Source organism: Marinobacter sp. bablab_jr003, from assembly GCF_016464245.1.
GTDB lineage: Bacteria > Pseudomonadota > Gammaproteobacteria > Pseudomonadales > Oleiphilaceae > Marinobacter > Marinobacter vinifirmus.
Genome location: NZ_JADARC010000123.1, coordinates 111,912 through 158,271, shown reverse-complemented (window position 1 = coordinate 158,271; position 46,360 = coordinate 111,912). Strand labels below are relative to the sequence as shown.

At 59.7% G+C, this 46,360-nt stretch carries 44 protein-coding genes (1 of these 44 running past the window's edge); 20 read left to right on the top strand and 24 right to left on the bottom strand.

Features of this window, described 5'->3' with window-relative positions; all coding sequences use genetic code 11:
* Both lspA and H3Z84_RS15265 read right to left on the bottom strand, forming a co-directional pair.
* Positions 1-492 (bottom strand): signal peptidase II (gene lspA, locus H3Z84_RS15270; protein WP_199458065.1); only part of this gene is annotated, 492 nt, incomplete at its 3' end.
* A 3-nt stretch (positions 493-495) separates the two neighbouring features.
* Positions 496-1,392, bottom strand: a complete 897-nt coding sequence (locus H3Z84_RS15265; RefSeq protein ID WP_199458064.1) for a cation transporter — start codon at positions 1,390-1,392, stop codon at positions 496-498.
* 95 nt (positions 1,393-1,487) lie between these two features.
* Here H3Z84_RS15265 and cadR point away from each other — a divergent pair, with 95 nt between their 5' ends.
* Both cadR and H3Z84_RS15255 read left to right on the top strand, forming a co-directional pair.
* Positions 1,488-1,895, top strand: coding sequence for a Cd(II)/Pb(II)-responsive transcriptional regulator (cadR, locus tag H3Z84_RS15260; RefSeq protein WP_004364961.1), 408 nt, complete (start codon positions 1,488-1,490; stop codon positions 1,893-1,895).
* Positions 1,896-1,997: 102 nt separating this feature from the next.
* Positions 1,998-2,432: a hypothetical protein gene (locus tag H3Z84_RS15255; RefSeq protein ID WP_323127010.1), complete on the top strand. Its 435-nt coding sequence runs from the start codon at positions 1,998-2,000 to the stop codon at positions 2,430-2,432.
* Here the strand turns inward: H3Z84_RS15255 and trmH are convergent.
* Positions 2,429-3,163, bottom strand: a complete 735-nt coding sequence (trmH, locus tag H3Z84_RS15250) for a tRNA (guanosine(18)-2'-O)-methyltransferase TrmH (RefSeq protein WP_199458063.1) — start codon at positions 3,161-3,163, stop codon at positions 2,429-2,431. The genes H3Z84_RS15255 and trmH overlap by 4 nt on opposite strands.
* Positions 3,164-3,479: 316 nt before the next feature.
* Here trmH and miaB point away from each other — a divergent pair, with 316 nt between their 5' ends.
* The 5 genes from miaB to lnt all read left to right on the top strand — a co-directional run bounded on the left by miaB (position 3,480) and on the right by lnt (position 9,113).
* Positions 3,480-4,826 carry a tRNA (N6-isopentenyl adenosine(37)-C2)-methylthiotransferase MiaB gene (gene miaB, locus H3Z84_RS15245; protein WP_199458062.1) on the top strand — a complete coding sequence of 449 codons (1,347 nt, stop codon included), beginning with the start codon at positions 3,480-3,482 and terminating at the stop codon, positions 4,824-4,826.
* Between the two features lie 451 nt (positions 4,827-5,277).
* Complete coding sequence (locus H3Z84_RS15240; protein ID WP_022989707.1) at positions 5,278-6,264, top strand: PhoH family protein; 987 nt, start codon at positions 5,278-5,280, stop codon at positions 6,262-6,264.
* Positions 6,261-6,734, top strand: coding sequence for an rRNA maturation RNase YbeY (ybeY, locus tag H3Z84_RS15235; protein WP_199458061.1), 474 nt, complete (start codon positions 6,261-6,263; stop codon positions 6,732-6,734). The genes H3Z84_RS15240 and ybeY overlap by 4 nt, the downstream gene beginning before the upstream one ends.
* A complete protein-coding gene (locus tag H3Z84_RS15230; RefSeq protein WP_199458060.1) occupies positions 6,731-7,576 on the top strand; it encodes an HlyC/CorC family transporter in 846 nt (281 codons plus the stop codon). Before ybeY ends, H3Z84_RS15230 begins: the two co-directional genes overlap by 4 nt.
* 67 nt (positions 7,577-7,643) lie before the next feature.
* The gene (lnt, locus tag H3Z84_RS15225) at positions 7,644-9,113 is read left to right on the top strand and encodes an apolipoprotein N-acyltransferase (RefSeq protein ID WP_199458075.1); all 1,470 of its coding nucleotides are present in this window, start codon (positions 7,644-7,646) and stop codon (positions 9,111-9,113) included.
* Positions 9,114-9,119: 6 nt separating this feature from the next.
* Here lnt and H3Z84_RS15220 read toward each other — a convergent pair whose 3' ends face one another.
* Positions 9,120-9,668 (bottom strand): zinc ribbon-containing protein, encoded by a 549-nt coding sequence (locus tag H3Z84_RS15220; protein WP_199458059.1) that lies wholly within the window; start codon positions 9,666-9,668, stop codon positions 9,120-9,122.
* A gap of 183 nt (positions 9,669-9,851) precedes the next feature.
* Between H3Z84_RS15220 and leuS the strand changes: the two genes are divergently transcribed.
* From leuS to H3Z84_RS15195, 5 genes are all read left to right on the top strand, one after another.
* The gene (gene leuS, locus H3Z84_RS15215) at positions 9,852-12,437 is read left to right on the top strand and encodes a leucine--tRNA ligase (RefSeq protein ID WP_199458074.1); all 2,586 of its coding nucleotides are present in this window, start codon (positions 9,852-9,854) and stop codon (positions 12,435-12,437) included.
* Position 12,438: 1 nt separating this feature from the next.
* Positions 12,439-13,020, top strand: coding sequence for an LPS assembly lipoprotein LptE (gene lptE / locus H3Z84_RS15210; RefSeq protein ID WP_199458058.1), 582 nt, complete (start codon positions 12,439-12,441; stop codon positions 13,018-13,020).
* The gene (gene holA / locus H3Z84_RS15205; protein ID WP_199458057.1) at positions 13,017-14,030 is read left to right on the top strand and encodes a DNA polymerase III subunit delta; all 1,014 of its coding nucleotides are present in this window, start codon (positions 13,017-13,019) and stop codon (positions 14,028-14,030) included. The genes lptE and holA overlap by 4 nt, the downstream gene beginning before the upstream one ends.
* 104 nt (positions 14,031-14,134) lie before the next feature.
* Positions 14,135-14,398, top strand: a complete 264-nt coding sequence (locus H3Z84_RS15200) for a hypothetical protein (RefSeq protein ID WP_199458056.1) — start codon at positions 14,135-14,137, stop codon at positions 14,396-14,398.
* A 188-nt stretch (positions 14,399-14,586) separates the two neighbouring features.
* Entirely contained in the window at positions 14,587-15,222 is a 636-nt protein-coding gene (locus H3Z84_RS15195; RefSeq protein ID WP_199458055.1) for an endonuclease, read from the top strand.
* 274 nt (positions 15,223-15,496) lie between these two features.
* On the opposite strand, the gene H3Z84_RS15190 is transcribed toward H3Z84_RS15195, so the two are convergent.
* From H3Z84_RS15190 to bioB, 6 genes are all read right to left on the bottom strand, one after another.
* A complete protein-coding gene (locus H3Z84_RS15190; protein ID WP_199458054.1) occupies positions 15,497-17,287 on the bottom strand; it encodes an acyl-CoA dehydrogenase C-terminal domain-containing protein in 1,791 nt (596 codons plus the stop codon).
* Positions 17,288-17,510: 223 nt separating this feature from the next.
* Positions 17,511-19,310, bottom strand: coding sequence for an acyl-CoA dehydrogenase C-terminal domain-containing protein (locus H3Z84_RS15185; protein ID WP_199458053.1), 1,800 nt, complete (start codon positions 19,308-19,310; stop codon positions 17,511-17,513).
* A gap of 182 nt (positions 19,311-19,492) precedes the next feature.
* The gene (bioD, locus tag H3Z84_RS15180) at positions 19,493-20,197 is read right to left on the bottom strand and encodes a dethiobiotin synthase (protein WP_199458052.1); all 705 of its coding nucleotides are present in this window, start codon (positions 20,195-20,197) and stop codon (positions 19,493-19,495) included.
* A 241-nt stretch (positions 20,198-20,438) separates the two neighbouring features.
* Complete coding sequence (gene bioC / locus H3Z84_RS15175; RefSeq protein WP_199458051.1) at positions 20,439-21,263, bottom strand: malonyl-ACP O-methyltransferase BioC; 825 nt, start codon at positions 21,261-21,263, stop codon at positions 20,439-20,441.
* Entirely contained in the window at positions 21,260-22,447 is a 1,188-nt protein-coding gene (gene bioF, locus H3Z84_RS15170) for an 8-amino-7-oxononanoate synthase (RefSeq protein WP_199458050.1), read from the bottom strand. The genes bioC and bioF overlap by 4 nt, the downstream gene beginning before the upstream one ends.
* 355 nt (positions 22,448-22,802) lie before the next feature.
* On the bottom strand, positions 22,803-23,870 hold the full coding sequence (bioB, locus tag H3Z84_RS15165) for a biotin synthase BioB (RefSeq protein WP_199458049.1): 1,068 nt from the start codon (positions 23,868-23,870) through the stop codon (positions 22,803-22,805).
* A gap of 51 nt (positions 23,871-23,921) precedes the next feature.
* On the opposite strand from bioB, the gene H3Z84_RS15160 reads away from it, so the two are divergent.
* Entirely contained in the window at positions 23,922-24,650 is a 729-nt protein-coding gene (locus H3Z84_RS15160; protein ID WP_199458048.1) for a ComF family protein, read from the top strand.
* On the opposite strand, the gene H3Z84_RS15155 is transcribed toward H3Z84_RS15160, so the two are convergent.
* Positions 24,647-25,768 (bottom strand): NAD(P)/FAD-dependent oxidoreductase, encoded by a 1,122-nt coding sequence (locus H3Z84_RS15155; RefSeq protein WP_199458047.1) that lies wholly within the window; start codon positions 25,766-25,768, stop codon positions 24,647-24,649. The genes H3Z84_RS15160 and H3Z84_RS15155 overlap by 4 nt on opposite strands.
* Before the next feature lie 112 nt (positions 25,769-25,880).
* On the opposite strand from H3Z84_RS15155, the gene H3Z84_RS15150 reads away from it, so the two are divergent.
* From H3Z84_RS15150 to cmoB, 4 genes are read left to right on the top strand one after another with little or no spacing between them, the layout of a single operon-like run.
* Positions 25,881-26,900, top strand: a complete 1,020-nt coding sequence (locus tag H3Z84_RS15150; protein ID WP_199458046.1) for a serine/threonine protein kinase — start codon at positions 25,881-25,883, stop codon at positions 26,898-26,900.
* A gap of 20 nt (positions 26,901-26,920) precedes the next feature.
* Positions 26,921-27,289 carry a kinase gene (locus H3Z84_RS15145; protein WP_199458045.1) on the top strand — a complete coding sequence of 123 codons (369 nt, stop codon included), beginning with the start codon at positions 26,921-26,923 and terminating at the stop codon, positions 27,287-27,289.
* Positions 27,282-28,040, top strand: a complete 759-nt coding sequence (gene cmoA, locus H3Z84_RS15140) for a carboxy-S-adenosyl-L-methionine synthase CmoA (protein WP_199458044.1) — start codon at positions 27,282-27,284, stop codon at positions 28,038-28,040. Before H3Z84_RS15145 ends, cmoA begins: the two co-directional genes overlap by 8 nt.
* Before the next feature lie 21 nt (positions 28,041-28,061).
* Positions 28,062-29,054: a tRNA 5-methoxyuridine(34)/uridine 5-oxyacetic acid(34) synthase CmoB gene (cmoB, locus tag H3Z84_RS15135; RefSeq protein WP_199458043.1), complete on the top strand. Its 993-nt coding sequence runs from the start codon at positions 28,062-28,064 to the stop codon at positions 29,052-29,054.
* Between the two features lie 85 nt (positions 29,055-29,139).
* Here cmoB and H3Z84_RS15130 read toward each other — a convergent pair whose 3' ends face one another.
* The 11 genes from H3Z84_RS15130 to H3Z84_RS15080 form a co-directional block, all read right to left on the bottom strand.
* A complete protein-coding gene (locus H3Z84_RS15130; RefSeq protein ID WP_022990698.1) occupies positions 29,140-30,435 on the bottom strand; it encodes an adenylosuccinate synthase in 1,296 nt (431 codons plus the stop codon).
* A gap of 81 nt (positions 30,436-30,516) precedes the next feature.
* Positions 30,517-31,698 carry an ATP phosphoribosyltransferase regulatory subunit gene (locus H3Z84_RS15125; RefSeq protein ID WP_199458042.1) on the bottom strand — a complete coding sequence of 394 codons (1,182 nt, stop codon included), beginning with the start codon at positions 31,696-31,698 and terminating at the stop codon, positions 30,517-30,519.
* A 172-nt stretch (positions 31,699-31,870) separates the two neighbouring features.
* Positions 31,871-32,746, bottom strand: a complete 876-nt coding sequence (hflC, locus tag H3Z84_RS15120; protein WP_199458041.1) for a protease modulator HflC — start codon at positions 32,744-32,746, stop codon at positions 31,871-31,873.
* A gap of 3 nt (positions 32,747-32,749) precedes the next feature.
* The gene (gene hflK, locus H3Z84_RS15115; protein WP_199458040.1) at positions 32,750-33,922 is read right to left on the bottom strand and encodes an FtsH protease activity modulator HflK; all 1,173 of its coding nucleotides are present in this window, start codon (positions 33,920-33,922) and stop codon (positions 32,750-32,752) included.
* Positions 33,923-34,000: 78 nt separating this feature from the next.
* Positions 34,001-35,302, bottom strand: coding sequence for a ribosome rescue GTPase HflX (gene hflX, locus H3Z84_RS15110; protein WP_323127011.1), 1,302 nt, complete (start codon positions 35,300-35,302; stop codon positions 34,001-34,003).
* Between the two features lie 92 nt (positions 35,303-35,394).
* Positions 35,395-35,646, bottom strand: a complete 252-nt coding sequence (gene hfq, locus H3Z84_RS15105; protein WP_022990693.1) for an RNA chaperone Hfq — start codon at positions 35,644-35,646, stop codon at positions 35,395-35,397.
* A gap of 34 nt (positions 35,647-35,680) precedes the next feature.
* Positions 35,681-36,727, bottom strand: a complete 1,047-nt coding sequence (gene miaA, locus H3Z84_RS15100) for a tRNA (adenosine(37)-N6)-dimethylallyltransferase MiaA (RefSeq protein WP_199458038.1) — start codon at positions 36,725-36,727, stop codon at positions 35,681-35,683.
* 5 nt (positions 36,728-36,732) lie between these two features.
* Positions 36,733-38,622 (bottom strand): DNA mismatch repair endonuclease MutL, encoded by a 1,890-nt coding sequence (gene mutL, locus H3Z84_RS15095; RefSeq protein ID WP_199458037.1) that lies wholly within the window; start codon positions 38,620-38,622, stop codon positions 36,733-36,735.
* Between the two features lie 20 nt (positions 38,623-38,642).
* Positions 38,643-39,941, bottom strand: a complete 1,299-nt coding sequence (locus H3Z84_RS15090; protein ID WP_416226257.1) for an N-acetylmuramoyl-L-alanine amidase — start codon at positions 39,939-39,941, stop codon at positions 38,643-38,645.
* Positions 39,942-39,967: 26 nt separating this feature from the next.
* Positions 39,968-40,465, bottom strand: coding sequence for a tRNA (adenosine(37)-N6)-threonylcarbamoyltransferase complex ATPase subunit type 1 TsaE (gene tsaE, locus H3Z84_RS15085; protein WP_199458035.1), 498 nt, complete (start codon positions 40,463-40,465; stop codon positions 39,968-39,970).
* Positions 40,462-42,018 carry an NAD(P)H-hydrate dehydratase gene (locus tag H3Z84_RS15080; RefSeq protein WP_199458034.1) on the bottom strand — a complete coding sequence of 519 codons (1,557 nt, stop codon included), beginning with the start codon at positions 42,016-42,018 and terminating at the stop codon, positions 40,462-40,464. Before H3Z84_RS15080 ends, tsaE begins: the two co-directional genes overlap by 4 nt.
* Positions 42,019-42,148: 130 nt before the next feature.
* Here H3Z84_RS15080 and queG point away from each other — a divergent pair, with 130 nt between their 5' ends.
* Positions 42,149-43,243 carry a tRNA epoxyqueuosine(34) reductase QueG gene (queG, locus tag H3Z84_RS15075; protein ID WP_199458033.1) on the top strand — a complete coding sequence of 365 codons (1,095 nt, stop codon included), beginning with the start codon at positions 42,149-42,151 and terminating at the stop codon, positions 43,241-43,243.
* Here the strand turns inward: queG and orn are convergent.
* Positions 43,233-43,775, bottom strand: coding sequence for an oligoribonuclease (gene orn / locus H3Z84_RS15070; RefSeq protein ID WP_199458032.1), 543 nt, complete (start codon positions 43,773-43,775; stop codon positions 43,233-43,235). The genes queG and orn overlap by 11 nt on opposite strands.
* 427 nt (positions 43,776-44,202) lie before the next feature.
* Here orn and rsgA point away from each other — a divergent pair, with 427 nt between their 5' ends.
* A complete protein-coding gene (rsgA, locus tag H3Z84_RS15065; protein ID WP_199458031.1) occupies positions 44,203-45,258 on the top strand; it encodes a small ribosomal subunit biogenesis GTPase RsgA in 1,056 nt (351 codons plus the stop codon).
* Between the two features lie 97 nt (positions 45,259-45,355).
* Positions 45,356-46,222: an archaetidylserine decarboxylase gene (gene asd, locus H3Z84_RS15060; RefSeq protein ID WP_199458030.1), complete on the top strand. Its 867-nt coding sequence runs from the start codon at positions 45,356-45,358 to the stop codon at positions 46,220-46,222.
* Between the two features lie 14 nt (positions 46,223-46,236).
* Here the strand turns inward: asd and epmA are convergent, their stop codons facing one another.
* Positions 46,237-46,360, bottom strand: partial view of an EF-P lysine aminoacylase EpmA gene (gene epmA, locus H3Z84_RS15055; RefSeq protein ID WP_199458029.1) — the end only. 845 nt of this gene lie beyond the right edge of the window; only the last 124 of its 969 coding nucleotides appear in the window; its start codon lies beyond the right edge, outside the window; its stop codon occupies positions 46,237-46,239.

The following is a 46,360-nucleotide window of genomic DNA, read 5'->3' as shown; positions in this document are numbered from 1 at the left end:
GGCATTGGTGTTTGCTTTTTTACCCAACAAGCTGCTGGAAACGAAAAGTAAGGCACCGAGGACAATTGCAATATCAGCCAGGTTGAAGGCCGGCCAATGCCAGTCTCGCCAATAGAAATCAAAGGAATCCACAACATAGCCGCGAAAGACCCGGTCAATCAGGTTGCCCATGGCGCCACCGAGGATAAGACTGTAAGCGATGGCTTCTCCTTTATGACGATTTTCAAGGATCAGCTTGATCAGAAAAATCGAGACCACTACCGCGATTCCGATAAAAAAGTAGCGCTGCCAGCCTCCACCATTCGCAAAAAGACTGAATGCGGCACCGGTGTTCCATAGGTGCACCCAGTTAAAGAACGGGGTCACCGAAACATACTCGCCATAGGCCATTGATTGCTGCACCAGCCACTTTACAGCCTGATCAGACGCTGCCAGCAGGCCCGATATGGACAATAGGGCATACGGCGAGAGCTTTTTGCCAATAATGAGCATTATTTAACCCTTCAACGCCAAAATGCGTCTGGCACCGTTAAGTACAATGCCCCCCGCGATGGTGCCGATAATCAGATCCGGATAATTGGAACCGGTCCACGCGACCAGGGCGCCGGCGGTGATGACCCCCAGGTTGATCACCACGTCGTTGGCCGAGAATATCCAGCTTGCCTTCATGTGCGCCCCGCCTTCCCGATGTTTGGATATGAGCAGCAGACAACTGGTATTGGCAATCAATGCGACGAATGCGATAGCCATCATCACCAGCGATTCAGGCTCACTACCGAATACAAAGCGTCTCACCACCTCTACGAGCACGCCCACAGCCAAGATCAGTTGCAGTACACCAGCAAGATGCGCGGCACGTACCTGCATTTTCACGCTATGTCCAACCGCATAAAGGGCAAGCCCGTACACCGCCGCATCGGCAAAATTGTCCAGGGATTCTCCAATCAGGCCGGTGGACTGGGCGATCAGACCGGCAGTCATTTCCACCACGAACAGAAGTGCATTGATGCCGAGCAACCAGCGCAGGGTCCCGGATTCTTGCTTAGCAGAAGCTGCCGAAAACTCGGCGGCCTTGATGGTCTCCGGATTTGCAGCGACGGTTTCCTGAAGCGAGGCGCCTAGCCCCAAGGTCTTCAGTTTCGAGGTGACGGGCTCGACCTCGCCGTCATGCACGACCTTCAGCCGGCGGTTCGACAAGTCGAAGGACAGCGCCCGAATCTCCTCAAAGCCGTTCAGGGCTAGGCGAATCATTCGTTCTTCTGATGGACAGTCCATCTTCGGCACGGCATAAACACTGACCCATCTCCCTGGCGCCTCGGAGGAGGCCTGTATATCGGTATCCGCTGCGGACGTTGCATCACCGCCACAGGCGCCACCACAGGATTTTCTCATGATACGACTCCACTTGAACAATGTTGTGGTACCATTTAAAACTATAAAGCTACTATAAGGTCAATAGAGTAAAGAATCCGTTGGGGAGGAGGCTGATGCGCATTGGTCAGTTGGCGCAGTTGGTAGGGGTCGAAACACAGACGATCCGCTTCTATGAACAGCAGGGCTTGTTGCCGCCGCCTGATCGGCAGGACAACGGTTACCGTGTCTATACCGAGAAGCATGGTGAGGGGCTGGCCTTCATCCGTCGCTGCAGAATCCTGGGCCTGTCACTGGCTGAGATTCACGAACTACAGAGCTATCAGGACGACCCTCATCAGCCTTGTACCGCCGTCAACGCCTTGCTCGATGATCATATCTCTCATGTGCGGTCGCAGATAACCGCTCTGCAAGCGCTTGAGAAACAACTCGTTTCACTGAGAGCGAGTTGCAACGATGACCGGGAAGTTGAGGCGTGTGGGGTTCTTGCTGGAATTAGCGAAGGAAACATGCACCAGCAGTAGGTGAAGCATCAACCAGATAATCCGATGAGATGCCGGTCTGTCTCACTCTCATGCAAAGGTAAGATCAACCATTTAATCCGCTTACCCAAATTTTTGAGCCGAGTGAGTGACAAGGAAATCAAGCACCTGAACTACGCCGCACAACAGGTATTTGATCCAGTTTTACCCTTTCAGGCGGTTGAAACACTGGACTCAAACCCGGAGCTGGCAATGAAGGTCGAAGCCTTCACCAGCCGCTTTTGCCGACTGCAAGACACCTTGGGAGATAAACTACTTCCCGCGTTGTTAATAGCCTTGGGCGAACCAAAACAGGCTCTGTTATTCAACCTCGAAAAAGCCGAGAAGTATGGTTGGCTTGAATCTTCTGAGCAATGGATTGCACTCAGGCAGTTACGCAACCAAATGATCCACGAGTACATCGAGAACGCTCAGACATTATTTGATGCGCTGATCACGGCGCACTCCAAGATCAGCGTGCTGACAGAATTTGCGAGCGAGCTCGAGAAACAGGTTGGAGTACTAGTCCACCAAGACTAGCCTGCTTCGATATTCTCCGGCTGGTCATCCCATCTCGGGCGATTCGCCCTTATTTTTCTGACTTCCTGCATCCACCCTACCCCGTCGATTAACTCACCGGTTTCGTGGTCGATGGGCGGATACGGCAGGTTGCGGTCGTCGCAGTAGCGCTTAACCGTCGGCTGGCACCAGCAGAACAGCAGGCGGTTGTATTCCTCATCCGGCATCCGCCGCTGGTCAAACATACCCGCCAGCTTCCGCTGACGCTGGGCCTCGGAAAGGATAATCGAACAGGCTGAAGACACATTCAGCGACTCCACCATCCCCATCATCGGAATCACGATATGCTCATCCGCCTGCTCGGCGGTCACCGGGTTCACCCCGTCCACCTCGTTACCCATGATAATCGTGCACGGCACGGTGAAATCCACCTCCCGAAAATCCACAGCCCGGTCTGACAACTGCGCGGCATACAACTTATGCCCCTGCGCCTTCAGCTCGGTCACCGCGTTGTCCATGGTGGGATGGGTGTGGGTTGTTACCCAGTGAAAGCTTCCGCCGGCTGTTTTGCGAAACGCCCGAAAACCCTCCTTCGGCCAGACCACGTGCATGTTCGCCACACCAAAGGCGTCGCAGGAGCGGATGATGGCGGACAGGTTTCGGGGTTTATGCACCTGGTCCGTCAGCACCCGCAGGTCGGGTTGGCGGGTGTTCAGGACTTGTTTGATTCGGGCGAGGCGTTCGGGGGTCATGGGTAAAATCCAGGCCTTGTTAATGACAGCACAGCGGTCCGGGAAGGGCTTTGGGGGAGGCTTTCCAAAAATTTGCGGAGCCATGGATGGCGGAGCAGAAGCGCCACAGGGATGTGCCGTAAGGAGCGGTTTTTGGAAAGCCTCCCCCAAAGACCTTCATGCACCACAACTCAAAGGCTGCGAATAATACCACAGGGCCAAATGAGGAATACCGAGACAACGGTGGTTGAAGTTTAGGCACCCCGTTATAATGTGCAGTCCATTTTTGCCAGCGCCCCACACCCCGGCGCAACATACACCAAACTACGTGAGACCCATGGCCAAGAAGCTGTTCATCAAAACCCACGGCTGCCAAATGAACGAGTACGACTCTGCCCGCATGGCAGACCTGCTCAAAACCGGCGAAGCGGTTGAAATGACCGACAACCCGGATGACGCCGACATCCTGCTGCTGAACACCTGCTCCATTCGCGAAAAAGCCCAGGAGAAAGTGTTCCACCAGCTCGGCCGCTGGAAACGTCTCAAAAGCAAAAAGCCCGACATGATCATCGGCGTCGGCGGCTGCGTAGCCAGCCAGGAAGGCCAGGCCATCCTCGACCGGGCACCTTACGTAGACATGGTCTTCGGCCCGCAAACCCTGCACCGCCTGCCGGACATGATCAGCGAAGTGCGCATGAAGGGTAACGGCGTAGGCGTGGTCGACGTCAGCTTCCCGGAAATCGAGAAGTTCGACAACCTGCCGGAACCCGGCGCCGACGGCCCTTCTGCGTTCGTTTCTATCATGGAAGGCTGCAGCAAATACTGCACCTTCTGCGTGGTGCCCTACACCCGTGGCGAAGAAGTCAGCCGCCCGGTAGACGACGTGATTGCCGAGGTGGCCCACCTGGCTGCCCAGGGCGTGCGCGAAGTGAACCTGCTGGGGCAGAACGTAAACGCCTATCGTGGCGACACCCACGACGGCGACCAGATGGACCTGGCGGAGTTGATCGAAGTGATCGCCACCATCGACGGCATCGACCGCATCCGCTACACCACCTCTCACCCGGTGGAATTCAGCGATGCGCTGATCGACGTCTACGAGCGGGTTCCGGAGCTGGTCAGCCACCTGCACCTGCCAGTGCAAAGCGGCTCCGACCGCATCCTGGCAGCCATGAAGCGCGGCCACACGGCGCTGGAGTACAAATCCAAGCTGCGCCGTCTGCGCAAGATCCGCCCGGACATCAGCTTCTCCTCGGATTTCATCATCGGCTTCCCGGGTGAAACCGATAAGGATTTCGAGGACACCATGAAGCTGATCAACGACATCGGCTTTGATATGTCCTTCAGCTTCATCTACAGCGCCCGTCCGGGTACGCCGGCGTCGGATCTGCCGGACGATACGCCGATGGAGGTGAAGAAGCAGCGGTTGAGTATTCTGCAGGATCGCCTGAATCAGAATGTGATGGATATCAGCCGCAAGATGGTGGGTTCCACTCAGCGGATTCTGGTGACGGGTCTGTCCAAAAAGGACCCGGGGGAGTATGCGGGGCGTACCGAGAACAACCGCATTGTGAACTTCCGCCACGAGAATCCTGAGGTGGTTGGCCATTTCATCGACGCGGAAATCGTCGAGGCCTACCCGAACTCTCTTCGTGGTGTGCCTGTTGGTTCTGAGTTGTTTTAGGCTTCGGCACCCATGTACTCTTTGTGTGGAGTTGGGAGGCGGGCTGGATAAGCCTCCCAAAAACCGCTACGAGCACATCCATGTGCGCTTCTCTCCGGCCATCCATGGCCTCCGACATTTTTGGGAGGCTTATCCAGCCCGCCTCCGCCTGACCTCACGGTGGCATGCTAAAGAAGACCCATCACTGCCTGATTCACGAAGACGCTCGTCAATACGAAAGCAAGCCCTAAAAAAACTCGTACTTGTTTTTCGTCTTGCGAACCTGCACATAGAAAGAAAGGCCGGTGCGTGGGTTCGCTTCCACAGGGTATCGTAGGCCATGGATGGCCGAAGCTAAGCGAACAGGACGTCTTGAGCGTCCCTGTGGAAGCGAACCCACGCATCGGCCATACTGCCCAATTCAAGAAATGCATACTCCCTGATACCCGGGAGTAGGAAACTCGGAGAAAACTTGAACACTCACGATACCAGACAATTTGACCTGCACCCGGTGAACCAGCGTCGGCTGGCGACGCTGTGCGGGCAGTTTGACGAACACCTGAAGATGATTGAACAGCGCCTGCAGGTGAAAGTGGGCCGGCGCGGGCATCATTTCCGGGTGGAAGGCCACACTGAAAACGTGGCGGCGGCTACCGAGGTCATCCGGCACCTGTACCGGGAAACCGAGGCCAGCGAGGACATTCCGCCGGATACTGTGCACCTGTTTATCCGCGAGACCGGCCTTGAGCGGCTGCCGGATGACGTGCCTTATGATGAAGGCCAGATTACCGTCATCAAGACCCCCAAACTGACCGCCAAGCCCCGGGGCCGGAATCAGCAGAAGTATGTGCATAGCATCCGCACCCACGATATCAACTTCGGCATCGGGCCAGCGGGCACGGGTAAGACCTGGCTGGCCGTGGCCTGTGCGGTTGAGGCACTGAAGGACGAGCAGGTGAAGCGGATTCTGCTGGTTCGGCCAGCGGTGGAAGCCGGTGAGAAGCTGGGCTTTCTGCCGGGCGACCTGGCACAGAAGGTGGACCCGTACCTTCGGCCGTTGTACGACGCGCTTTATGAAATGCTGGGCTTTGACCAGGTCACCCGCCTGATCGAGAAGAGTGTGATCGAGATTGCGCCTTTGGCGTTCATGCGCGGCCGTACCCTGAACAATTCATTCATTATTCTGGACGAGAGCCAGAACACCACCCGGGAGCAGATGAAGATGTTCCTGACCCGGATCGGTTTTGGCTCTACGGCGGTGATTACCGGTGATACCACTCAGGTGGACCTGCCACGGGGCCAGAATTCCGGCCTGATTCACGCCGCCGGCGTGTTGAGCAAGGTGCCGGGCATTGGCTTTACCCGGTTTGAAGCCAAGGATGTGGTGCGCCACCCGCTGGTTCAGCGGATTGTGGAAGCCTACGATTCCTTTGATGACGGGAGCTCCGGCAGCCGATGAACAAGCTGACTGTGGACTTCCAGATGGCCTTTGACGGTGCGGGTGTGCCGGATGAAGCGCAGTTCCACAGCTGGGCCGAAAAGGCCTGGCTGGGCGAGAATCCGTCCGAGGTGACCATCCGTATTGTCGATAACGACGAGAGCCGGGAGCTGAACCACCAGTACCGGGGCAAGGACAAACCCACCAATGTTTTGTCCTTCCCATTTGAAGCGCCAGCGGGTATAACGATGCCATTGGCCGGAGATCTGGTTATTTGCGCACCGGTTGTTGAAAAAGAGGCGCAGGAACAGCATAAAGAGCCTGTAGCCCACTGGGCTCATATGGTGGTGCACGGTATGTTGCACCTTCAGGGCTACGACCATATTGAAGATAACGAAGCCGAGGTCATGGAAGCCCTCGAGGTTCGGCTGCTGTCGCAGCTCGGATTTGCTAACCCTTACGAAGCAGAGGAAACGGAACCAGACTCATGAGCGACGATCAGTCGAGTCGCAGCCAGGGCAGCAAGTCCTGGCTGGAGCGTATATCACAGGCCTTTTCCAGCGGGCCTGAGTCCGTTGAGGACGTGCTGGAAATTCTGCGGGACGCCGAGTCCCAGAGCATTATTGATACCGATTCCATGAGCATCATCGAAGGTGCCATGCAGGTGATCGATATGCGGGTGGATGAAATCATGATTCCCCGTTCACAGATGATCACCGTGAAAGCCTCCCAGGAACCGAAAGAATTCCTGCCCGAGATCATGTCATCTGCCCACAGCCGTTTCCCGGTGATTGGTGAAAGCCCGGACGACGTGCTGGGTGTTCTGCTGGCCAAGGATCTGCTACCGCTGGCCCTGAATAACGATCTCAACTGGTCCCGCATCCGTGAAATCCTGCGCCCGCCCACCTTTGTGCCCGAGAGCAAGCGGTTGAACCAGCTGCTCAAGGAGTTCAAGGAAAACCGCAACCACATGGCCATCGTGGTGGATGAGTACGGCGGTACGGCAGGCCTGATTACCATTGAGGATGTGCTGGAGCAGATCGTCGGCGAGATCGAAGACGAACACGATTTCGACGAAGAAACCCACATCAAGGCCCGGGGCGATGGCACCTTTGCGGTGAAGGCCGTGACTCCGGTTGACGACTTCAATGAATTTTTTGGCACCGACCTGGACGAAGAAGAGTTCGATACCATTGGCGGCCTGGTGCTCAAAGAGTTCGGTCACCTGCCCAGACGGGGCGAAACGGTTGAATTCGGCGGTTTACAGTTTACTATTGCGAACGCCGATAACCGAGTCATCCGTTTGCTGCAGGTAACCCGAAGTGAGTCATGAAAACGGCCTGAGCCATCCGCTCAACCTGAAATTTACTGCCCATCCCTGGCTGGGCCCGGTGATCCTGATGATCGCCGGCGCCCTGCAAACCCTTACCTTCTCGCCGTTCCATATCTGGGCGCTGGGGCCGGTATCGGTTCTTCTGATCCTCCTGGTTACCCTGAACCTGCCGTCGGAGAAGCTGTTTCGCGCCGGCTGGTTTGTCGGCCTTGGGCTGTTTGCCTCCGGCGTGAGCTGGATTTACATCAGCATCAGCAAGCACGGCAACACCTCGGCGCCCATCGCAGTTCTGCTGATGGTGCTGTTCGTGGCAGGGCTGGCGCTATTCCACGGGCTGGCGTTCTGGTTCTGGGGCAAGCTGGCCAGGCAAAGCATGGTGCGCCGGCTTATCCTGTTTCCCGCCATCTGGCTACTGGGGGACTGGCTCCGGGGCTGGTTGCTGACCGGCTTTCCCTGGCTGTACCTGGGCACCGCCCACACCGATGGCCCACTGGCCGGGCTGGCACCATTAACCGGTGTGCACGGGCTGACCTTCTGGATCGTGGTTACCGGCGCAGCGGCTTACGGGGTGTGGTGGCTGATCCTGGCTGGCCGAAAAACTGCGGCGGGTGCAACAGCGGCGATCGCGGTACTACCCTGGCTGCTGGCTCCTGCCCTTAACCAGGTCAACTGGACCAGTATCAGCGAGGAGCCGAAAAGCTTTGCTGCCATGCAGGGCAATATTCCGCAACAGATCAAGTGGGATCCGGAGTTCCTGAAAGACCAGATTGTGGCGTATCTGGGGATGACTGAAGAACACTGGGATAAAGACATCATCCTGTGGCCGGAAACCGCCATTCCCATTCCCCAGGACCAGGCCGGCAAGATCATTGACCACATCGAGGAACGGCTTGGCGAGAACAGCACCCTGATTTCCGGTATTCCCTGGTATGGCTACAGCGGCGAAATCGAGGACTACACCTTCCACAACAGCATCCTGGCTGCCGGTGGCGGCGAGGGCATGTACCACAAACAGAAGCTGGTACCTTTCGGCGAGTATGTGCCGCTGCAGGGATTACTGCGGGGACTGATCGGTTTCTTTGACCTGCCCATGAGCAGCTTCACCCCGGGCCCGGGCCAGCAATCCGGCCTGAGCGCCACCGATACCCGGCTGATGCCCTACATCTGCTACGAAGTGGCCTACCCGGATTTTGTGGCGTTCAACGCGCGGAATACCGGCATGCTGGTGACCATCAGCAACGATGGCTGGTTCGGCGACTCTATCGGCCCTCTTCAGCACCTGCAACTGGCCCGCATGCGCGCCCTGGAAACCGGGCGCTACATGCTGCGCGGCACCAACAACGGGGTAACGGCCATCATCAACGAAAAAGGCCAGATCACCGAGCGCATTCCCCAGTTTGAGCGCGCGGTACTGACCGGCGAAGTATTCTCCGCAACCGGCAGCACGCCCTACATGCAGACCGGCTCGTGGCCAGTGCTGACCCTGGCGGTGATCCTGATTGTGTTTGTGCGGGAGCGGGTGATTCCTAAAGGCTGATTTAAATTACCCTTCTTTAGGCGGCCACCGGCTGGTCACCCGTTCAAAATAGTGGGAACCGCAGGCCTCACAGGGATGCAGGTGGCTGGTTTTAGTCAGGCACAGCATATGGCTGCAGTTCAGGCAGCGGAACATGCCGGCAGTGGCCACTTCTCCGGAGATGTAGTGGCTGACATCCTCGTTCTCCAGCTTCTGGGACAACTCCAGGGTGTCGACCAGGGTCTGGTCAGCCACCGACAGCAGGCGGTCGGCCAGGGTCTGTTCCAGCAGGGAGATGTCCAGCTGCAGCCACTCTTTCAGGCCTTCCCCGGTTTCCTCCACAAAGTGCATCAAATGCTGGAGATCCCGCTGCAGGTAGGCGCCCAGCAGGTCGGCTTCCTCCCGGGTCATCTCCTCAAGTTCGTATTCAAACTCGACTGCCTTCTGCACTTCTTCTTCCAGAGTCTGCAAGGACGTCTCCTGCAGATCGTGCAGGCGGGTCTGCACCCGCTCCAGCATCCGGTCATAGGCCTCGAGGGCTTTACCTGAAAGGTGACTGCGTTCCGGTTCTGTCATAACGGCTCCTTCAACCTGACTTCCAACCTGACTTCGGGGCACTGGCCTGCGGCCTTCGCCATTACTGACAGTCTGGCACATCCCGCAGAATTTGGCAGACTACCTGTTAAGCCTTCGGTGCGTTAGAATGTTCGGCCTTTTCGAACATCCTTTTCTCACAGGGTACTTTTGGTAATGGCAGGAATGGACGAGCAATACAACCCACGTGACGTAGAACAGACCGCCCGCAACTTCTGGGAAACCAACGAAACCTTCAAAGTGAAGGAAGAGCCGGGCAAGCCCAAGTACTACTGCCTGTCCATGTTCCCCTACCCCAGCGGCAAGCTGCACATGGGCCACGTTCGCAACTACACCATCGGCGACGTCATTTCCCGTTATCAGCGCATGCAGGGCAAGAACGTGATGCAGCCTATGGGCTGGGACGCCTTCGGCCTGCCAGCGGAAAACGCCGCCATTGCCAACAAGTCCGCGCCGGCAAAGTGGACCCGCTCCAACATCGATTACATGAAAAACCAGCTTAAACAGCTGGGTTTCGGGTACGACTGGAGCCGTGAACTGGCCACCTGTGACCCGGAATACTACCGCTGGGAACAGTGGTTCTTCGCCCGCCTGTACGAGAAGGGCCTGGTGTACAAGAAGATGTCCACCGTTAACTGGGATCCGGTTGACCAGACCGTCCTGGCCAACGAACAGGTGGTTGACGGCCGCGGCTGGCGCTCCGGCGCGCTGGTAGAGCAGAAAAAGATTCCCCAGTGGTTCATCCGCATCACCGATTACGCGGAAGAACTGCTGAACGACATGGACGACCTGGAAGGCTGGCCGGAACAGGTCAAGACCATGCAGCGCAACTGGATCGGCAAGTCCACCGGTACCGAGCTGACCTTCCCCCTGAAAGACCGTGAAGACGGCCTGACCGTTTACACCACCCGCCCGGACACCCTGATGGGCGTGAGCTACATGGCGGTCGCTGCCGAGCACCCGCTGGCCAAGGCAGCAGCAGAGCGCCACCGCGACGTGGCGGAGTTTGTGGACCAGTGCCGTAACAGCAAGGTAGCTGAGGCCGAAATGGCCACCATGGAAAAGAAAGGTATTGATACCGGTTTCAAGGCCATCCACCCGCTGACCCAGGAAGAAATTCCGGTTTGGGTCGCCAACTTTGTACTGATGGATTACGGCACCGGCGCCCTGATGGCCGTACCGGGCCACGATGACCGTGACCACGAGTTTGCCCGCAAATACAAACTCGCCATCAAGCAGGTGATTGCACCGAGCAACCACGAAGATATCGATGTTCAGGAAAAGGCCTACACCGAGAAAGGTGTACTGGTAAGCTCCGGCAAATACAGCGGCCTGACCAGCGATGAAGCCTTCGAGGAAATCGCCAGCTACCTGGAAGCCAATAATATCGGCAAGCGCACCGTCAACTACCGCCTGCGGGACTGGGGTGTTTCCCGCCAGCGTTACTGGGGCGCGCCCATCCCGATGATGACCCTGGACGACGGCACCGAAATGCCGGTTCCGGACGACCAGCTGCCGGTTCGCCTGCCGGAAGATGTCGAGATGGATGGCGTGCAGTCGCCCATCAAGGCCGACCCGGAGTGGTGCAAAACCGAGTTCAACGGCCAGGCCGCCACCCTGGAGACCGACACCTTCGACACCTTCATGGAGTCGTCCTGGTACTACGCCCGTTTCTGCAGCCCCAACTACGACAAGGGCATGCTGGATCCGGCCGCCGCCAACTACTGGCTGCCGGTAGACCAGTACATCGGCGGTATCGAGCACGCCATCCTGCACCTGCTGTACGCCCGCTTCTTCCACAAGCTGCTGCGGGACGTGGGCCTGGTAAACAGTTCCGAGCCGTTCAACCGCCTGCTCACCCAGGGCATGGTGCTGGCCGAGACCTACTACCGTAACGAAGACAACGGCGGCAAGACCTGGTTCAACCCGGCGGACGTCACCGTAGAACGCGACGGCAAGGGCCAGGTGGTACGCGCCATCCTGAAAGCCGATGGCCAGCCGGTGGAAATCGGCGGCGTTACCAAGATGTCGAAGTCCAAGAACAACGGCATCGATCCCCAGTCAATCATTGATGAGTTTGGTGCCGACACCGTGCGCCTGTTCATGATGTTTGCCGCACCGCCAGAGCAGTCCCTGGAGTGGTCTGACAGTGGCGTGGAAGGCGCGCACCGCTTCCTCAAGCGCCTGTGGCGCATGGTGACCGAGCATACAGCCGGCGGCGACGTTCCTGCCCTGGATGCCAGCGCTCTGAACAGCGGCCAGAAAGACCTTCGCCGCAAGACCCACGAGACCATTGCCAAGGTCAGTGACGACATCAGTCGCCGCCTGACCTTCAACACCGCCATTGCAGCCGTAATGGAACTGCTGAATGAAGTGGGCCGCCTGGGTGATGAAGAACCCCAGAGCCGCGCCGTGCGCCAGGAAGCCCTGGACACCGCAGTACGGGTGCTGGCTCCGATCGTGCCTCATATCTGTCATAAACTCTGGCAGGTGCTGGGCCACAGCGAGCCGGTGGTTGACGCCAGCTGGCCGGTTGCCGATGAAAGCGCCATGGTCCGCAGCGAGATCGAAGTGGTTCTGCAGGTGAACGGCAAGGTGCGGGCCAAGGCCACGGTCCCGGCCGACATCAGCAAGCCGGACCTGGAAAAGCTGGCCCTGGAGAACGAAAACGTTCAGCGCTTTGTGGAAGGCAATACCGTTCGCAAGGTGATTGTGGTGCCCGGCAAGCTGGTTAACGTGGTGGCCAACTGATATGACCACCACCGCCCCGTTCCTGAAAGCTTTGAAACTCGCCGCCCTGGCCCTGGTTACCCTGGTGCTGGCCAGCGGCTGCGGCTTTCAGTTACGGGGCACCTCGCCGGTACCGGCCTCACTGCAACCCCTTGCAGTAGACTGCCCGGACAACCTTCCGGGCCGTTTCTGTCAATCGGTTCGGGATCAGCTGACCCTGGGCGGCGTCCAGGTTGCTGACAGCGCCGCCCAGGCCGATTACATCCTGCGCCTGCGGGATTACCGGCAGGACCGCCGGGCCTCGGCCATTACTGCCCAGGCCGCTGCAGCAGAGTACGTTCTGCGCCATACTGTCGCCATTGAACTGCTCACGGCTGACCGGATCCCGCTGATTGCCAGCACCAACCTGAATGCCAGCGAAAGCTACCGCTACGACGAAACCAACGTACTCGCCAAGCAGCGCGATGAAGAGGAGCTTCGGCAACAGCTGGGCGACCGGCTGGCCCAGCAGGTTATCTTCCGCCTGGCCCCCATGACCCGGGAACGGATAGACACCATCATCAACGATTACCAGGCCAGCCAGGAACAGGCTGAGGCGCAATGAAAACCCAGCCTGGCCAGCTCCCTCAGTTACTGAAAAAAGGCCTGGCACCGGTTTACCTGATCTCCGGTGATGAACCCCTGCTGGTTCAGGAGTGTTGCGACCAGGTTCGAAAGGCCGCCCGGGAAGCCGGTTACCAGGACCGCCTCACCTACCACGCAGATCACCAGCTTGACTGGAATTCCGTAGCAGACGAATGCAACGCCATGTCGCTGTTTGCGGAGAAACGCCGGATCGAGATTCACCTGCCCACCGGCAAACTCGGCGATGGCCGCAAGGTACTCGAGCAAATCCTGCAGGCCCCGCCCGAGGATGTCGTCCTGTTGCTGATCAGCGCCAGGCTGGATGCCGCGGAAACCAAGCGTAAATGGTACAAGGACCTTCAGAAAACCGGCGTACATGTGCCGGTGTGGCCGGTTGAGGCGGACAAATTCGCCAACTGGCTGCAGCAACGGGCAAGCAATCAGGGGCTGAGCCTGACCCGCGGTGCACTGGGAATGCTGGCTGAACGGCTGGAAGGCAACCTGCTGGCGGCGAGCCAGGAGCTGGATCGCCTGACCCTGCTGACCAACGGCAAAACCATTGACGAGGAAACCGTAGAGCAGGCTGTCCAGGACAGTGCCCGCTTCAACGGCTTTGAGCTGGTCACCGAACTGCTCACTGGTAAGGCCGGCCACGCCAGCCGCATCATCGGCGTACTGCAGCAGGAAGGAGAAAATCCCCTGGGCCTGCTGAGCGTGCTGGTGCGCGACCTGAACATGATTATCGAGCTGAAGACCGCCCTGCCCCCGGGCGACAACCCCTCGGGCTTCCTGAAGAAACGGGGCGTTTTCCAGCCCCGGCGAGCGTCTGCCATCCAGCAGGCAGCCCGCCGCCTGACCCTGCCCCGCCTGAACCAGGCCCTGGCCCTGTGCAGCCAGACCGACCGGGCCGCCAAGGGCTTTGATGACCTGACGCCCTGGCATTACCTGCGCGACCTCTCAGTTCTGCTGGCCGCAACCCGTAACGGCTGACCTGGGTCAAACCCGTGAGAGTACCGGCCCCGGCGGCACTTGACACGATTTTGCAATCGGGCGCATTGTACATTCTCCACTCAATCAGGGAAGGAGAACCTGCCATGAGCCTGCAAGACGAATTCAACAAGCTGTCCGATAAAGTCAGACAATACCGCGACGAAGCCAAGGTGCAGATGCACCTGGCCAAGGAAGATGTGAAGGACGAATGGGACGACCTGGAGCAGAACTGGGACAAGTTCCGTTCGAAGCTCGACCAGATTTTCCATGACGCAGAAGATGCCAGCCAGGAAGCCCGGGAAACCGCCCGCAAGATGGGTGAAGAGCTAAAATCCGGCTACCAGAACATCCGCAACAAGCTGAAGTAAACGTTAACCCGTTAACAAACAGACACATCAAGACAGGCACAGAGACACACGTCTCATCGTCTCTGTGCCATACTTCACAGTAACAAATGAATCTTGCGTCATAATTCTGTCGTGTTGTTCATTTTGCCACCAACTTGCCGTCTGGCTGGCCAAGGAATATGGCACATACTGTGAGGTATACCTGTCATATGAAAAAAGTTACTGCGCTCTCTGTTACTCTCGCCCTGTCTCTCTCTGCCGGTCTGGTTACTGGCCAGAACATCCGTTTCAGTGATCCCGAAACCGTTATCAAGAATGAGTTCTGGGGCAACCTGTATGCGGAAGGCGGTTCATCCTTCTTCTGCGAAAAACCGTTTACCAGCAAGGGCTTTGTGCTGACCGACGGTTATATCTACCCGCTGGCCGATGTGCGTTCCGCCCTGGATTGCGGTACTACATCGCAGTGCAAGCGGGACAACCGCTACCGGCAGATTGCCTCGGATTTGCACAATATGGTGCCTGTAACCAGTCGGATAGAGATGCGTCGCCGCAATGCCCGCTATGAAAACATTGGCGCCAGCGCCCAACCGGATGACTGCGGTATTCGTGAAAGCACCCAGTTTTTCGAGCCACCCGAGCATGCCAAGGGTGATGTGGCCCGGACCATGGCGTACATGGTTGATACGTACGATTTGCCGTGGCTGGGGGCTACTACGCTGTTTCAGGGCTGGAACGAGATGGATCCGCCGGATGATGGCGAGTTGGCGCGGCACAGCCGGATTGCCGAGATTCAGGGTAATGAGAATCCCTTTGTGGTTAATCCCGGGCTGATTAGTCGGCTCTGAGATTGTTGATCTCCCCTTGGGAGTAAGCACCAGTCAGGGGGTAGCTTTCCAAAACACGCTGTGGATACGTCCGTGTACGCTCTGCTCCGCCATCCCTGGCTCCGCAAGGTTTTGGAAAGCTACCCCCTGACTGGCGCCCGCACTTCTGAGATCAGCTCCGCAAGGTTTCGGAAGGGCCTCCCCGATCCAATGCCCGGACATTTCAGCTAGCATCAAACAAAAAAGCAGGCCACCTGGGCCTGCTTTTTTGCTTTCTGGAAGAACGAAACCTGTATCAGATTTCGTTAGCCGCCAGGGCCATCATGGCCTCACTGCCACTGCGAATGCCTTCGGCCAGGGACACGGTCTTTGGCAGCAGGCGGTCGAAGTAGAAGCGGGCTGTTTTCAGCTTGCCGGTGTAGAAGCCGGAGGTGTCAGCCTCTGCCTTCGGAGCGGCGGCTTTGACGGTTTTGGCCCACATGTACGCCAGGGCGGTGTAGCCGAACATGTCGAGGTAATCGACTGCAGCGGCGCCGATGGCGTTGGGGTTGTCGCCGGCTTGTTTGATGACGTGTTCGGTAACGTCGGACAAGCGCTCGACAGCAGCCGCCAGCGGCTCAAGGTAGGGCTTGAGGGCGGCGTCGCCGGTGTTTTCTTCGATGAAGGTGGCTACGTCCTGTACGAACAGTTCGTACAGCTGGCCCTGGCTGCCAACCACTTTACGACCCATCAGGTCCATGGCCTGGATGCCGTTGGTGCCTTCGTAGATCTGGGTGATGCGGCAGTCGCGTACCAGCTGCTCCTGGCCCCACTCGCGGATGAAGCCGTGGCCACCGAAGACCTGCTGGCCGATGATGGTGGTTTCCAGGCCGCGGTCGGTCAGGAAGGCCTTGGCGACGGGGGTCAGCAGGGCAACCATGCCTTCGGCGTGTTTGCGCTGTTCGTCGTCCTGGGAGTACTTGGAAATATCCAGCCACTGGGCTACGTAGGTAGAGAAGGCACGGCCGCCTTCCACATAGCTCTTCATGGTCAGCAGCATGCGGCGTACGTCCGGGTGTACCAGGATCGGGTCCGCGGCTTTTTCGGGCTGCTGGGCACCAGTCGGCGCACGGCTCTGGATACGCTCGTTAGCGTATTCGCGGGCGCTTTGCAGGGAAGCTTCGGCGGCGCCGATGCCCTGGATGCCCACACCCAGGCGCTCGTAGTTCATCATGGTGAACATGGCGGCCAGGCCTTTGTTTTCTTCACCAACCAGCCAGCCCTTGGCGCCGTCGAAGTTCATCACGCAGGTAGCTGAGCCTTTGATACCCATCTTCTTCTCGATGGAACCGCAGCTGAACTGGTTGCGCTCGCCCAGGGAACCGTCGTCATTCACCATGAACTTGGGCACCAGGAACAGGGAGATGCCTTTCGGTCCCTTGGGAGCATCCGGCAGTTTGGCCAGCACCAGGTGGATGATGTTCTCCGCCATGTCGTGCTCGCCCCAGGTGATGAAGATCTTGGTGCCAGTCACGCTGAAAGAGCCGTCGTCATTGGGCTCGGCCTTGGTGCGGATAATGCCCAGGTCGGTACCGGCGTGGGGCTCGGTCAGGTCCATGGCACCGGACCATACGCCGGAATACATGTTGGGCAGGTACTTCTCTTTCAGCTCCTGGCTGCCGTGGGCGTCCAGGGCCAGGCAGGCGCCGGCGGTGAGCATCGGAGCCAGGCCGAAGGCCATGTTGGCGCCCTGCATCATTTCTTCAAACTGGGCTACCAGAGTCTTGGGCATACCCATGCCACCAAACTCCGGGTTGCCACCCAGGCCGTTCCAGCCACCCTCAACGATGGTCTGGTAGGCTTCCTTGAAGCCTTCCGGGCTGGTTACTTCGCCTTCATTCCACTTACAACCCTGCTCGTCCGCTTCGCGGTTCAGGGGCGCCAGTACGCCGCCGGTGATCTTGCCAGCTTCTTCAAGAATCGCGTCGGCAGTGTCCGGGTCTACGTTTTCGGCAATCTTTGGCAGAGAGGCCCAGAGTGCGGGCGCGTCGAACACTTCGTTCAATACAAAACGCATGTCACGAAGGGGTGCCTGATAATCAGCCATGTATAACTCTCCAGAAATTCAGTCAGTCACTTGGGGAACCGGGTAACAACGCCTTCTGTGTAAAGGTCTTCGGGTTCGCCCGCTCGGCTATGTGTCCGAAACAAGGTTGTTATTCTGTGGCCCGCCATTCTACCTCAAACGTGCCACCAAACTCATGAAAAAAGCCCGCCTCCGAGCGGAGAACGGGCTTTTGCTGTGCCTTCAACCAGATAGCAACCCCGTCTTAGATAACGAAGGCTTCTTCCGGCATATCCAGCAGGCTGTCTGCACCGGCCAGCATGGTTTCTGCGTGGGTCTTGGTGCGCGGCAGCAGGCGCTTGAAGTAGAAGCGCGCAGACTGAACCTTGGCGTTGTAGAACATCTCCTCGGAGGTGCCTTCGGCCATCTTGTCCAGTGCCACCTTGGCCATACGGGCCCACAGGTAAGCGAAGACTGCGTAACCGGAGTACATCAGGTAGTCCACCGCAGCGGCACCGACTTCCTCGCGGTTCTTCATGGCGGTCATACCAACCTTCATGGTCAGATCGCCCCACTCCTTGTTGATCGCAGCCAGCGGCTCGATGAACTCTTTCAGCTGCTCGTTGTCGGCGTTCTCTTTGCAGAATACGTGAACCTGCTTGGTGAACACTTTCAGAGCTTCGCCCTGGGTCATCAGAACCTTACGGCCCAGCAGGTCCAGCGCCTGGATACCGGTAGTACCCTCGTAGATCATGCCGATGCGGGAATCACGAACGTTCTGCTCCATGCCCCACTCGGCGATGTAACCGTGGCCACCAAACACCTGCATGCCCAGATTGGCAGATTCGTAACCGATCTCGGTCAGGAAGGCCTTGGCGATCGGAGTCAGGAAGCCCAGCAGCGCATCGGCGTGCTTGCGCTCTTCCTCGGTCTTGCCGGAGTGAACCACGTCCACTTGCTGGCCAGCCAGGTAGATCAGGGCGCGGGCGCCTTCTGCTACAACCTTCTGGGTCAGCAGCATGCGGCGTACGTCCGGGTGCACGATGATCGGATCAGCAATGCCGTCCGGGTTCTTCGGACCACTCAGGGAACGCATGGCCAGACGCTCCTTGGCATAGGCCAGGGAGCCCTGGAAGCCCAGCTCGGCAGAACCCAGTCCCTGGATGGCAGTACCGATACGGGCAGTGTTCATGAAGGTGAACATGCAGTTCAGGCCTTTGTTCTCCGGCCCGATCAGCCAGCCCTTGGCACCGTCGAAGTTCATCACACAGGTCGCGTTACCGTGGATACCCATCTTGTGCTCCAGGGAGCCACAGGAAACCGCGTTACGCTCGCCGGCAGAACCGTCTTCGTTCGGCAGTTGCTTGGGCACGATGAACAGGGAGATACCCTTGGTGCCTTCCGGTGCGCCCGGCAGACGGGCCAGTACGATGTGGACGATGTTCTCGGCCATGTCGTGCTCACCGGCAGAAATGAAGATCTTGGTACCGGTAATGCTGTAGGTGCCGTCAGCGTTCGGCTCGGCCTTGGTGCGCAGGGTGCCCAGGTCAGAACCACAGTGCGGCTCGGTCAGACACATGGTACCGGTCCACTCACCGCTGATCAGCTTGGTCAGGTAGGTCTGCTTCTGCTCTTCGGTGCCGTGGGCTTCGATGGTGTTGGTAGCGCCGTGGCTCAGGCCCGGGTACATACCCCAGGACCAGTTGCAGGTGCCAACCATTTCACTGACCACCAGGCCGATGGAGTGCGGCAAGCCCTGGCCACCGTAGTTGGGGTCGGCAGTCATGGACGGCCAGCCACCTTCAACGTACTGCTGGTAAGCTTCTTTGAAGCCGGTCGGGGTTTTCACACCGTCTTCGCTCCAGGTACAGCCTTCCTGGTCACCTACCTGGTTCAGCGGAGACAATACCTGCTCACAGAACTTGGCGCCTTCCTGGATGATGGCATCAACCATATCCGGAGTCGCGTCTTCAGCACCTTCCAGATTGGCGTAGTGCTGCTCGCTGTTCAGCAGCTCGTTCATTACGAATTTAATGTCACGCAGGGGCGCTTTGTATTCAGGCATGGAATCCACCTCGGTTTGGTCTCGGCTGAATGCAGTAACAGCCTTCGGCCTTGGGTTTGCTCAGACACCACGATGCGCTGCACCGCGGCCTTAATTAAACACTTGTTTGAAACATACGTTTTGAGGCACGGAATTGTCAATAGCCCTGAGCAAATTTTGTGTGGCCCAGCCTGCAGAACCTGTCAGCCGTCAAATAACGGCGAGATATTCAGAAACTCCGCCAGCCGGGCCGGTAGGCGCTCGGTTGCTGTGTCATCAAGGCGGGGTAATATGCCCAGACACGGCGCCGGAATATGGTTCACCAGGTAACCGAGGGTTTCCTGTTCGCAACTCATGGTTTCCGGCTCCGGGTGGTTGGCAACCCAGCCGGCTACCGTCAGGCCGTCATTCTGAATGGCCTCCACCGTGAGCATGGCGTGATTGATGCAACCGAGCTTGAGAGGGACCACCAGGACCACGGGCAGTTTCAGCTCGCGGGGCACCGCTGCATAGGTTTCGCGGTCGTTCAGAGGAACCCGCCAGCCGCCGGCGCCTTCCACCAGCATAAGATCGGCCGGGCGAATCTGCATTCCGCGGCAAAAGCCGACCAGCCGCTGGGCGCTGAGTTGTTTGCCGGCTTGCTGGGCGGCTACGTGGGGGGCTATGGCGGGTTCCATGGCGATGGGGTTGATGGCGTCGTAGGCCAGTTGTTCGGTCATGGCCGCTTGCAGCATCAGTGCGTCTTCATTGCGCAGCCCGTCGGGGGTCTGGTCGCAGCCCGACGCAATGGGCTTCATGGCCAGGGTGCGTTTACCCTGGGCCTTGGCGGCCTCAAGGATGGCGGCGGCTACGATGGTTTTGCCTACGCCGGTGTCGGTGCCTGTTACGAAGTACGTTTTCTTAGCCACTGTCTGGGGTCCTCTTTAATCAAAATCTCGGTGCATATTCCGCCTGTGGCGCTGCTACTCAGGTGCAAGACGAGGGTGTGGGCAGGTCTTTCCGGGACACGCTCGAGACGTCCTTGTGCGCTTAGCTTTCGCCATCCATGGCGAAAGATAGTCCCGGAAAGACCTGCCCACACCCTCTCCGCAAACGTTTGTGTTTGCCGTCCTGCTGATGGTCAATTTGTGGATTACTTGAAAACGACTCTCAGGTTGCCTTTGTCCAGTACAACCATCCAGCGTGATAACTGGCGATGATTTCGCCATAGCCCTGTTTTGGATAGGCCGCGCACATCGCTTTGAACCTTCCCGGAGCGGTAACGGTTCTGCGTCGCTCTTCGCCTTTGAACACGGCACCCAGGTGCTTGAGCTCACGGTTCAGGGCCATGGGGGAATCATAGGGCAAGGTGAGGGTTGCCGTCTCGAGGGTGGAACCGGGGAGTTGCCGGCTGGTTAATTGCTGCCAGTCGGTATGGTGGGTAAAACGGTTTACGTGGGGTTGGCCGGGGTCGGCCTCGGCCCAGGCTTGTTTGAGCTCTTCCAGGGTGCCGTGCAGCAGGGTGGAGATGGCGAGGGTGCCGCCGGGTTTGAGGATTCTTTGGCATTCCGCCAGCACGGTTTCAGGGCGGGCGCTCCACTGGATCATCAGGTTGCTGAAGATCAGGTCGGCGCTGTTGTCCGCCAGCGGGAGCTGTTCGGCGTCTGCGTTGAGCCAGGTGATGGTTTCGGGGCTGCGGGCTTGGGCCTGTTGCAGCATGCCGGGGGCCAGGTCTGCGCCGGTGATGGCGGCGTTCGGGTATTGGTTTGCCAGTTTGCGGGTGAACCAGCCGGTGCCGCAGCCGAGGTCCAGGATGCTTGCTGGCTCGAAATTTTCGGGAATGCGGGCGAGCATGGTGTCGCCCATGGCTTTTTGCAGGCGGGAGGCGCTGTCGTAGGTTCCGCTGGCGCTGCCGAAGCCCCGGGCGATGCAGGCTTTGCTGCCGGTTCCGCCTTCGGAACGGGCTATTGCCGTCAGATCGCTATAGGCACTCATACCGCCACCGACTCCTGAACGGCCTGCTCCGGTAACAGGGAGCGGCACTGGGCCAAGGCTTTCAACAACCGATCAACCTGCGCTTCCGAATGCGCGGCGCTCAGGGTCACCCGCAACCGGGCTTCGCCTTCCGGCACCGTGGGCGGGCGGATGGCGGTGACCAGTATGCCCTGCTCCTCCAGCGCCCGGCTTAGTGCCAGTGCGGCATGATTATCACCCACCATGATGGGCTGGATGGGCGTGTACGAGGGCATCAGCTGATAACCCAATTCCTGCGCACCGGCACGGAACCGGGCAATCAAGGCCTGTAAATGTGACCGGCGCGCATCATCCCGCTCGATCAGATCGATACTGGCGCAAGTCGCTTTCGCCAGTGCCGGCGGCATGGCGGTGGTGTAGATGTATGTGCGCGCCTTCTGCACCAGGTAATCCATCAACACCTCCGGCCCGGCCACAAACGCCCCGCTGGTGCCCACGGCCTTGCCCAGGGTGCCAATCAAAACCGGCGCATCCGCCTCCGACAACCCCGCCGCCAGCACACTGCCCCGCCCCTGCGGGCCAAGCACACCAATACCGTGGGCATCGTCCACCACCAGCAAGGCGTCATGGGCCTTACACACCCGGGCAAGCTCCTTCAACGGCGCCACGTCCCCGTCCATACTGAACACGCCATCGGTTACCACCAGCTTGTGGCCCGACGTCTCCGCCAGCATCGCCTCCAGCGCAGACACATCTCCATGGGCATACCTGCGCACCTTCGCCCGGCTCAGAACGCAGCCATCGATAATCGAAGCATGGTTCAACCGATCCGAAAAAATCGTATCCCCCCGCCCCGCCAACGCTGAAATCACACCCAGGTTGGCCATGTATCCAGTCGAGAAAAACAACGCTGAACTACGCTGCGTGAACTCCGCCAGCCGCTGTTCCAGCTGATGATGGGCGTCGTGATGGCCGCAAACCAGGTGAGAAGCGGCGCCGCCCAGACCGGTTTCTGGCAACGTATCCCGCAGCGCTGCGATGTTTCCTGCGTGATTCGCCAGCCCCAAATAATCGTTACTACAGAACGACAGCAGCGGCTTCCCGTCAGCGACCAACTCCGGCTGCTGCGGCCCCGTCACCAGGCGCCGGCTCCGGTACAAACCGGCTTGTTTTCGCTGCTCAATCTCAGCCCGAAAGTCACGCATAAATTCCATCACCCAATACGGAGAAAACCGAGCCTGCATACAACGCCTGTCGCGCCAAACCGGATAGGGCTTTCCGGGACACGCTCAAGACATCCCTGTGCGCTTAGCTTTCGCCATCCCTGGCGAAAGATAGTCCCGGAAAGCCCTATCCGGTTCGCCGCTCACTTGGGGCGTAGCCTGCAGGGTCACAATCGCCCAGGTTTACTGGCCGCGGGGCGGGGTCCCCTTTCCGGGACCATAGAGGGCCATGGATGGCCCGACCTGAGCGCACAGGGACGTCTTGAGCGAGTCCCGGAAAGGGGACCCCGCCCTGCGGCCCTGCACCGTGAGCCCCGGTGAAAGGCCAAGACCAAAGTCAGACTGAGGCAGCCGACTCCCGACTCGCGTCATAGAACAGATGCCGCGTAGCCTCATACTCGACGGCATCAGACAGCGCCTCCACCTCCTGCTCCTCCGTAGCACACTGCTCCCGCTGCTCTGGCCGGATACCCAACTTACGGAACAACTGCATATCCGCATCCGCCTCAGGGTTGGACGTGGTCAGAAGTTTCTCGCCGTAGAAGATGGAGTTGGCACCCGCCATAAAGCACAGCGCCTGCATCTGCTCATTCATCTGCTCCCGCCCCGCAGACAAGCGAACATGGGACGCCGGCATCAGAATCCGCGCCACCGCGATTATCCGAACAAACTCGAAGGGGTCCAGGTCGTCTACATTCTCCAGCGGCGTGCCCTTCACTTTCACCAGCATATTCACCGGCACACTCTCCGGATGCTGGGGCAGGTTCGCGAGCTGAACCAGCAGCCCTACCCGGTCGTCTTCGTCTTCGCCCATACCCATAATGCCGCCGCAGCACACCTTCATGCCGGCCTTGCGCACGTTATCCAGGGTATCCAGCCGATCCTGGTAGGTTCGGGTGGTGATGATGTGGTTGTAGTACTTCTCGGAGGTGTCCAGGTTGTGGTTGTAGTAGTCCAGCCCGGCCTCGGCCAGCTCCCGGGCCTCCTCCTCTTTCAGCATGCCCAGGGTCATGCAGGTTTCCATGCCCAGGGATTTCACCTGCTTTACCATATCCAGCACATACGGCATGTCTTTCCTGGACGGGCTGCGCCAGGCGGCACCCATGCAGAACCGGGAGGCGCCCTTCTCTTTGGCTGCGCGGGCTTCTGCGACCACTTTTTCGATTTCCAGCAGCTTTTCCTTTTCCAGCCCGGTGTTGTAATGACCGCTCTGGGGGCAGTACTTGCAGTCCTCCGGGCAGGCGCCGGTTTTGATCGACAACAGGGTGCTGACCTGCACTTCGTTGGGGTCGAAATGCTCCCGGTGAACCGTCTGGGCGCGGAACAGCAAATCGTTGAACGGCAAGTTGAAAAGATCCCGGGCTTCCTGAAGCGTCCAGTCGTGACGGAGGGCAGTAGCGGTCATGGCAAAGTCCTGTTAACCTTCGCAAGGTTTTTGGTTTACGGATAAACCGCGATGATAAACGGACTGAAATCGCTGTCAACCCTGATCAGCCAAAAGGTTAACAGCGCAAAACGAGGTGGCCGCTGCGTCACCTGTCTTTCGCCCCATGCCAGCTTCGGGTTGTGCCAGGGCTGTCGGGACGACCTTCCAGCCATTCGCTGGGCCTGCCACACCTGTGCGTTGCCGCTGCCCTTTGCCACCCCCGGGCTCCAGTGCGGGGAATGCCAGGTGGCAAAACCACCCTTTTCCCGCGCACTGATTCCCTGGCGCTACCAGTTCCCGGTAGACGGCATGATCGGCCGCTACAAGTACAACGGCCACCGAAAGTTTGTGCGGCCACTTCTGGCCGGCTTCGGTGAGTTTCTCGAACAACAACTGGCTGCCGATCAACGGCCCGATGCCCTTATTCCCGCCCCCATGCACTGGTCACGCAGGTGGCAGCGAGGCTTCAACCAGGCCCGGGATATTGCCGAGTTCGTCGGTTCACAGCTGGATATTCCGGTCGCTGGCGATGTGGTTCGGCGTCGACGGCGGGTAACGGCCCAGCGGACACTGAACCGGGCCGAACGGCTGGTCAACCTGGCGGGGGTTTTTGAGGTGTGCGGGCCGGTGCCGGCGCGGGTCGCCATAGTGGATGACGTGGTGACCACCGGGGCAACGGCGAAGCTGCTGGCTGATGCGCTCCGCGACGCCGGTGCCCGGGATATTCAGGTCTGGGCCCTGGCACGAACTCCGGGTTAGGTATCCGCAAGCAACGATTTCACATACCCGGCGATGGCCAGGCTGGACGTGAGCCCCGGGGACTCTATGCCGAACAGGTTAACCAGCCCGGCCAGGCCATGTTGCTGGGGGCCATCGATACGGAAATCGAAGAAGCCGCCCTCAGGGCCGGTAAGCTTGGGGCGGATACCGGCGTAGGCGGGTTGCAGGCGACCGGCGTCCATGCCCGGCCACCAGGCCCGGATACCTTCCACAAATCGATGCACCCGTTCCGGGTTGACGGTGTAATCTTCGGAATCAATCCACTCTACGTCCGGGCCAAAGCGCGCCTGGCCGGCCAGGTCTAGGGTCAGGTGCACGCCGAGGCCACCCGGTTCTGGCAACGGATAAATCAGGCTGTCGAAAGGATGCTTGCCGTTGTAGCTGAAGTAGACGCCCCGGGCCAGCCATTGCCGGGGGCGGGCAGTATCCGGCAAGCCCTGCCAGCTACCGGCCAGGGCCGGAGCGCCGAGGCCTGCGGCATTGACCACTTCCCGGGCCTGCAGGGTTACGCCGGCAGCTCCACCAACGGTCAGGGTATGGAGCGGGCCGTTCGAGCAAACGGCCGTCACCGGGCTGCTGAGTACCAGCTGGCCACCAGCGTCTTCCAGCTCCCCCAGTAAGGACAACATCAGGCCATGGCTGTCGACAATGCCGGTTTCCGGTGACCAAAAACCAGCTTCGGCATTAATAACCGGAATTTTCCGGGTGATGTCCTGACCGGCTGCCAGCTGCAACGAAACGCCATTCAGGGCCGCCTGTTCACGAATGCCGGCCAGCTTTTCGCTCTGGGCCGCGTCTGTGGCGATGATCCACTTACCACACTTGCGGTAGCCCACCTTGCGGCTCCGGCAGTAGTCGTACAGCAGTTGGCGGCCACGCACGCAGAAGCGGGCCTTCAGGGAATCCTGCTGATAGTAGAGGCCGGCGTGGATAACCTCGCTGTTTCGGGAAGAAATGCCTTCACCAAAGCGGGGGCCCGCCTCCAGAACGATGACTTCCCGCCCGGTAGCGGCAAGCTCACGGGCAATCGCCAGCCCCACCACGCCAGCGCCGATGACGACTGTCTGTACTTTATAAACCTCTTCGCTCACGATCATTCCTGCTGTCCGGCACGGAATGCAGAAATTACCGCAGTTAGCGGGCCGTTGCATTACCTGAGCCCCCATAACAGGTATACTTTGCGCCAAATCCTGCTTCCAGTTGGGCCTTATGAACACCGAGTCTTCAGACATAGCCGCGTCTACCCACCCTTACGACAGCCTCACACCCGAAGTGATCCTGGACGCCATGGAAGACGCCGGTTTTGAAGTCAGTGGCCGGCTGTTCGCCCTGAACAGCTATGAAAACCGGGTGTACCAGGTAGGGCTGGAAGAGGGTCCGCCGGTGATCACCAAGTTTTACCGGCCGGGGCGCTGGTCAGATGCAGCCATTATGGAAGAGCACGGGTTTTCCCTGGAGCTGCAGGCCGCAGACATTCCGGTCATCGCCCCCATGATCATGGAGAACGGCGAATCCCTTGGCCGGCATGGCGACTTCCGGTTCGCAGTGTTCCCCCAGCGGGGCGGGCAGGCGCCGGACACCAGCATTACCGGCACCCTGTATCGTCTCGGCCAGTGGCTGGGCCAGATCCACAACCTGGGCGCCACCAAAAGCTTTCAGCACCGCCCCGGCTTTGATCTGGTGCAAGGCATTCAGGATCATAATGCCCTGCTGATTGAGGGTGGCTGGGTGCCCGACGATCTCCGGCCGGCATGGGACAGCCTGATTCCGGACCTGGTCAGGGGCTGCCAGCAGCGGATCGAAGAGGCCGGTGTTGTCGACACCCTGCGCATTCACGGAGACTGCCACGCCGGCAACATCCTGTGTCGTGACGAAACCATGCTGTTTGTCGACCTGGATGACTGCCGCACCGGCCCCGCGGTACAGGATATGTGGCTGCTGCTGAACGGCGAGGCCACGGAAAGGGGCAGCCAGCTGGGCGAGCTGCTGGAAGGCTATGAAATGTTCCGGGACTTCAACCGCCGGGAGCGGCACCTGATCGAACCCTTGCGCTGTTATCGGCAGATCGCCCACTGCGCCTGGCTGGCCCGGCGCTGGGAAGACCCTGCCTTCCCCCGGTTCTTCCCCTGGTTTGCCCAGCCCCGTTTCTGGTCCGACCAGGTCCTGGCATTGCGTGAGCAACTGTCGGCCCTGCAGGAGCCAGCCATTTCCCTGCCCGGGCAATACTGAATTTCGTAAAGAGGTAAGCAATGAGCGACAACGAAAACCGTTATTCCGTGCGCAGCCTGATTGTCACCGCCCTGGTGGCTGTAGTGGGCACCGTGCTGGCGCTGGAAGCCAGCGGCCGCATCGACCACTCGGACAACAAGGACCATGTGCCGGTGGGCGACTTCCAGGCCATCCACATCAAGCCGGGCGAGGAGTTCCGGATGTCCCGCAAGTCCTCCGAGTTGCATGCGGTGTGTGATAACGGTTACCTGGCCATTGCTGCCGATGTGGACCCGTCTTTCCGGGGCATCCTGGTGGACTACAAGAATCGCGGTATCCGCTGCCAGCGGCCTTCACCCACCGACAAGGACCTGGCCTCCGAACCCGCCGGAGAAGCCGGCAATGAGTGACCGCAAGCCGACACAACCGGAGCAACTGACCGACCGCCTGTTTGCCACGGAACGCAATCCGGAAGACTTCCGCTTTGATGCCTCGGTTGCTCGCGTATTCCCGGACATGATCCGCCGATCGGTGCCCGGCTACACCACCATTATTCCGATGATCGAAGTGATCACCGAGCAGTACGTGCAACCGGGTTCCCACTGCTATGACCTGGGCTGTTCCCTGGGCGCATCCACCCTGGCCATGCGCCACGGCATTCCCTACGGTGACTGCACCCTGGTGGGCGTGGACAACTCCGGCGCAATGATCGAGCGCTGCGAACATTACATTGCCCTGGATGACCACGAACTGCCGGTCACCCTCCGGTGCGAAGACATTCTGGCGACGGAACTGAGCCAGGCCTCGGTAACCACCCTCAACTTTACCTTGCAGTTTGTGCCCCCCGAACAGCGGCTGGATCTGTTGACCCGCATTGCCGATGCCACCCTGCCGGGCGGCGTGCTGATCCTGTCGGAAAAAATCCGCTTTGAATCGGATATCGAGCAGGATACCCAGACCCGCCTGCACCATGAATTCAAGCGAGCTAACGGATACTCCGACCTGGAAATCAGCCAGAAGCGGTCCGCCATTGAAAACGTGCTGATCCCGGAAACCCTGGCGGCCCACCGCGAACGACTCATGAACGCCGGCTTTGACCAGGTACTGGTGTGGTATCAGTGCTTCAACTTTGTTTCCATGCTGGCCATCAAGAACCCCTGATTCCGAGACCGACCAAGAACCATGGCAGCTTTCGACTGGCGTACCCATTTCACTCCGTTCCTGGACTACCTCAACGGCGAGAACCAACAGGTCTGGGCCAGCGTGCTCACCGGCCAACTGGTCAGCCGTTTTGAAGACAACCCCCACGGCGACATGGCCCGCTGGCAGGCCGCCCTTGACGCACTGCCATCGGTGACTGATGCCACCGTCGACCTCAACGCCTCTGCGGTGACGGTGTCAGGCCCAGAGCCTCTTTCTCCGGAGCAGGCGGAACGCCTTGAGCAAGGCCTGCGCGGCCTGATGCCCTGGCGCAAAGGCCCGTTCGAGTTTTTCGGCACCCACATTGATACCGAATGGCGTTCGGACTGGAAATGGGACCGTGTGGCACCGCACCTGGCGGACCTGAACGGGCGCACTATCCTGGATGTGGGCTGCGGCTCCGGCTATCACTGCTGGCGTATGGCGGGGGCCGGGGCAAAACGGGTGGTGGGTATCGATCCGGGACTGCTGTTCATGTTCCAGTTCCTGGCGGTAAAGGGGTATCTGGACAACGTACCGGTCGACCTGCTTCCAGTGCGCATGGAAGACCTGCCGGAGAACCTGGAGCTGTTCGATACCACCTTCTCTATGGGCGTGCTGTATCACCGCCGCTCGCCTCTGGACCACCTGCTGGAGCTGAAAGGCACCCTGCGCCGGGGCGGCGAACTGGTGCTGGAAACATTGGTGGTGGACGGCCCGGGGGGCTACAGCCTGATGCCGGAAGACCGCTACGGGCAGATGCGCAATGTCTGGTTCCTGCCCAGCTGCCCCACCCTGCTGCGCTGGCTCGACCGCACCGGTTTCCGCAATGCCCGGGTGGTGGATGTCAGCGACACCACCACCGATGAGCAGCGCAGTACCGACTGGATGCGCTTCAATTCCCTGAAAGATTTCCTGGACCCGGACGACCCCTCGAAAACCATCGAAGGCTACCCGGGGCCAAAGCGGGCAACCATCATCGCTGAAAAGCCCTGAAGTCTGTCACCCTGAAACGAAAAGAAAAGAAACGAAAAAACCGCCTGAAGCTCTCGCTGCAGGCGGTTTTTTTTACTCCCGGCCGTTACTCCCCGAAAGGATGGCGCAGGGTAATGGTCTCGATACGGTCAGGACCGGTAGAGATGATGTCGATCGGCGCTTCAATCTGCTCTTCCAGGAAGCGGATGTACGCCTTGGCGTTCTCCGGCAACTGGTCGACGCTGGTCAGGCCTACGGTGCTGTCGCTCCAGCCCGGCAGCTCTTCATACACCGGCTCGATGTCGGCATAGCTGTCACAGCCAATGGGCGGACGGGTAATCTCGCCGTTCGGCGTTTTGTAACCCACGCAGACCTTTACCGTTTCCAGGCCGTCCAGAACATCCAGCTTGGTCAGGCAGATGCCGGACACACTGTTAATCTGGATCGCGTGGCGCAGGGCCACGGCGTCAAACCAGCCACAGCGGCGGGAGCGACCCGTGGTGGTGCCCACTTCGTTACCCTTCACGGCCAGGTGCTCGCCCATGGCATCAAACAGCTCGGTGGGGAACGGACCGGAGCCCACGCGGGTGGTGTAGGCCTTGGTAATACCGAGTACGTAGTCCAGGTAAAGCGGGCCAAAACCGGAACCGGTGGCGGTGCCGCCCGCGGTGGTGTTGGACGACGTTACGTATGGGTAGGTACCCAGGTCGATATCCAGCAGCGAACCCTGGGCACCTTCGAACAGGATGTGCTCGCCGCGCTTGCGGTAGTCGTGCAGGATGTCGGTTACGTCGGCAGACATGGGCAGGATTTCCTCCGCCATCTGCATCAGCTCTTCCAGGGCCGCATCGATATCTTCCGCTTCTTCCTTGAAGTACTCGGTCAGCACGAAGTTGTGGTAAGACATGATTTCGCGCAGCTTGGCTTCAAAGTCGGCCTTGTTGCACAGATCGCCGACACGTACGCCGCGACGGGACACCTTGTCTTCGTAGGCAGGGCCGATACCACGACCGGTGGTGCCGATCTTGTCGTTACCCTTGGCGCGCTCGCGGGCCTGGTCGATACGAACATGGGTACGCAGGATAATCGGGCAGGCCAGGCTGATCTTCAGACGCTGACGAACCTGCACACCGTTAGCTTCCAGTTCACGGACTTCCTTGAGCAGGGCTTCCGGCGACAGAACCACACCGTTACCGATCAGGCACTGGACGTCCTTACGCAGAATACCGGACGGAATCAGGTGCAACGCGGTCTTCTTGCCATCGATTACCAGGGTATGACCGGCGTTATGGCCACCCTGGAACCGTACAACGGCAGACACCTTGTCTGTCAGAAGGTCGACAATCTTGCCCTTGCCTTCATCACCCCACTGGGTGCCCAGCACAACTACATTTTTACCCATGATTATCTCTCACATCAGGCAGCCCGGAGGCAGGCGCCTTGCAAATTTACGCGAAAATATCAGCAAGCAACGGGCGCTGTCTCAGCCCAGAGCTTCCAGAATCCACTGGCCGTCACGCTTGACCAGTTGCCGGTCGCAGCCCTTTGAGGCCGGATCGGTGTGTGCATCTTCAGGCAGTGCCCGAATGACGGTGTCGGTTGCCCGAAGCGCGGCGACCGCCTGCTCGAGGGCAGGATCGGCATCTGCTGGTGCCCAGACAGAGCCCGGACGCTGAACAGAGCGCTGCCCCAGGGCCACCAGGGCCCGGATATCCAGGCTGAAACCGGTCGCCGGGCGGGCGCGGCCGAAATCGCTGCCGATGGCGTCGTAGCGACCACCCTTGGCAACCGAGTCGCCGTGGCCGGGCACATAGGCAGCAAATACCAGGCCGGTGTGATAGTTGTAGCCGCGAAGCTCGCAGAAATCGAAGCCAAGGCTCACTTCCGGATAGTCCCTCTGCAGCATGTCTGCCACCCGGGACAACTGGTCCAGGGCAGCATCCAGGGCATCGGAAGCGCCACCCAGAATACTGCGGGCTTCATCCAGCGCTTCCACGCCACCGTTTACCCGAGCCAGCTTGCGCAGGCGCGCACCGGCTGAGCCTTCGGCGCAATCGCCCAACAGTTCATCCAGTTCAGGCACCGACTTGCGCGCCATGGCATCAAACACCGAGGCTTCGGTGTCTTTGTCAAAGCCGGCCGCAGAGATCAGGCTTTCGTAGATGGAAACATGGGCAAGGTCCAGGTGCACCCGGGGCAGGCCAGCCAACCGGAGGGCCTCCAGCATCAGGCTGATCACTTCCAGGTCTGCAGATTCAGAGGCACTGCCAAACAGTTCGCAACCGGCCTGGATCGGCGTACGGCCGGTCAGCATGTGGCGCGGGCGGGTATGCAGAACATGGCCGGCGTAGCACAGGCGGGTAATACCGTCCTGACCCAGCGTGTGGGCATCAATGCGGGCGGCCTGGGGCGTCATATCGGCGCGCACACCCATCATCCGGCCAGTCAGCTGGTCGGTGAGCTTGAAGGTTTGCAGTTCCAGGTCGTGTCCGGTGCCTGTAAACAGGGACTCGAGATATTCGATCAGCGGGGGAATTACCAGTTGGTAGCCCCAACGCTGGCAGGTGTCCATTACTTCCCGGCGCAGGGATTCGATCTGTCCGGCCAGCGGTGGAAGAATATCTTCGACACCATCTGGCAGTAACCAGCGATCAGATACAGTCATGAGATTCGGTTGTCCGTTTTTCCCTTTCCGGCCACGTGCCGGGGGAATGACTCAGGGTTCAGGATGAGCGGGCCAAAAATACCCGCACAAAACCGCCAGAATTCTACACCCTTGGCAGACACAAAAAAACCGGAATACCTGAGTATTCCGGTTTTCAGTGCCTGCGGGCCGATCAGTTGGCGCCGGCAGGGTCCTTCAGGAACTTCATGAAGTTGCTGTCGGAGTCGATGACCATGATGTCATCCTTGCCGGCGAAGGTGTTCTGGTACGCCTGCAAGCTACGGTAAAAGCTGTAGAATTCTTCGTCAGCACCGTAGGAGTCCGCGTAGATCCGGGCGGCTTCACCGTCACCCTCACCGCGGGTTTCCTCAGCTTCGGCAAAGGCCGTTGCCAGGATAACGGTTTGCTGACGGTCCGCATCAGCACGGATACCTTCAGCCAGCTCCTGGCCCCGGGAACGGAATTCCTGGGCCAGCTTCTGGCGCTCGGTCGCCATCCGGCGATACACGTTCTCGCTGACGGAGCCCGGCAGTTCGATGGCCTTGACCCGGATATCCAGGATTTCGATACCGAATTCCTTGATGGCCGTTTCGTTGGCACGGTCCCGCAGGGTGTGCATCAGCTCATCACGCTGGCCGGATACCACCTCGTGCATGGTGCGGATACCGAACTCGTCACGCAGGCCGTTGTCCACGCGGGACAGGATCAGCGTCTGGGCACGGAACTCGTCACCACCGGTAGCCCGGTAGAACTGGTCTACGTCACGGATTTTCCAGGCCACGTAGGAGTCCACATCCAGGGGCTTCTTCTCCACCGTCAGGTACTGGCGGGAGGGAAGGTCCATGGTCAGCACCCGGATATCGAACTCACGGATCTGGTCGATCACCGGCACCTTGAAATGGATGCCTGCCTGGATGTTGGTTTCCACCAACTCACCGAAACGCAGTTTCACGCCACGGTGGGTTTCGGGAATGATGTACACGCTGGACAGCACGAGCAGGACAACAATAAGGGCGCCTGCAAGACCCACTACACCTTTAGGTCCCATGGCTTATCTGCTCCTCCGGATGTTGGTGTCCTGACGGGTACGCAGTTCCTGCAGTACCTGGTCGGTCAGTGTCTGGATATCGAGCTGCTGGTTACCGGAACTGTTCGCCGGCAGGCGACCCTGAGTCAGACGATCCAGGGGCAGGTACATCATGTTGCCGCTGCTTTCGGTGTCGACAAAAATCTTGCTGCTGTTACCCAGAACCTGTTCCAGGGCCTGGATGTACATACGCTCACGGGTAACCGCCGGGGCGTTTTCATACACGGCAAGCAACTGATTGAAACGCGCGGTTTCACCACGGGCCCGCTCGATCACCTCTTCCTTGTAGGCGCTGGCTTCTTCAATCATGCGCTGGGCCTGGCCCCGGGCTTCCGGAACAATCTTGTTACGGTAGGTTTCCGCTTCTTCCTTCAGGCGCTGCTCGTCTTCACGGGCACGCTGAACTTCACGGAAGGCGTCCTGCACCGGTCCCGGAGGCTGGGTGCTTTCCACGTTGACACGAACGATCTCAAGACCCGCGCCATAGTCACGCAGGAAGCTCTGCAACCGCTGTTCAACCCGCACAGCCAGCTCGGCACGGCCTTCGGTCAGTACGTCATCCAGGGATGAACTACCCACTTCATGGCGCAGGGCACTGTCGGTGGCAAAGGCCAGGGCCTGGTTGGAATCCCGGATGTTCAGCACGTAGGCCTTGGCATCACCCACCCGGTACTGGACCTGAAGGTCCACGGTCACCAGGTTCTCGTCCTGGGTCAGCATCTGGCCGGAGGACTGGGCAGTACGTACGTTCGTTACCCGCACCTTGTAAACGTTATCAATCAACGGCACCTTGAAGCGCAAGCCCGGGCTCTCGGTACGGCTGTATTCACCGAAACGCAGCACAACGGCGCGCTCCTGTTCGTCTACGGTGTAGAACGACTGGTAAATCACGTAACCGACAACCAGGATCGCTGCGATGGCCAGGATGGCACCAAAGCCACCACTGCTACCGCCCGAGCTACTGCCGTTGTTGCCGGAGCCAGAGCCGCCTTTGCCGCCCAGCATCCGGTTGAGTTTGTCGAGGCCCTTTTTCAGAGCTTCGTCGAGGTCTGGCGGACCCTGATCATTGCCGCGACGACCACCGGTCCCCCAGGGATCGTTGTCGTTGCGGTTTCCACCCGGTTCGTTCCAGGCCATAGTTCTCTCCGTTCGTGTTTTATCGAATGGCTGCAAATACTAGGGATTTATCCTGCCCCCGGCAATAGCCGGGTGGATTCAGGCGATCCGCTGCTCAAGGCGTATGGCGTCTTCACGCACCCCTGCCCGGCTCAGCAGTTGCTGCCAGTCCCGGTTCTGCAATCTTACTTCTACTACCGATTCACCGGTGTCCCGATGCTCCTCACTCAGCACCGAGCCGGCTTCGTGCAGCAATGCCCGAAGCTTGCCATCGGCCGGCCCGAGCACAACAAAGTGATGCACGACGTCTTCTGCGAGCCGCTCGACAATGGCATCGAACAGCAAGTCCAGACCAGCGCCGGTGACCGCCGATACCCAGGCCCGCACCGGAATACCTTCTTCGTTACGGTCTACCCTGGGCTCGAAATCTTCCAACAGGTCAATCTTGTTGAACACCTGCAACTGGGGAATCTCATCGGCGCCGATTTCTGCCAGCACTTCTTCGACCTGCTCGATGTTTTCATCACGACGATCGTCATGACAATCGATCACATGCAGCAGGATCGTCGCCTGGATAGTTTCTTCCAGCGTCGCGCGGAAGGCTTCCACCAGCTTGTGAGGCAAGTGCCGGATGAAGCCCACCGTGTCCGCCACTACGACCGGCCCTATGTCCGGAAGTTCCAGCCGGCGCAGGGTCGGGTCCAGGGTTGCGAACAACTGGTCTGCAGCATATACGCTGGAAGTTGTAATCCGGTTGAACAGGGTGGATTTGCCGGCGTTGGTGTAGCCCACCAGGGACAGGGTCGGGATATCTGCCCGCTTCCGGGCACGGCGGCCCTGGTCCCGCTGTTTACGAACCTTTTCCAGCCGCTTGTGGATGGATTTGATGCGTTCACGCAGCAGCCGGCGGTCGGTTTCGAGCTGGGTTTCACCCGGGCCGCGCAGGCCGATACCGCCCTTCTGGCGTTCCAGGTGGGTCCAGCCCCGTACCAGCCGGGTCGACATATGCTCGAGCTGGGCCAGTTCTACCTGCAGCTTACCTTCGTGGGTGCGGGCACGCTGGGCAAAGATATCCAGGATGACCCCGGTACGGTCCAGTACCCGGCACTGCAACTCCCGTTCGATGTTGCGCTCCTGGCTGGGGCTCAGGGCGTGGTTAAACAGCACCACATCGGCCTCGCTGGCGGCAACCGCATCACGGATTTCCTCCAGCTTGCCCTCCCCTACGAACAGCCGGGGGCTGGGCTGCTTCCGCGTTCCGGTTACGCTGGCAACCGGCTCAACGCCGGCCGAGGTAACCAGTTCCCGGAACTCGCCCGGGTCTTCAGTGTCTTCGTGGGCGGTAAAATCGATGTGGACGAGAACCGCCCGTTCTCCGACGTCAGGACGTTCAAACAAGATTCGGTCTACTCCATAAAAACAAACACCCGCGGCCACTCCAGCTCAAGGGCTGTCCTGGAACGCGGGTGTTAAAACCGGAAACTCCGGAGGTATCAGTCTTCAGACTCTTCCTCTCCTGCCACGGTCGCTTGCGGCAGACGCACATTGCGGGCCGGTACCACGGTAGAAATAGCGTGCTTGTAAACCATCTGGCTGACAGTGTTCTTCAGCAGGATTACGAACTGGTCAAAGGATTCGATCTGGCCCTGCAGCTTGATGCCGTTTACCAGAAAGATAGAAACCGGAATGCGTTCCTTGCGCAGAGCGTTGAGGTAAGGGTCTTGTAAGGAATGCCCTTTTGACATGTTTATTCTCCTGTTTATAGGTAAGTGCAGATCGTCATTTTTCAGAATTAAATGTGGTGGGTAGTCCGGACTTTTTCAAGGTTTCCAGCACCACTTGCGGATCACCGCTGTTCAGCCAGTGCAAATCCGGCCATTTTCGCAACCAGGTAAGTTGGCGCTTTGCCAGCTGGCGGGTAGCCGCCACGCCCCGGTTTACAAAGGTTTCGTAGTCACAATCGCCAGCCAGGTATTCCCATGCCTGTCGATAGCCCACGCAACGCATGGACGGCAGCTCCGGGTTCAGGTCTCCCCGGGCCATCAGGCGCCGGACTTCTTCCAGAAAACCGGACTCCAGCATCAGCAGGAAACGTTTTTCGATTCTCTCGTGAAGAACCTTGCGCTCCTCGGGGGCCAGAGTAAACTGGAAAACAGTATACGGCAGGTCGCCGGTTTCGTCTGCCTGCCACCTGGTGAAATACGTGTAATCCTCAATACCGGACCGCTGTTGCTGTGCAGAAGTTCCCGACTCTGCCTGCCAGAGTTCAGAAATCGGCCGGCCGGTCAGGCGAATCACCTCGATGGCACGCATCAGGCGCTGGCGATTATTGGGGTGAATCAGCTCAGCCGCCACCGGGTCCTTAGCCGAAAGCTCATCATGCAGGTGCTGCCAGCCAAGGGATTCGGCTTCCTGCTCGATTTGCCGGCGCAACTCCGGGCTGGCAGAGGGCAAACCGGACATGCCGTGCAGCAAGGCCTTGAAGTACATCATGGTGCCGCCCACCAGCAGCGGTATTCGCCCGCGGCGGGTTATATCGGCCATTTCTGCCAGTGCATCCCGGCGAAAGTCGGCCGCCGAGTAGGTATCGGCCGGGTCGCAAATATCAATCAGGCGGTGTGGTGCCCGGGCCAGCTCTTCAGCGCTCGGCTTGGCGGTGCCGATGTCCATGCCGCGGTAGATCATGGCGGAATCGACACTGATGATCTCGCAGGGCAACCGATCGCACAGAGCCATGGCCAGGTCGGTTTTACCAGAGGCGGTGGGCCCCATCAGAAAAATGGCAGGAGGCAATGGCTGTCCGGCACCGGCGGAAGGCTGGGTCATGGCAATCAGCGCCCCCTGAGGAACAGCTTGTCCAGCTCGGACAGGGTCACCAGGGTCCAGGTAGGCCGTCCGTGGTTACACTGGCCGCTGCGTTCGGTGGCTTCCATGTCCCGCAGCAGGGAATTCATTTCAGGGATGGTCAACTGCCGGTTGGCCCGCACCGAACCATGGCAAGCCATGGTGCCCAACAATTCGTGGGTGACGGCTTCTACCCGGTCACTCTGGCCATGCTCGATCAGGTCGGCCAGTACATCCCGCACCAGCTGTTCGGTGTCGGCACCCCGCAGCAGCGCGGGAATCTGCCGAACCGCCAGGGTTTCCGGCCCGATGCGTTCAATCTGCAGGCCCAGGTGCTGCAATTCTTCCCCATGGGTTTCCGCCAGCGCCGCTTCCTTCTGGCTGACGGCAAGGGACAGGGGCACCAGCAACGGCTGGCTTTTCAGGTCCTGCTCCACCAGCGCACGCTTCATACGCTCGTAGGTAATGCGTTCATGGGCGGCGTGCATATCCACCACGATCATCCCTGCCCGGCTCTGGGCGAGGATGTAGATGCCATGTAGCTGGGCAATGGCGTAACCCAGCGGCGGTTCTTCCTCGCCATCCTGTGGCGGCGTTGGCATGGGCTGCGGTGTAAAGCCTTCAGACCGGGATGCTGTGGCCACACCACCGCCTTCGTTCAGGGAATTATAGAAAGCCATCTGGTCGCTGGCTTTCCATTCCTGCTGTGGCTGCGGGCCTCCGGCCTGTCCGAAATGTCCGTTAAAAGCAGAGGGCTGCCCGGATATCTGGTGCGACTGCGGCTGGAATGCCGGAGCGTCGGTACCCGCACCAGCAGCAGACTCCGGCTCGCGCCCGAACGATTGCGCTACGGCGCCCCGCAGGTGATCATCCGGGCGCACATCGGCCAGTGCCCGGTGCAGGGTGCGGAAAATAAAATCGTGCACCAGCCGGCCATCCCGGAAGCGCACTTCATGCTTGGTGGGGTGCACATTCACATCCACCGTGGCCGGGTCCACTTCCAGGTACAGCACGAAGGCCGGGTGACGGTTGTTGTAGAGTACATCCCGGTAGGCCTGGCGCACGGCGTGGGCCACCAGCTTGTCGCGAATAACCCGGCCGTTGACGAAGAAATACTGAAGATCCGCCTGGGAGCGGGAGAACGTTGGCAGCGCCACCCAGCCCCACAACCTCAGGCCGCTGGCCTCGGCATCGATCACCACGGCGTTGTCGATAAACTGCTGGCCGCACAGGGAACTGATGCGCCGTTCTTTATCCAGCGGCGATTCCGCCGGTCTCAGGCTCTGCACTACCCGCTGGTTGTGGCGCAGGGTAAAGCCGGCATCGAAACGGCTCAGGGCCTGCCGGCGAATGCATTCTTCCACGTGGTTGAATTCGGTTTTCTCGGTGCGCAGGAATTTGCGCCGGGCCGGGGTATTGAAGAACAGGTCCCGCACTTCCACCGTGGTGCCCACCGGATGGGCGGCCGGCGAGATTTTCGCGTCCATATCCCGGCCTTCCACTTCCACCCGGGAAGCGGCTTCCTGCGTCTCGGTTCGGGACGTCAGGGACAGGCGGGATACCGAGCTGATACTGGCCAGGGCTTCACCCCGAAAGCCGAGGGTACCCACCGCTTCGAGGTCGTCCAGGGTCAGGATCTTGCTGGTGGCGTGGCGGCTCAGGGCCAGGGGCAGGTCCGCTTCGGCAATACCGGAACCGTCATCACGAACCCGGATCAGCTTGACCCCGCCCTGCTCGATCTCGATATCTACCCGGCCGGCCCCTGCATCCAGGGCATTTTCTACCAGCTCTTTAACTACGGATGCAGGGCGCTCCACCACCTCGCCGGCGGCTATCTGGTTGGCAAGCCGGGGCGAGAGCAATTGGATGTGGGGCATAACCGGGAACTACCTCTTGATCAGGATGAGGGAATACGAATGGTTTGCCCTACCATAACACGATCATCGCTCATGCCGTTAAAGCGCATGAGCTCACTGACGGTGGTCTGATTCTGCCGGGCCACGCCCGACAGGGTATCGCCACGGCGAATCCGGTACTGGCTCACTTCCGGGCTACCCTTGTTCTGTTTTTGCCAGGCCAACAGGGTGCCTGGCGGCGGCGTGCGCCGGAAGTATTCATGAATACCATCCATGATCGCGCTCGCCAGCTTGTCGCGGTACCACTGGCTGGCCAGGTTCTTTTCTTCCTTGGGGTTGGAAATAAAGCCGGCCTCGACCAGGATCGAGGGGATATCCGGGGATTTCAGCACCACAAAGGCCGCCTGCTCCACACCGGGCTTGTGCAGCTTGGCCACGTTGCCCAGCCGGCCCAGAACCGAACTACCGACACCGAGGCTGGCATTGATGCTGGCCGTCATGGACAGATCCAGCAGTACACCGGCCAGCATTTCGTCCCGACCTTCCAGCGAAAGGCCTCCGGCACCGCCGATCAGGTCTGAACTGTTTTCACTCTGGGCCAGCCACCGCGCCGTTTCACTGGTCGCGCCGCGCTGGGACAGCGCAAACACCGAGGCTCCACTGGGTTGCGGCGTGCGGAAGGCATCCGCATGCACCGACACAAACAGGTCGGCGTTGTATTTGCGGGCCAGGACGGTGCGGTTACGTAGGCCGATGTAGTAATCCCCGGTACGGGTCAGTTTGGCGGTAAAGCCCGGCTGCTTGTTAACCAGGTCTGCCAGGGTTTTCGCCATCCTCAGAACGACGTCTTTCTCGCGGGCGCCCCGGGGTCCGATGGCGCCGGGGTCTTCGCCACCGTGGCCGGCATCAATCACCACGATGATATCCCGCTTGCCTGCAGAATCCTGGGTGACGGTGGGGCTGGTAGCCCGCTCTATGCGGCTGCCTTTCTCGTCGATCAGGTCAACCACCAGCCGGTGTCCGTATTGCTGGTTGGGCTCCAGGGCAAAGCTTCGGGGTTTGATATCACTGGCAAGATCCAGCACTACGCGCAGGTCGCTGCCATTTCGCCGCGCACTGCGAATGCGGCGAATCGGGCTGCCTTCCAGGTCCACCTTGCTAAAGTCGGTTTTCAGGGAAACATTTTTCAGGTCGATGACCAGCCGGGACGGGTCAGACAACGAAAACACGTTGTGCTCCACTGCACCGGCGGTGTCCAGCACCAGGCGGGTGTGATCCGGCGCCGGCCAGATACGCACACCTTCCACCTGGGCAGCGGCGCTGGCCAGGCTTGCAGTCATTATCAACAAGAACCCAAGTACAACTCTCATGATTCCGGCCCAATTAACTCAATTTCGTTCAGCAGGCTGGCGCCCAGTTCCGAACGTGCCCTGAGCACGACCGAACGCCCCTCGCCTTCCCGTTCCAGGTGAATCTCGATATCCGGGTCCGGCAATATGCCGTCGCCGCGCTCCGGCCATTCGATCAGGCGGAAACTGCGACTGGCGAAATAGTCACGGATACCCATGTATTCCAGTTCTTCAGGATCGCCCAGCCGGTACAGGTCGAAGTGGTAAACCGGCGGTTCCAGGTCTTCATAGGGCTCCACCAGCGTATAGGTGGGGCTTTTAACCGCGCCTTCATGGCCCAGGGCACGAATCACACCGCGGCTCAGGGTGGTTTTGCCCATACCCAGGTCGCCATCCAGAAACACCGTCAGCCCCTGCTCCGAGGACTGGGCCAGCCGGGCCAGCTCGGAGCCCAGCTTCACGGTTTCGGCCTCGCCTTCGAGAAACAACCGGCGTTCGTTGCCAAAAATACTCATCGCGCCTCCCGGTCGTCATGGAATGGCATGGTTTCAGTTTGCTTCAATACCGACGGCAAGGCATCCAGGACATCGGCCGGCACCAGGGATTTGTAGCCAACCCGTTCCGATGCCAGGTCTGCCGCTGCGAGGTGGGCAGAGGCCGCCGCAACCGTGGCCCGGGTAAAATCCTCCAGCTGGCCAAGAAACGCTCCGACCATGCCGGACAACACATCACCCATGCCTCCGGTTGCCATACCGGGATTGCCCCCGGCCACCACAAACGGCGAGTTGGACCCGTCGGTAATCACGGTTCCTGCACCTTTGAGCAGAACGATACCACCCCAAAGCTTCTGAATCCGTGTAGCCGCTCTCAGACGGTCTGCTTCAATCTCAGCCACGCTGCATTCCAGCAGCCGTGCCGCCTCTCCCGGATGCGGGGTCAGTACACGGTTGTCGGCCGTTGCCACCGCACGGGCAGCCATCAGGTTCAGGGCGTCGGCATCCAGCACCTGCGGTTTCCCGCTGTCGAGAACCTGCTGCAACATTTGCTGGCCCCAGGCCGAGCGGCCAATGCCCGGGCCACACACCACGACGTCTGCCTGCTGCAGAAGCGGCGCCAGTTCCGAACCATGAATCAGGCCATGGCACATGACATTCGGACACCGGGCCAGGGCTGCAGTCACATGCTCGGGCCGGGTCGCCAGGCTGACCAGCCCCGCACCGGAACGGGCCGCAGCCTCTGCCGCCATAATGCCGGCACCGCCAAATCCTCGATCACCCGCCACCACCAACACATGGCCAAACTGCCCTTTGTGGGCGTTCAGCGGCCGTTCGGGAAACCAGTCCCGGCACCGGGCCCAGGTTTGCAAACTTGCCAGCGGCTCACTGTTATAGCCTTGCAGTTGCTCCTGCACACCCAGGGATTCAAAAACCACCCGCCCGCAAACACCGGCACCTGCACCGGTGAACAGCCCGGCCTTGGAGCCGATAAACGTCACCGTTACCGCCGCACGAACTACTTCGCCTTCGGCCGCACCCGTCGTAGCATTCAGGCCGGAAGGCAAATCCACTGCCAGCACCGGCACCCGGGCCTGGTTTAACGCCTGGATAATGCCGGCAAACGGTTCCCGGGGGGCGCCCGCCACACCGGTACCCAGCATGGCATCCACCACCACGCCGGCAGCGGCAAGCCGTCGGGCCAGGTCACGTTCCGGCAACCCGGCGAAATCAGTCACGGCAACACCGGCCTGTTCGGCAGCCTTGAAGGCCTTGAGTGCATCCCCCGACAGCTTGCCGGCCGGGCTGACCGCCACACACTGCACCGGAATCCCCTGCTTATGGGCATTCAGGGCGATCAGGTAACCATCGCCGCCATTATTGCCAGCCCCGCACAGCACCAGAACCGAAGCGGGAGACGGCCAGTGCCGGAGCAGTTGGCGAAACGCTCCCCTGGCCGCGGACTGCATCAACTCAAAGCCATCAACACCCTGCTGATCAATAAGATACCGATCCATCGCTCGAACCGAGTCGGCGGAGTACAGGGCTTCTGGTAGACTGTCCGCGTAGCGCATGGGGCATCCCGTTAAAGAAACCGGTTTAAGAAAATTGGCCAGATACCTGTTAAGCATAGCAAAACAGGAAAAAAGGTCATAACTTAATCAAATTAAATCTCTGCAGGCTTCAAAGGCCGAAGTTACGATCATGACCAGCCAGCCCGAGACCACTGAAAATCACCCTTCCGGCACAGAACTGACCACCCTGCCGGAGCAAATCCGGCAGTGGGCAAGGGATCTCGGCTTTGCCGATGCTGGCATTACCCTGGCCGACACCGGCCCCCATGCCGAACGCCTGCAACGCTGGCTGGCCGCCGGTTACCACGGCGACATGGCCTACATGGCCGACCACGGCGACAAACGCTACACCCCGGACTCCCTGGTACCCGGCACCCTGCGGGTCATCTCCGTGCGCATGGATTACCTGCCTTCGCCCGACAACCCGAAACAAGCGCTTACTAACCGGGAAACCGCCTACATCACCCGCTACGCCCTGGGGCGGGACTACCACAAGCTGATGCGCAAACGCCTGGCAACCCTGGCCAAACAGATCGATGAAGCCGTCAGTGGCTACGACTACCGGGCCTTTGTGGACAGCGCCCCGGTCCTTGAGCGGGGGCTGGCGCAACGGGCCGGGTTGGGCTGGATCGGGAAGAATAACATGCTGATTCATCCGAAAGCCGGCTCTTACTTTTTCCTCGGGGAAATTTTCACCAGCGCACCGCTGCCGGTGGATGAGCCCTTCGAGAAACAGCACTGCGGCTCCTGCTCCGCCTGCCTGGAAGTATGCCCGACCGATGCCTTTGTTGGCGCTCACTTACTGGATGCCCGCCGCTGCATCAGCTACCTGACCATCGAACTGAAAGGCCCGATCCCGGAAGAGCTGCGCTCGAAAATGGGCAACCGGGTATTCGGTTGCGACGATTGCCAGCTGGTCTGCCCCTGGAACAAATTCAGCAAGCCCACCCGGGAAGACGACTTCCAGCCCAGACACGGCCTGGACAACACCAACCTGGCCGAGTTGTTCCTGTGGACGGAAGAGCAGTTTCTGAAAAACACCGAAGGCTCTGCTATACGCAGAACCGGCTACGAGAACTGGCTGCGCAACGTGGCGGTAGGACTGGGCAATGCCCCGAGCACCATTCCGGTGATCGAGGCACTGAAGCAACGGGCGGACCACCCGTCAGAACTGGTGCGGGAACACGTAACCTGGGCGTTGCGCCGGCACGGCCTTACAGCTTGAAGAAGTGCTCGCGGTAGTGGCGCAGTTCCTCGATGGAATCGCGTATATCGTCCAGCGCCAGGTGGCTGCCTTTCTTTCTCACACCATCCAGCACATCCGGCCGCCAGCGGCGAGCCAGCTCCTTGATGGTTGAGACGTCCAGGTTCCGGTAGTGGAAGAAAGCTTCCAGTTCCGGCATGTACTTCACCAGAAACCGGCGGTCCTGGCCGATGCTGTTGCCACACAGGGGCGATTCGCCGGCAGACAGATACTGCTTCAGGAACGCTAGCGTTTCCTGCTCGGCTTCTGCTTCACTGGTTTTGCTGTCCTTCACCCGCTGAGTGAGGCCGCTGGCGCCGTGGGTGTTGGTGCACCATTCGTCCATGGCGTCCAGCAGGCTGTCAGGCTGGTGAATGGCAATCACCGGGCCTTCGGCCACCAGGTTCAGTTCCGAATCGGTAACAATCGTGGCCATCTCGATGATCCGCTCTTTTTCCGGATCCAGGCCGGTCATCTCGAGGTCTATCCACACTAATCGGTTGTGGTCGGGCATTCGTCGTGACACCTATGCGGTTTTGGTTGGGAGTTGTCGCAGGTGTGGGTCGGTGTTCCGAAAACCGCTCCTTGCGGCACATCCATGTGGCGCTTCTGCTCCGCCATCCATGGCTCCGCAAATTTCCGGAAAGCACAACCACACCTGCACTTCGGGCTACATTGCTGGCCGCGTGTTGAGCTGAAACCCACGCCGTGGTTAGTGGTGCTGGCCGGGGACACCTTTCCGGGAGTGTCTGAAGCCAAGGATGGCTTCAGTCAAGCGCACAGGGACGTGCTCGTAGCGTCTCCCGGAAAGGTGTCCCCGGCCAGCACCTGCACCCAGGTCAGAGTCCAGACAGACATGCGCCAAACATCAGAAACTCTGCCTATTGTCCATGATTCACGTATCATGTGTCACACCACTTCCCCGGAACATTTGAGAGCCGATGGCCAAGAGAAAACTGAACAAACGCCAGCAGTGGCGCATCGAGAAAATCCAGAAAGAACGCACCGAGCGCATGGCCCGTAAGGAAAAGGCCGTGGAGGCCCAGGCCGAGGCCGGGGAATTGGGGCCGGAGCAGGAAGGGCTGGTGATTGCCCATTACGGGCAGCAGCTGGATATCGAGGCGCTGGAAGGCGAAGACACCGGGCAGGTGTTCCGGTGTTTTGTCCGGGCCAATATCGACAGCCTGGTAACTGGTGATCGGGTGGTCTGGCGACCAGGAAAGAGTGAAACCGGGGTGATTGTGGCCAGGTGCGAGCGGGACAACCTGCTGCAGCGGCCGGATAATTTCGGGGCGCTGAAACCGGTGGCGGCGAATATTGACCACATTATCCTGGTGATCGCCCCCGAGCCCGAGCCCCATGACAACCTGATTGACCGCTACCTGGTGGCTTCGGAAAGCACCGATATTCCGGCGGTGATTCTGCTGAACAAGACCGACCTGATTAACGATCGTAACCGGGAGCAGATCGAAACCCTGCTGGCCCGCTACGAAGCCCTGGGGTACCAGGTTGAACGCACGTCGGCTGTGGCCTGCGAGGGCGAAGCGGCGCCGGAGGTCGAGGCGCTGGTGCGGGACAAGACCAGTGTGTTTGTGGGGCAGTCCGGTGTGGGCAAGTCATCGATCATCCAGACCCTGCTGCCGGATGAACTGTTGCGGGTAGGCGCGGTCTCAGAGAGTACTGGTAAAGGTGTGCACACCACCACGACCGCCAAGCTGTTTCACCTGCCCGGCGGCGGTGACCTGATTGATTCTCCGGGTATCCGGGAGTTTGGCTTGTGGCATATGACACCCCAGGAGCTGGAGTACGGGTTCCGGGAGATCCGGCCACTGATTGGCCTGTGCAAGTTCCGTAACTGCCGGCACATGGGCGATCCGGGTTGCGCCCTGGAGAGGGCGGCTGCGGAGGGGGAGATTTCCACTGAGCGACTGAAGAGTTTCCACCGGATTCTGCAAGACATGGCAGAACAACAGGCCCGCGGCCTGAAGCTGCCCTGACCGTGACCTCAACAACCCTTATGGCACGAATTCATTTCTATTCGGCGGCTGCGTTTTGCTAAACTTCGCCGCTTTCCCGAGGTAAGAGACTTTCCGGATGCTTGATAAACTGTTTGTCCTGAGCCAGTACGTAACGCCGCAACTGGCGGTTTCCCGCCTGGCTGGCCGTTTTGCCGACAGCGACAAATCACCCGCATTTAAAAACCGCTTCACCCGCTGGTTTATCAATCGCTATGGCGTGGATATGAGCGAGGCGGCCGAGTCCAACCCCGAGGCCTACGCCACCTTCAACGAGTTTTTTACCCGGGCCCTGAAGCCCGGCATCCGGCCGGTCGCAGAAGCTGCCGATACCTTTGTCAGCCCGGTAGACGGCGCCATCAGCCAGATCGGCCAGGTCGGCGACGACCGGGTGTTCCAGGCCAAGGGCCAGTCTTTCAGCCTGACCGAACTGCTCGGTGGTGACGAGGAACGGGCAAAGCCTTTTGCCGAAGGCGAGTTCTCCACCATTTACCTGTCACCGAAAGACTACCACCGGGTGCACATGCCGCTGGCCGGCACCCTTCGGGAAATGGTCTACGTGCCGGGCAAGCTGTTCTCCGTTAACCCGGTAACCGCGGAAAATGTACCCAACCTGTTCGCCCGCAACGAGCGGGTGGCCTGCATCTTTGATACCGAAGCCGGCCCCATGGCACTGGTTCTGGTCGGCGCCATGATTGTCGGTAGTGTAGAAACCACCTGGGGCGGTGTGATTGCACCCAACCCCCATAAGGTATCCCACTGGCAGTATCAGGGCGACGAGGCCGTCAGCTTCGAGAAAGGCGAGGAAATGGGTCGGTTCCGGCTGGGCTCTACCGTGGTGCTGGTGATGCCCAGGGGTTCCATGAAGTGGAAGCCAAACCAGGTGCCCGGCAAAACCGTGCGCATGGGCGAAGCCTTCGGCACATTGCTAGCTTCAAAAGCCTGACCAGGGCGGCGGGTTCAGGCCCGCTCGACCGGAAATGCCAGCACCTCTTCGATGCTGGCCGCTCCCACCTTCAACATCAACAACCGGTCCAGGCCCACCGCAACCCCGGAAGACTCCGGCAAGCCGGCATCCAGCGCA

Bases quoted from the DNA above. Each gene is read 5' to 3' on its own strand.
- H3Z84_RS15265 (WP_199458064.1), bottom strand. From the start codon at position 1,392: ATGAGAAAATCCTGTGGTGGCGCCTGTGGCGGTGATGCAACGTCCGCA.
- cadR (WP_004364961.1), top strand. From the start codon at position 1,488: ATGCGCATTGGTCAGTTGGCGCAGTTGGTAGGGGTCGAAACACAGACG.
- trmH (WP_199458063.1), bottom strand. From the start codon at position 3,163: ATGACCCCCGAACGCCTCGCCCGAATCAAACAAGTCCTGAACACCCGC.
- miaB (WP_199458062.1), top strand. From the start codon at position 3,480: ATGGCCAAGAAGCTGTTCATCAAAACCCACGGCTGCCAAATGAACGAG.
- ybeY (WP_199458061.1), top strand. From the start codon at position 6,261: ATGAACAAGCTGACTGTGGACTTCCAGATGGCCTTTGACGGTGCGGGT.
- H3Z84_RS15230 (WP_199458060.1), top strand. From the start codon at position 6,731: ATGAGCGACGATCAGTCGAGTCGCAGCCAGGGCAGCAAGTCCTGGCTG.
- lnt (WP_199458075.1), top strand. From the start codon at position 7,644: ATGATCGCCGGCGCCCTGCAAACCCTTACCTTCTCGCCGTTCCATATC.
- H3Z84_RS15220 (WP_199458059.1), bottom strand. From the start codon at position 9,668: ATGACAGAACCGGAACGCAGTCACCTTTCAGGTAAAGCCCTCGAGGCC.
- leuS (WP_199458074.1), top strand. From the start codon at position 9,852: ATGGACGAGCAATACAACCCACGTGACGTAGAACAGACCGCCCGCAAC.
- lptE (WP_199458058.1), top strand. From the start codon at position 12,439: ATGACCACCACCGCCCCGTTCCTGAAAGCTTTGAAACTCGCCGCCCTG.
- holA (WP_199458057.1), top strand. From the start codon at position 13,017: ATGAAAACCCAGCCTGGCCAGCTCCCTCAGTTACTGAAAAAAGGCCTG.
- H3Z84_RS15200 (WP_199458056.1), top strand. From the start codon at position 14,135: ATGAGCCTGCAAGACGAATTCAACAAGCTGTCCGATAAAGTCAGACAA.
- H3Z84_RS15195 (WP_199458055.1), top strand. From the start codon at position 14,587: ATGAAAAAAGTTACTGCGCTCTCTGTTACTCTCGCCCTGTCTCTCTCT.
- H3Z84_RS15190 (WP_199458054.1), bottom strand. From the start codon at position 17,287: ATGGCTGATTATCAGGCACCCCTTCGTGACATGCGTTTTGTATTGAAC.
- H3Z84_RS15185 (WP_199458053.1), bottom strand. From the start codon at position 19,310: ATGCCTGAATACAAAGCGCCCCTGCGTGACATTAAATTCGTAATGAAC.
- bioC (WP_199458051.1), bottom strand. From the start codon at position 21,263: ATGAGTGCCTATAGCGATCTGACGGCAATAGCCCGTTCCGAAGGCGGA.
- bioF (WP_199458050.1), bottom strand. From the start codon at position 22,447: ATGCGTGACTTTCGGGCTGAGATTGAGCAGCGAAAACAAGCCGGTTTG.
- bioB (WP_199458049.1), bottom strand. From the start codon at position 23,870: ATGACCGCTACTGCCCTCCGTCACGACTGGACGCTTCAGGAAGCCCGG.
- H3Z84_RS15160 (WP_199458048.1), top strand. From the start codon at position 23,922: ATGATAAACGGACTGAAATCGCTGTCAACCCTGATCAGCCAAAAGGTT.
- H3Z84_RS15155 (WP_199458047.1), bottom strand. From the start codon at position 25,768: ATGATCGTGAGCGAAGAGGTTTATAAAGTACAGACAGTCGTCATCGGC.
- H3Z84_RS15150 (WP_199458046.1), top strand. From the start codon at position 25,881: ATGAACACCGAGTCTTCAGACATAGCCGCGTCTACCCACCCTTACGAC.
- H3Z84_RS15145 (WP_199458045.1), top strand. From the start codon at position 26,921: ATGAGCGACAACGAAAACCGTTATTCCGTGCGCAGCCTGATTGTCACC.
- cmoA (WP_199458044.1), top strand. From the start codon at position 27,282: ATGAGTGACCGCAAGCCGACACAACCGGAGCAACTGACCGACCGCCTG.
- cmoB (WP_199458043.1), top strand. From the start codon at position 28,062: ATGGCAGCTTTCGACTGGCGTACCCATTTCACTCCGTTCCTGGACTAC.
- H3Z84_RS15130 (WP_022990698.1), bottom strand. From the start codon at position 30,435: ATGGGTAAAAATGTAGTTGTGCTGGGCACCCAGTGGGGTGATGAAGGC.
- H3Z84_RS15125 (WP_199458042.1), bottom strand. From the start codon at position 31,698: ATGACTGTATCTGATCGCTGGTTACTGCCAGATGGTGTCGAAGATATT.
- hflC (WP_199458041.1), bottom strand. From the start codon at position 32,746: ATGGGACCTAAAGGTGTAGTGGGTCTTGCAGGCGCCCTTATTGTTGTC.
- hflK (WP_199458040.1), bottom strand. From the start codon at position 33,922: ATGGCCTGGAACGAACCGGGTGGAAACCGCAACGACAACGATCCCTGG.
- hfq (WP_022990693.1), bottom strand. From the start codon at position 35,646: ATGTCAAAAGGGCATTCCTTACAAGACCCTTACCTCAACGCTCTGCGC.
- miaA (WP_199458038.1), bottom strand. From the start codon at position 36,727: ATGACCCAGCCTTCCGCCGGTGCCGGACAGCCATTGCCTCCTGCCATT.
- mutL (WP_199458037.1), bottom strand. From the start codon at position 38,622: ATGCCCCACATCCAATTGCTCTCGCCCCGGCTTGCCAACCAGATAGCC.
- H3Z84_RS15090 (WP_416226257.1), bottom strand. From the start codon at position 39,941: ATGACTGCAAGCCTGGCCAGCGCCGCTGCCCAGGTGGAAGGTGTGCGT.
- tsaE (WP_199458035.1), bottom strand. From the start codon at position 40,465: ATGAGTATTTTTGGCAACGAACGCCGGTTGTTTCTCGAAGGCGAGGCC.
- H3Z84_RS15080 (WP_199458034.1), bottom strand. From the start codon at position 42,018: ATGCGCTACGCGGACAGTCTACCAGAAGCCCTGTACTCCGCCGACTCG.
- queG (WP_199458033.1), top strand. From the start codon at position 42,149: ATGACCAGCCAGCCCGAGACCACTGAAAATCACCCTTCCGGCACAGAA.
- orn (WP_199458032.1), bottom strand. From the start codon at position 43,775: ATGCCCGACCACAACCGATTAGTGTGGATAGACCTCGAGATGACCGGC.
- rsgA (WP_199458031.1), top strand. From the start codon at position 44,203: ATGGCCAAGAGAAAACTGAACAAACGCCAGCAGTGGCGCATCGAGAAA.
- asd (WP_199458030.1), top strand. From the start codon at position 45,356: ATGCTTGATAAACTGTTTGTCCTGAGCCAGTACGTAACGCCGCAACTG.